The sequence below is a fragment of the Bradyrhizobium sp. UFLA05-125 genome (assembly GCF_059803515.1).
This window is the reverse complement of sequence record NZ_JBANBJ010000046.1, coordinates 1-55679: the sequence shown is the minus strand read 5'-3', so window position 1 is coordinate 55679 and position 55679 is coordinate 1. Positions and strand designations below refer to the sequence as shown.

Annotated in this window: 58 protein-coding genes (1 of these 58 running past the window's edge); 24 read left to right on the top strand and 34 right to left on the bottom strand. The window is 62.7% G+C overall.

Annotated features, from left to right (window positions below):
• The 3 genes in view from SO156_RS30865 to SO156_RS30855 are tightly spaced (each overlapping or abutting the next) and all read right to left on the bottom strand, a layout consistent with a single transcriptional unit that may run on beyond the window.
• Positions 1–1544, bottom strand: the 5' portion of a protein-coding gene (locus SO156_RS30865; RefSeq protein ID WP_498537383.1) for a MazG C-terminal domain-containing protein. Its footprint begins 127 nt before the window's first position; only the first 1544 of its 1671 coding nucleotides appear in the window; it begins with the start codon at positions 1542–1544; its stop codon lies beyond the left edge, outside the window.
• Entirely contained in the window at positions 1541–2191 is a 651-nt protein-coding gene (locus SO156_RS30860; RefSeq protein WP_498537382.1) for an Nmad2 family putative nucleotide modification protein, read from the bottom strand. Before SO156_RS30860 ends, SO156_RS30865 begins: the two co-directional genes overlap by 4 nt.
• Positions 2188–2640, bottom strand: coding sequence for a hypothetical protein (locus SO156_RS30855; RefSeq protein ID WP_498537381.1), 453 nt, complete (start codon positions 2638–2640; stop codon positions 2188–2190). The genes SO156_RS30860 and SO156_RS30855 overlap by 4 nt, the downstream gene beginning before the upstream one ends.
• A gap of 64 nt (positions 2641–2704) precedes the next feature.
• On the opposite strand from SO156_RS30855, the gene SO156_RS30850 reads away from it, so the two are divergent.
• Together SO156_RS30850 and SO156_RS30845 are read left to right on the top strand one after the other, a co-directional pair.
• A complete protein-coding gene (locus SO156_RS30850; protein WP_498537380.1) occupies positions 2705–3073 on the top strand; it encodes a type II toxin-antitoxin system HigB family toxin in 369 nt (122 codons plus the stop codon).
• Positions 3070–4227 (top strand): ImmA/IrrE family metallo-endopeptidase, encoded by a 1158-nt coding sequence (locus tag SO156_RS30845; protein WP_498537379.1) that lies wholly within the window; start codon positions 3070–3072, stop codon positions 4225–4227. The genes SO156_RS30850 and SO156_RS30845 overlap by 4 nt, the downstream gene beginning before the upstream one ends.
• A 162-nt stretch (positions 4228–4389) precedes the next feature.
• On the opposite strand, the gene SO156_RS30840 is transcribed toward SO156_RS30845, so the two are convergent.
• Positions 4390–6021 carry a hypothetical protein gene (locus tag SO156_RS30840; protein WP_498537378.1) on the bottom strand — a complete coding sequence of 544 codons (1632 nt, stop codon included), beginning with the start codon at positions 6019–6021 and terminating at the stop codon, positions 4390–4392.
• 413 nt (positions 6022–6434) lie between these two features.
• On the opposite strand from SO156_RS30840, the gene SO156_RS30835 reads away from it, so the two are divergent.
• Entirely contained in the window at positions 6435–7847 is a 1413-nt protein-coding gene (locus tag SO156_RS30835; RefSeq protein WP_498537377.1) for a tyrosine-type recombinase/integrase, read from the top strand.
• Between the two features lie 28 nt (positions 7848–7875).
• Here the strand turns inward: SO156_RS30835 and SO156_RS30830 are convergent, their stop codons facing one another.
• The 5 genes from SO156_RS30830 to SO156_RS30810 form a co-directional block, all read right to left on the bottom strand.
• On the bottom strand, positions 7876–8625 hold the full coding sequence (locus SO156_RS30830; protein WP_498537376.1) for an FkbM family methyltransferase: 750 nt from the start codon (positions 8623–8625) through the stop codon (positions 7876–7878).
• Between the two features lie 150 nt (positions 8626–8775).
• Positions 8776–9501 (bottom strand): acyltransferase family protein, encoded by a 726-nt coding sequence (locus SO156_RS30825; RefSeq protein WP_498537401.1) that lies wholly within the window; start codon positions 9499–9501, stop codon positions 8776–8778.
• A 597-nt stretch (positions 9502–10098) separates the two neighbouring features.
• Positions 10099–10272: a hypothetical protein gene (locus SO156_RS30820; protein ID WP_458145570.1), complete on the bottom strand. Its 174-nt coding sequence runs from the start codon at positions 10270–10272 to the stop codon at positions 10099–10101.
• 314 nt (positions 10273–10586) lie between these two features.
• Entirely contained in the window at positions 10587–12425 is a 1839-nt protein-coding gene (locus tag SO156_RS30815) for an outer membrane protein assembly factor BamB family protein (protein ID WP_498537375.1), read from the bottom strand.
• A 100-nt stretch (positions 12426–12525) separates the two neighbouring features.
• Entirely contained in the window at positions 12526–13242 is a 717-nt protein-coding gene (locus SO156_RS30810; protein WP_498537374.1) for a class I SAM-dependent methyltransferase, read from the bottom strand.
• Positions 13243–13339: 97 nt separating this feature from the next.
• On the opposite strand from SO156_RS30810, the gene SO156_RS30805 reads away from it, so the two are divergent.
• Positions 13340–14071 (top strand): dienelactone hydrolase family protein, encoded by a 732-nt coding sequence (locus SO156_RS30805; protein ID WP_498537373.1) that lies wholly within the window; start codon positions 13340–13342, stop codon positions 14069–14071.
• Between the two features lie 14 nt (positions 14072–14085).
• Here SO156_RS30805 and SO156_RS30800 read toward each other — a convergent pair whose 3' ends face one another.
• Positions 14086–14316 (bottom strand): hypothetical protein, encoded by a 231-nt coding sequence (locus tag SO156_RS30800; RefSeq protein ID WP_498537372.1) that lies wholly within the window; start codon positions 14314–14316, stop codon positions 14086–14088.
• Between the two features lie 48 nt (positions 14317–14364).
• Between SO156_RS30800 and SO156_RS30795 the strand changes: the two genes are divergently transcribed.
• A complete protein-coding gene (locus SO156_RS30795) occupies positions 14365–14598 on the top strand; it encodes a hypothetical protein (RefSeq protein WP_498537371.1) in 234 nt (77 codons plus the stop codon).
• 199 nt (positions 14599–14797) lie between these two features.
• Here SO156_RS30795 and SO156_RS30790 read toward each other — a convergent pair whose 3' ends face one another.
• The 3 genes from SO156_RS30790 to SO156_RS30780 all read right to left on the bottom strand — a co-directional run bounded on the left by SO156_RS30790 (position 14798) and on the right by SO156_RS30780 (position 17397).
• The gene (locus SO156_RS30790) at positions 14798–16495 is read right to left on the bottom strand and encodes a methyl-accepting chemotaxis protein (RefSeq protein ID WP_498537370.1); all 1698 of its coding nucleotides are present in this window, start codon (positions 16493–16495) and stop codon (positions 14798–14800) included.
• 150 nt (positions 16496–16645) lie between these two features.
• Complete coding sequence (locus SO156_RS30785; protein ID WP_498537369.1) at positions 16646–17131, bottom strand: GNAT family N-acetyltransferase; 486 nt, start codon at positions 17129–17131, stop codon at positions 16646–16648.
• A gap of 101 nt (positions 17132–17232) precedes the next feature.
• The gene (locus SO156_RS30780) at positions 17233–17397 is read right to left on the bottom strand and encodes a hypothetical protein (RefSeq protein WP_458145562.1); all 165 of its coding nucleotides are present in this window, start codon (positions 17395–17397) and stop codon (positions 17233–17235) included.
• Positions 17398–17500: 103 nt separating this feature from the next.
• Between SO156_RS30780 and SO156_RS30775 the strand changes: the two genes are divergently transcribed.
• Positions 17501–17890, top strand: a complete 390-nt coding sequence (locus tag SO156_RS30775; RefSeq protein ID WP_498537368.1) for a hypothetical protein — start codon at positions 17501–17503, stop codon at positions 17888–17890.
• Between the two features lie 290 nt (positions 17891–18180).
• A complete protein-coding gene (locus SO156_RS30770) occupies positions 18181–18435 on the top strand; it encodes a hypothetical protein (protein WP_458145560.1) in 255 nt (84 codons plus the stop codon).
• 9 nt (positions 18436–18444) lie between these two features.
• Here the strand turns inward: SO156_RS30770 and SO156_RS30765 are convergent, their stop codons facing one another.
• The 4 genes from SO156_RS30765 to SO156_RS30750 all read right to left on the bottom strand — a co-directional run bounded on the left by SO156_RS30765 (position 18445) and on the right by SO156_RS30750 (position 20852).
• Positions 18445–18684, bottom strand: coding sequence for a hypothetical protein (locus SO156_RS30765; protein WP_458145559.1), 240 nt, complete (start codon positions 18682–18684; stop codon positions 18445–18447).
• A 178-nt stretch (positions 18685–18862) separates the two neighbouring features.
• Entirely contained in the window at positions 18863–19570 is a 708-nt protein-coding gene (locus SO156_RS30760; RefSeq protein ID WP_458145558.1) for an outer membrane protein, read from the bottom strand.
• A gap of 287 nt (positions 19571–19857) precedes the next feature.
• Positions 19858–20280 (bottom strand): hypothetical protein, encoded by a 423-nt coding sequence (locus SO156_RS30755; protein WP_458145557.1) that lies wholly within the window; start codon positions 20278–20280, stop codon positions 19858–19860.
• 203 nt (positions 20281–20483) lie between these two features.
• Positions 20484–20852 carry a His-rich protein BRANT gene (locus SO156_RS30750; protein WP_498537367.1) on the bottom strand — a complete coding sequence of 123 codons (369 nt, stop codon included), beginning with the start codon at positions 20850–20852 and terminating at the stop codon, positions 20484–20486.
• 259 nt (positions 20853–21111) lie between these two features.
• Between SO156_RS30750 and SO156_RS30745 the strand changes: the two genes are divergently transcribed.
• A complete protein-coding gene (locus SO156_RS30745; protein WP_458145555.1) occupies positions 21112–21657 on the top strand; it encodes a tetratricopeptide repeat protein in 546 nt (181 codons plus the stop codon).
• 111 nt (positions 21658–21768) lie between these two features.
• Positions 21769–23154, top strand: a complete 1386-nt coding sequence (locus SO156_RS30740) for a serine hydrolase domain-containing protein (RefSeq protein WP_498537366.1) — start codon at positions 21769–21771, stop codon at positions 23152–23154.
• On the opposite strand, the gene SO156_RS30735 is transcribed toward SO156_RS30740, so the two are convergent.
• Positions 23144–24715, bottom strand: a complete 1572-nt coding sequence (locus tag SO156_RS30735) for a S10 family peptidase (RefSeq protein ID WP_498537365.1) — start codon at positions 24713–24715, stop codon at positions 23144–23146. The two genes, SO156_RS30740 and SO156_RS30735, sit on opposite strands and share 11 nt — an antisense overlap.
• 183 nt (positions 24716–24898) lie before the next feature.
• On the opposite strand from SO156_RS30735, the gene SO156_RS30730 reads away from it, so the two are divergent.
• From SO156_RS30730 to SO156_RS30720, 3 genes are all read left to right on the top strand, one after another.
• Entirely contained in the window at positions 24899–25678 is a 780-nt protein-coding gene (locus SO156_RS30730) for an NAD kinase (RefSeq protein WP_458145552.1), read from the top strand.
• A gap of 101 nt (positions 25679–25779) precedes the next feature.
• Entirely contained in the window at positions 25780–26325 is a 546-nt protein-coding gene (locus tag SO156_RS30725) for a response regulator (protein ID WP_027525630.1), read from the top strand.
• 30 nt (positions 26326–26355) lie between these two features.
• The gene (locus SO156_RS30720) at positions 26356–26934 is read left to right on the top strand and encodes an Hpt domain-containing protein (protein WP_458145551.1); all 579 of its coding nucleotides are present in this window, start codon (positions 26356–26358) and stop codon (positions 26932–26934) included.
• A 124-nt stretch (positions 26935–27058) separates the two neighbouring features.
• Here the strand turns inward: SO156_RS30720 and SO156_RS30715 are convergent, their stop codons facing one another.
• The 4 genes from SO156_RS30715 to folE form a co-directional block, all read right to left on the bottom strand.
• Positions 27059–28234 (bottom strand): DUF2336 domain-containing protein, encoded by a 1176-nt coding sequence (locus SO156_RS30715; protein WP_498537364.1) that lies wholly within the window; start codon positions 28232–28234, stop codon positions 27059–27061.
• A gap of 144 nt (positions 28235–28378) precedes the next feature.
• Positions 28379–29395, bottom strand: coding sequence for a lytic transglycosylase domain-containing protein (locus tag SO156_RS30710; RefSeq protein WP_498537363.1), 1017 nt, complete (start codon positions 29393–29395; stop codon positions 28379–28381).
• A gap of 152 nt (positions 29396–29547) precedes the next feature.
• A complete protein-coding gene (gene hisI, locus SO156_RS30705) occupies positions 29548–29970 on the bottom strand; it encodes a phosphoribosyl-AMP cyclohydrolase (RefSeq protein WP_498537362.1) in 423 nt (140 codons plus the stop codon).
• Between the two features lie 30 nt (positions 29971–30000).
• The gene (gene folE / locus SO156_RS30700; protein ID WP_458145547.1) at positions 30001–30690 is read right to left on the bottom strand and encodes a GTP cyclohydrolase I FolE; all 690 of its coding nucleotides are present in this window, start codon (positions 30688–30690) and stop codon (positions 30001–30003) included.
• A 258-nt stretch (positions 30691–30948) separates the two neighbouring features.
• Between folE and SO156_RS30695 the strand changes: the two genes are divergently transcribed.
• Entirely contained in the window at positions 30949–31404 is a 456-nt protein-coding gene (locus SO156_RS30695; protein WP_498537361.1) for an iron-sulfur cluster assembly scaffold protein, read from the top strand.
• Positions 31405–31474: 70 nt separating this feature from the next.
• On the opposite strand, the gene SO156_RS30690 is transcribed toward SO156_RS30695, so the two are convergent.
• Entirely contained in the window at positions 31475–32380 is a 906-nt protein-coding gene (locus SO156_RS30690; RefSeq protein WP_498537360.1) for a COG3904 family protein, read from the bottom strand.
• A 227-nt stretch (positions 32381–32607) separates the two neighbouring features.
• Here SO156_RS30690 and yidD point away from each other — a divergent pair, with 227 nt between their 5' ends.
• Together yidD and SO156_RS30680 are read left to right on the top strand one after the other, a co-directional pair.
• On the top strand, positions 32608–32946 hold the full coding sequence (yidD, locus tag SO156_RS30685) for a membrane protein insertion efficiency factor YidD (protein WP_498537359.1): 339 nt from the start codon (positions 32608–32610) through the stop codon (positions 32944–32946).
• Between the two features lie 103 nt (positions 32947–33049).
• Positions 33050–33220, top strand: coding sequence for a hypothetical protein (locus SO156_RS30680; RefSeq protein ID WP_458145543.1), 171 nt, complete (start codon positions 33050–33052; stop codon positions 33218–33220).
• Between the two features lie 17 nt (positions 33221–33237).
• Here the strand turns inward: SO156_RS30680 and SO156_RS30675 are convergent, their stop codons facing one another.
• Both SO156_RS30675 and SO156_RS30670 read right to left on the bottom strand, forming a co-directional pair.
• Positions 33238–33876 carry an alpha/beta hydrolase family protein gene (locus SO156_RS30675; RefSeq protein WP_498537358.1) on the bottom strand — a complete coding sequence of 213 codons (639 nt, stop codon included), beginning with the start codon at positions 33874–33876 and terminating at the stop codon, positions 33238–33240.
• Positions 33869–34180 carry a hypothetical protein gene (locus SO156_RS30670; protein ID WP_498537357.1) on the bottom strand — a complete coding sequence of 104 codons (312 nt, stop codon included), beginning with the start codon at positions 34178–34180 and terminating at the stop codon, positions 33869–33871. The genes SO156_RS30675 and SO156_RS30670 overlap by 8 nt, the downstream gene beginning before the upstream one ends.
• 147 nt (positions 34181–34327) lie before the next feature.
• On the opposite strand from SO156_RS30670, the gene SO156_RS30665 reads away from it, so the two are divergent.
• Entirely contained in the window at positions 34328–35464 is a 1137-nt protein-coding gene (locus tag SO156_RS30665) for a serine hydrolase domain-containing protein (protein WP_498537356.1), read from the top strand.
• A 114-nt stretch (positions 35465–35578) separates the two neighbouring features.
• Here SO156_RS30665 and SO156_RS30660 read toward each other — a convergent pair whose 3' ends face one another.
• Positions 35579–36781: a hypothetical protein gene (locus SO156_RS30660; protein ID WP_498537355.1), complete on the bottom strand. Its 1203-nt coding sequence runs from the start codon at positions 36779–36781 to the stop codon at positions 35579–35581.
• A 14-nt stretch (positions 36782–36795) separates the two neighbouring features.
• Positions 36796–38163 carry an APC family permease gene (locus SO156_RS30655; RefSeq protein WP_498537354.1) on the bottom strand — a complete coding sequence of 456 codons (1368 nt, stop codon included), beginning with the start codon at positions 38161–38163 and terminating at the stop codon, positions 36796–36798.
• Between the two features lie 348 nt (positions 38164–38511).
• Here SO156_RS30655 and SO156_RS30650 point away from each other — a divergent pair, with 348 nt between their 5' ends.
• Both SO156_RS30650 and SO156_RS30645 read left to right on the top strand, forming a co-directional pair.
• On the top strand, positions 38512–39810 hold the full coding sequence (locus SO156_RS30650) for an alpha/beta hydrolase (protein ID WP_498537353.1): 1299 nt from the start codon (positions 38512–38514) through the stop codon (positions 39808–39810).
• Between the two features lie 91 nt (positions 39811–39901).
• Positions 39902–40288, top strand: coding sequence for a hypothetical protein (locus tag SO156_RS30645; RefSeq protein ID WP_498537352.1), 387 nt, complete (start codon positions 39902–39904; stop codon positions 40286–40288).
• Positions 40289–40334: 46 nt separating this feature from the next.
• Here SO156_RS30645 and SO156_RS30640 read toward each other — a convergent pair whose 3' ends face one another.
• Together SO156_RS30640 and SO156_RS30635 are read right to left on the bottom strand one after the other, a co-directional pair.
• Positions 40335–40730, bottom strand: a complete 396-nt coding sequence (locus SO156_RS30640) for a hypothetical protein (RefSeq protein WP_498537351.1) — start codon at positions 40728–40730, stop codon at positions 40335–40337.
• Between the two features lie 104 nt (positions 40731–40834).
• A complete protein-coding gene (locus SO156_RS30635) occupies positions 40835–42013 on the bottom strand; it encodes an MFS transporter (protein WP_458145535.1) in 1179 nt (392 codons plus the stop codon).
• Between the two features lie 452 nt (positions 42014–42465).
• Here SO156_RS30635 and thrS point away from each other — a divergent pair, with 452 nt between their 5' ends.
• From thrS to SO156_RS30620, 3 genes are all read left to right on the top strand, one after another.
• Positions 42466–44508, top strand: a complete 2043-nt coding sequence (gene thrS, locus SO156_RS30630) for a threonine--tRNA ligase (protein WP_498537350.1) — start codon at positions 42466–42468, stop codon at positions 44506–44508.
• Positions 44509–44605: 97 nt separating this feature from the next.
• Positions 44606–45169 (top strand): nitroreductase family protein, encoded by a 564-nt coding sequence (locus tag SO156_RS30625; RefSeq protein WP_458145533.1) that lies wholly within the window; start codon positions 44606–44608, stop codon positions 45167–45169.
• 126 nt (positions 45170–45295) lie between these two features.
• Positions 45296–46570 carry a serine hydrolase domain-containing protein gene (locus SO156_RS30620; RefSeq protein WP_498537400.1) on the top strand — a complete coding sequence of 425 codons (1275 nt, stop codon included), beginning with the start codon at positions 45296–45298 and terminating at the stop codon, positions 46568–46570.
• Here SO156_RS30620 and SO156_RS30615 read toward each other — a convergent pair.
• The 3 genes from SO156_RS30615 to SO156_RS30605 all read right to left on the bottom strand — a co-directional run bounded on the left by SO156_RS30615 (position 46556) and on the right by SO156_RS30605 (position 50968).
• On the bottom strand, positions 46556–49018 hold the full coding sequence (locus tag SO156_RS30615) for a putative bifunctional diguanylate cyclase/phosphodiesterase (protein WP_498537349.1): 2463 nt from the start codon (positions 49016–49018) through the stop codon (positions 46556–46558). The two genes, SO156_RS30620 and SO156_RS30615, sit on opposite strands and share 15 nt — an antisense overlap.
• Before the next feature lie 182 nt (positions 49019–49200).
• Positions 49201–49395 carry a hypothetical protein gene (locus SO156_RS30610; RefSeq protein WP_027525651.1) on the bottom strand — a complete coding sequence of 65 codons (195 nt, stop codon included), beginning with the start codon at positions 49393–49395 and terminating at the stop codon, positions 49201–49203.
• Between the two features lie 511 nt (positions 49396–49906).
• Complete coding sequence (locus tag SO156_RS30605; RefSeq protein ID WP_498537348.1) at positions 49907–50968, bottom strand: RgsD C-terminal domain-containing protein; 1062 nt, start codon at positions 50966–50968, stop codon at positions 49907–49909.
• 235 nt (positions 50969–51203) lie between these two features.
• On the opposite strand from SO156_RS30605, the gene SO156_RS30600 reads away from it, so the two are divergent.
• Entirely contained in the window at positions 51204–52298 is a 1095-nt protein-coding gene (locus SO156_RS30600) for a patatin-like phospholipase family protein (RefSeq protein ID WP_458145530.1), read from the top strand.
• A gap of 3 nt (positions 52299–52301) precedes the next feature.
• Here SO156_RS30600 and SO156_RS30595 read toward each other — a convergent pair whose 3' ends face one another.
• Together SO156_RS30595 and SO156_RS30590 are read right to left on the bottom strand one after the other, a co-directional pair.
• Positions 52302–52730 (bottom strand): CBS domain-containing protein, encoded by a 429-nt coding sequence (locus SO156_RS30595; protein WP_458145529.1) that lies wholly within the window; start codon positions 52728–52730, stop codon positions 52302–52304.
• A gap of 190 nt (positions 52731–52920) precedes the next feature.
• Positions 52921–53727: a rhomboid family intramembrane serine protease gene (locus tag SO156_RS30590; protein ID WP_498537347.1), complete on the bottom strand. Its 807-nt coding sequence runs from the start codon at positions 53725–53727 to the stop codon at positions 52921–52923.
• 453 nt (positions 53728–54180) lie between these two features.
• On the opposite strand from SO156_RS30590, the gene SO156_RS30585 reads away from it, so the two are divergent.
• Both SO156_RS30585 and SO156_RS30580 read left to right on the top strand, forming a co-directional pair.
• Positions 54181–54735 (top strand): PAS domain-containing protein, encoded by a 555-nt coding sequence (locus SO156_RS30585; RefSeq protein WP_458145527.1) that lies wholly within the window; start codon positions 54181–54183, stop codon positions 54733–54735.
• A 29-nt stretch (positions 54736–54764) separates the two neighbouring features.
• Positions 54765–55286, top strand: coding sequence for a GNAT family N-acetyltransferase (locus tag SO156_RS30580; RefSeq protein WP_498537346.1), 522 nt, complete (start codon positions 54765–54767; stop codon positions 55284–55286).
• The last annotated feature ends 393 nt before the right edge of the window (positions 55287–55679 follow it).

Sequence of the window (55679 nt, the reverse complement as noted above, 5' to 3'; positions counted from 1 at the left end):
GCTGCTTTGATATAGGCGATGTTACCTATCCCGAGCCGCACCTCGATTTCGGGCCAAAATTCGGCGGAGTTCGGGTCGAATCCGAGCGCATCAAGGATAGCACGCTTGGCGGCTCCGGTTTCAGCGCACCGATTACCCTGCAGCGCCCACGTCCGTTCCGCGGGACCGAGAGCCGGGTCGATTTCTTCGTTGTTCGTTTCCGCCGAGCCCATGCCAAGACCGACGCTGATGCCTTGAACCCCCGGACAGACGGTCGGAGAAAAAGAAAGGCTACGGCGATCAAGATCAATGTGCACTGTGCCCTGCTTTTCGTTCGAGAGCTGGAAGAACATATCGCAGCCTTCGAAGATCGCATCCTCCCATTCCCAAAACGTATTGTTGGCGACCTCAAGTCCATCGACATAGGCGCGGAGCGTCTTCAACAGCTTGAAATTGATGAGTGTACGCTCAGGAAATAGACGTGTCGGCGTGCCTACGACGCAACGGCCGGCTGCTTTGGCCTGGCGATCGCCTTCTGTGTGAATGGCCTTAATCACAAGCTCCTCGACAACTTTGGCGCGGCCGCCGTCTTCCACTTCATCAACGCGGTCATCGCGGCTTTTGCGCTTTCGCTTCATCAGGCCACGCACGACCGGCGACCAACCGAGATGCCCGATGAACGCGAGATGGATAGCGTCGTGAAAGCGGTATCCGTCATCCTCGTAATAATTATCCGTCAGATCGTCTCCGAGCGGCCTACCCTCAAAATACATTCGGGATTTGTGCGGTCCGATGCGCACAAAGGCGACATCGAACTGGCGAGGAAACTGCTCCTTCGCATCGCGGTCCGCATCATGCAGCGGAGTTGGCTCGCCTCGTACCGAGCGAAACTGCACCTTTTGGCAATTCGATGAGATAACCTCATCGAGCGAAAGGTGATAGAGGCTTGCGATCGCCGATAGGTGCCACGCGATGCCACCGAGGATAACGGTGGCGCGCCTGTTCGCGACGTGCGTATGCAGCGCAACTTCGGTGGCAGGCAGGAGAGCGCGCAGGAGTTCAGCGCCGTGCTGCCAGAGGAGCGCGAGGCACACTTCAAGCAAGACACGACCGTCCGTGCGCGCGGTCTTGTGAGCAAGCCGCTGATAGTCATCGAATGTGTAGCCATCCGTGGGAAAAGAGGCAGCGCCTTCAAGGAAGGCCTTGCGCTTATCAGGATCAAGCGATTCCTCGATCATATGAGCGCGGTCATCGCTGCCGCTAATCTCTGTGCGCATCGTCATGATGTTGTCGGCAAGAATGTCGACATAGCCACCGTTCATCACGTGCGCGGCCGAGTAACAATACCAGAGCGAGTCGCCCAGCTCCTCCTTGATCTCGTCGTTGGGATGGTCCCAATGCGGCCCCTCGCCTCCCTCGGACAAGATCTTCTTTTTTACTGCTGCGACCAGCGAACCGATCTCGCTCACCAACCCGTAGAGCGCAATTGATCGCTGTTCATCGGCGGGCTTGCTGGCGAACTGTTTGGTCTTCTCGACGAAGGCAGCGTAATCGACCGGCCTCATGCGCTTACTGCTTTCGCAGTAGTGGCTTTTTTCGCGCGAGGCTTTTTCACACCGATAAATTGCCAATGGGCAGGCTCGCCAACGTAGCCACGCTGCGGCAATGTTTGCAGCCAAGCCATCACTTGGGCGATCTGCTCATCGGTGAAGATGCAGCGATGGCCCGGCCCCTTCTTGATCACGAATTTGAGATGATCGGGGATCTTGATGCCGAGGCGGCCCCAATAGGCAAATTCGCGACTGATCAGCACCCGATCGGTGGTTCCGGTATCGCGATGGAGATCGCCAAACGAAAGGCTTCCGTCTTCAAGACTGTGAAATGAGTCCTCCTGCAGGAACTCCTTGCCCCCATCCCGGTGATAGATGTTGTCGCCGTAGCGCAGATAGGTCGTGCCAGCCATCACCGGCTTCTTGCGGCGGAAGCGGCTGTCTTTCCAATAATCGTCAAAGCCAATCACCTCGTCGACCCGCATCCAGTAGGTGAGATGGCCGGTCAGCTTCGGGTCGGCAGCGCCCGTGCCGAGGATGTAATCACCCACCTTGGCGATCTTGCGGATCTGCGGCTTGCAGCACGCAAGGGTGCAGACGCCGTGAAAGGGATTCGGCGCAAAGCCGAGATCATGCTCGATGACGTAGGAGAAGAGTGTCATGACGCCTTCATTTTTTCGTCGACGCACAGGTTGCGCTCCGTGTCGGGCTTGGGCAGCGGCTGACCATCTGGGGCTTCGAAGCGGTGCTGGTCGTCTTCTGTCGCAACGACACGAAGTTGTTCGGTATCGAAGCGAATGATCGAGTAGGCGTATTTGTTCATGGCGTCCGGCGGTTGGGAATCGGCCGCCGCATCTTCGGGCCAAACGCAAATCGCGCGTCGGCCACCCTGCTGCGTGGTTGCAAGGTCTGCCTCAAGAGCCGGATCGGCGCAGGTTTCCGACGAGGCGAGGATCAGCACGATTTCATCTTCGCAGTCGGGATCGGGCTCACCGACCGCATCAACCAGCTCCACCTCATCGTCGGTCATACCCGCATCCCGGGCGAGACGCTTGATCTGCTCGATCTCCTTATCCTTCAGGTTCCGGCCAAGTATCGTAATGCGACGCATCATAGTCTCCATTAAACTTTCAGGTTGTACTCCACCAAAACATAAACGCTCCCGAATTGGGAGCGTGAACTACTTTTCCCTTGCCGTCAACAAAAAAGCTCCCAAAATGGGAGCTTGGAGATTTGTTATGAGATTCGTGGGACAAACCGAGGTGGCAACTTTTCTCGCCAGCTCGCCTGCTTACGATAATACCATCAAAGCATGGGTTGCTGAGATGAAATCGGGGCAATGGTGGTCGGCGACGGCGCTCGCCGCGGATTTTCAAAACGTCGATGTTTCCGCGTTGCCGTGGGTGGTCTTTTACCTGCTCCCTTCGACGCTTCGCATCCGCACCCTGATCGATTTTCGCATCGGCGTCGTCATGCTGTTGGCCATTGATCCATCTGCGGCTTGGCACGGCACTCAAACGTCCCCTTGGAACAAAGCACCGTGACCATAAAGCCGATCCGCAACGCTCTCGATTTGTCAGCGACCAAGGCTCGCCTCGCCACTTTAATGTCCAAGAACTCCGGGGAGTTCGACGACGAGATCGAGGTTCTGACGACACTGATCGAGCAGTATGAAGAAAAGTTCGCGCGGGTTGACGCGCCCGATCCAATCGCCGCGATCAAATTTCGAATGGAGGAGAAAGGGCTCACGCCTCGTCAGTTGGAACCGTTTATCGGATCAAGAGCCAGGGTATCCGAAGTCCTCACTGGCAAACGAAGCTTGTCGATCGATATGATCCGTTCGCTTCACGAGGGCCTAGGAATTCCGTACGCCTCACTGGTCGCACGGCCGAGAAAAACTGAAAGCGTTGAGGGGATCTCCGGCAATGCGATCCGGCATTTAAATACGCTTGGCTTCTCGCTCGACAGAGACGCAATATCACACTTCATCCCAGCATCCCTTCAGAAAGCGGCACCTTCGGCCCTGCTTCGAAAGACCCGCACGCAACGAGCAGCCTCAAAGACAGATCAAGGCGCGCTCTTGCTTTGGCAGGCCGCTGTCTTGCGGCGCGCGGAAGCTTTGAAGCTCCCCAACAAGTTCGACCGAGCTCAATTCGACCAAGCGCGCTTACGAAAACTTGCAAAGCTCAGTTCCAAGATAGATGGAATAAAGCGCTTACTCGACAACCTTTCGCATCTGGGCATCGCCGTAATCGTGATGCCGCCGCTGCCTGGGACATTCCTAGATGGCGCGGCGATGGTTACATCTTCGAATACGCCCGTCGTTGGTCTTACGCTCCGTTATGATCGGGCAGATAATTTTTGGTTCACCCTCCTGCATGAGCTCTCTCATATCTGCCTCCATTACGAAGTCCTAGTCGACGGACATACGGCCTTCGTGGACGACATGGAGATCGTCAGTGATGACGTTCGAGAACAGGAAGCCGATACACTTGCCCAAGAGTCTCTGATCCCTTCTTCTATCCTCGAGCAGGTCGTCTGGAGCCCAAATTCAAGCTTCGATGACATCACGACGATATCGGCCCGGGCGCTTGTTCCTGTCACCGTCGTCGCCGGACGATGGCAAAGGGATCATCAGAACTACAAAAAGTTTTCTAGGTTGATCGACCGCAGTTCTATCCGCGCTCTTTTTTCGTAGCCTTTTGACCGACCAAAAACTGACAGGATTGTAAGGCAGCTTAAGCGCCAGGTCTTCGTCGTTGATTTTGGCTGCATCACCGCTGGGTGTGACCGGCCAAACATCCAATTGAGAGACCTCGGTGCTGGGACTTGTCTGCCCTGGCATTATGACCTTCGAGGCCTAACCCGAGGCAACCGCCCCTGCCGAGCGTGCCTTGGATCTCCCTCTCGTCTTCTCCGGCAACCCATTCGCCAAGGCAGCTTTTCGCATTTCAACTGCCTTCGCCAAACGCGGGTCCTTCTTTGCAGCTTCGTAGGCCGGCAACACCGCTTCCATCCAAATGAGCATGCCTTCGGCCTTAAACACCACGCGGTCGGCGGCGCTGTAGACGGTCTGGGTAATGGCAGCAACCTCGCGCGACATCTTGTCGGCGCCGCTCACGCGATGGTCCAGGAGGGCGGATGCATATGCACCTTCGCCGAAATTCTCAAAGAAGCTCGTAACGGACCGACGCTCGTCATGAGGGCCAATCCTGTTGGGTAGCCCGACGATAGTAAGCAGATCCGGCCATCCCGGTTTGCGTCCCGCCAGGGCGTCGAGCGCGTGATTGAGGGAGGAAGGGGTAATCGCCTTGTCGAGGTGGGCCGGCACGCCATGATCGTTACGTTGTTTGGCAGCGAGAGCACGCACAACATACTTGTTGCGATCCTGCGGAAACGCCCAGGTCGAGACCGCGCCCAGCTGTTGCTTAGAGTATCGCGCCACTCTTTCGAGGATTTCGATCGCAATAGGAGGAACGCTCAGTTTGATTTCGCGCTTGTTTTTCACCTCTTCGGGTTTCCATGTATAGACGCGCCAACCAACACGTTCCGGCGCGGGATCAGGTACCCAGCGATCGGAGCCCAAGGCGAGCATGTTCACCAGCGCGGAACTCCGCTGGGGGATCATCCATGAAACCTGCAGAGCACCCAGGACCGCGTCGTTGTTATTGCCTCCCAAAGGCCTGACGGCCTCCAAAAGCGCAATCAGCATCCCGATCTGCGCCGGGGTCAGATAGCGCCCCGAGCGATCCTCCATTTCGTACTCGTGGGACAACGCCTCCCACCAGGTCGCGGTCGGCTCGAGACCGGTGAAGCGCCGCTTTTGCTTCAGTCCCCAGCGCAGGACCCGCTTTGCGAGATCGACATATTTTGCCCCAGCTGATGGACCTGAACCGCTGGCATCAATGAGGTCGCGAACCTCCTCAAGATCTTCGAGGCGAAGCTCCTTTACGAAGCGCTTCTTGAGCTCGGCATTTTCCGGCCGGTCTCGCAATCGCGTCTCAAGCTCGGTAACGGACGAAGGCGCAAGGCGCAGCTTGGTTGCTTCGTTGCGGCCACCGTCTTTCGAGCTTTTTGTTCGCTGCGCGTACTGAGTGATCAGCGTCTCGAACGTCCACAGTTCGCCCTTCAAGGCTTCAGCGCGGTCAACGGCGACAGCGACTGACTTTTCGTCGCCGCCCATCAACCTGGTTTCGATGACCGCGTCCGGATCGCGCCCGTTTTTGATCGCGAATATTGCTTCGGTTGCGATCTTCTTCACCTGAGCGAACGTGAAGTCTCCCACCGCGCCAAGCCGCCGCTTTACGACCGTGGATTTTTGACCTCGGACGCGCGTGCGGGCCTGGACGTAGTAAGCGACTTCTCCGCCCCTGACGCGGATGCTGAGGCCTCGGGGATTATCGATGGCGAACTGACACTCGACGTCCGCGTCGCGTTTCGCGCCGGCCTCGCTCAGCAAATCCTTGGTTAGCGCGTATCGCTTGTTTGCCATTTCCGTGGTCTTCGGGGATACATGGGGATACACCAATATGGAGACCCAAGGCCCGCCCCACAAGCGGTCGATTTTCGATGCCGCCATAACCTATTATACTGTCAACAAATTTTGCGTTTCACCTCCCTTCTGGCGATATCCTGTTTACAGGCAAGCGGTTTTGTAAACCGAAGGTCGGGGGTTCAATCCCCTCAGCCGGCACCATAGCATTATCTGGCCTGCCCCGGCTCACAGTTCACACCCCTTTAGCTCGCATCATTCCCATTACCAAACAGCGCGTTAGCGCAACTGTGCGCAAACGGTGGCCCAACGGCGACCCAAAACACCCTTGGCAGTGAGCTGGAACCACCGGTAGGAATGACGGTGGTCGCTGATTTGGGCGGCGCCAACCACCGCCATGGGGGACACCGGTCATGGGCAAGCGTGCGAAACCGCTAACGGATAAGGAGCTGCGCAAGCTCGTGCGCGACTTCGCGGATGACCGCGGGCTGCAAAAGAAGGGCTTCGGTGATGGGTTGATGTTCTTGATTGAGCGTACGAGCGAAGACCACGCGGCCACGAGATGGGTTTTCGAATATCGCTTCGGTGGCAGGCGGAAGTCGTTAGGGCTCGGCACGTACCCCGCCATCGGCATCGCTAAGGCCCGCGAACTGGCAGCCGGTCAGAAGGCGATACTGCGCGAGGGCAGAGACCCTTCCGCTGATCGCCGGTCAAAGCGCGATGCCGCCAAGTTCGCGCACCTGCACATCTTCGATGCGCTGGCTGACGAATGGCTCGAAAATCAGCGCAGCCTCAACGGCGGGCTCGACGCGCCGAAAGACCAGCGCAAACGATCCCCAGAAACGCTCGAAAAGCTGGCGTGGCTGCTGTCCCTCGTGCGCCCCCCGCTTGGCAAGCTAGGAGTTAGCGCTATCACGACGCAACAGGCAGTCGACGCAGTGGAACGCATCGGCGCCCGCGGTCAGCGTGACACGGCGCATCGGTGCCTCGCAACGCTATCGCGCGTCTTCTCGTTCGGCGCACAGCGCGGTCTCTGCGCCGTCAACCCACTCGGAGGTACCAAGCGAGGGGCCATCACAGTCAAGGGCGCGAAAGCAGTGCAGCACCACGCCAGCGTCACGGATAAGCGCGACGGCGACCGCGAAGGCGACGCAGCGCGACGGTTCGGCAAGTTACTGCGCGATGTGCGCGCCTACCATGGCGCCACACAAACGCGCCTTGCGCTCGAATTGCTTGCGCTGACCGGCCTGCGTCCGGGCGAACTGCGGCGGCTGCGGTGGGGATGGATTGATGCCGATACCGTTACGCTGCCTGCGGCAGTCATCAAAATGCGCAAGAGCCATACCGTCTATCTCAGCCGTCAGGCGGTCGTGCTGTTGCAGGAGCTTCGCCAACTGACCGGGTGGACGGCGGAAGCCGCTGAGCGCTTGGCTGCCGGCGCCGACTTCCTCTTCCCCTGCCAGCAACCCCGCCGCACGGTCGGGAAGGACGGGCAGCCGGTCAAGCGCTCACGGTATCGCACGCTATCGGAAAGCGCCATGAACTCGGCATTGCGGCGGCTGGGCTACAGCAACAGTGACCACGTTGGGCACGGCTTCAGGAGCGCATTCTCGACGTTGGCAAACGAAGCCCACGCTGCACGGGCCGACGTCATCGAGACCGCGCTGAACCACATGGACGAAGATGCGGTGCGCGACACGTACAACGATGCCGGTTACTATGGCGCGCGGCGCAAACTGTCGCAGTGGTTCGCCGACGAATGTGACCGACTGCGAGAGAACCGTCCGGTCAGCGGCGATAACGTCGTGCCCCTCAAGACAGCCTGACCGATCCTTCGATAACGGGCATGAAGCCCTAGCTGATCAGATCGCGTCGGACGGCGTAGCTATTCAGTTCGAGCGGGTTCAATAGTCGGTTAGGATGGACGGGAAGCAGATTGACGAAATCGAACCCGCTTTCGGTGATGGCCTGGATGCTCTGGGCCATGGTTGGGCTTTCCTGATAAAGGCGTCGAATGGCGATCTCGCTGGAAAGCCCCACAAAATTCGTAAGCCGCTGACCCGCTCCCCGGATCACCTCCAAGTCGAAACCCTGAGTGTCCATCTTCAGGAATGGTCGTGAAAAACTGAACCGCGAGACCAGATCATCGTAAAGACTGTCAAGACGCTGAACTTTGACTTCGACCACGGTCTCCACCTGATTTTGGCCGCCAAAGGCTCGATCCTCATCCTGCTTGGGCATCCGGAAGGACGAGAAGACGTCCACCTTCATCACATGAAGGGGCAACACGCCTTCTGCCTCGCCGAGTGCCACGTTGAAGGCATGCCAATTGCCGTCTGACGTGGCGACGTCCTGCAGTTGTCCAAAGGCAATCGGCCCAGGTTCGAAAGAGAGTATAGGCCCATGAAACCCACACGCCCTCAGAAGTTTGCCGAACTGCCCCTTGTTAGCGCCGACATCGAACACGCAATCGACGTTCAAAGCGTTCAGCAGGTTCCCTATGAAGCGCTTTTCGATCCATTCATCGATCCGCCCGGAAGGAATAATATCGGCCCCTAAGACCCGGCCCAAACCGTCCGCAACTCTACGTTTCACGCTCGGCATGCTTCTTCCTCCCGACTGTTTTGCAAACCCCGCCGAGATACAGCGCGGAACAGATTTGACGGAACCTGTCTCATTCCCAACGTCGAACACTTCAGGCAGGCCGTCGCTGGGGCGCCGTACACGGTCGCAGTTTGCGTCCTTGATGTGTGTTCACTGGATATCCGGCGCGACCGCGAGCTGCGCTCTCATCGGTTCACGCCCCCTCAGCGCTCTCGTCAACCATGCTCGCACGGGCTCGTCATACAACTTCAGCACGGCGAGCGCCAGCAAGGGAACGACTATGGCGGCCGCCACGACTGACGTTCGCGGTCGGAGGAAGCCAAGCGCCTCGTACCAAGTGTAAAATGGGTAGTGGAGAAGATATATCGGGTAGGAAAGTGCTCCACTCATGGCTGCAATTTTCGCGAGATTGCCAGTTGGAGCATTTTGGTACCCGAGCGCGATGACGGTCGGAAAGATGACAACGACGCATGCTGGGTCGTAATAGGCGCTGTTCGCATTTGCGCTTGAGTTGGGGGCGAAGAGCAACAGGATAGTTGCGACCAACACAAGAGGCGAAGTTCTTATCGTAGGAATTTTCCCAAGGGTGCTCAGTCTGAAGATTGCGACCCCAACAAAGAACGAGAATGATGTACGTGGGATACCTCCCCAAAAGAGGTCGTAGTAGACGCCGAGCGAGCCGACTGTCATCGCAGACTGCGCACAATAGACGAGCCAGAGCAGGCTTACGCCAATCACTGCCGCCAGCATGCGCAGCGTTAGAAATCGAGCGATGAGACCGTACAGGACATTGATCATTATTTCGAAGAACAACGACCAAGTCGGCCCGTTGATTGGAAAGGGTTGCTTGCGTGGTCGTGCGCAGAAGCACGGCAGTGTCGTCGTAAGTTAGGAGGCCGTAACCCGGGATGGGCATCAGTGCCGGGGTGTGTTCGTTGATGTCGGCGGGGTTGATGCTGGAAGCCGCGGCATTTGCGGCGTTGCGTTCGTCGCGCGCTCTCTTGCGGGCGGCATTAGCGGCGGTGGTCATACGCGAAGTCCTGTCCTAATCGGACCACCGGGGCGCCAAGGCGGTGGCCGTTCCGAACGCGAACACGTCCAGCCCATGCGGGCCAGAACTTCGGACTTCAAACTTGGGACTTCATTACTTCGGGATGCAGCGCGCGTTGCGCGGTCGAGTGCATGCCACGGAACCTCGGCGGCTGCCAGCAGCATTCTAAGAGCGAGACAATCTGTCGCAGTTATACACCTGAATAGAACATTGCATGGTACCATGAAAAATTGCAGCCATATCGATACCGCAGCCTGACCGGTTGGGCCCGATGCGGCAGGGTAGCGGCTTCGCGGCGACGGTGGTTTTGCTGGTTGGATCGATTAACCGCGCACAGCTATTTCAATAAAATCAAATCGATACCGGCATAGTTCAATCCTCAGCCGGCACCATCTTCCTGGCCGAATACTAACCTTCTCGCCTCATCCATCCGCCTTGACTGCGTCGGCGGCGCGATCGCGCAGCAGGGCGGCTTCGAGATCGATCACGATGTGGTGCAGCAGACGCGCGGCGAGCGGGTCCGTCACCTCCTGCGCCAAAATCCTGTAGCGGGCGATCTCGCTCTCACGCTCGTCGAAACCTGCATCTGTGACCATCGCTGCACCCTCCAGCAGAACTGACGCAAAGGGCCCGCAGATCGTTTCGCTAAAATTTTCCGATCATTTTTCATGGTTCACAGCTCGTAAATAATGTCGACTGGCGTTCGTCCCGCAGGAGGACAGTCCGGAGACGAGCACAAAAAAAACGGCCTCAGCATCTGGGGGCCCTGGTGGAGGCTTAATGCTGAGGCCGCACGTCCGCGCCGGTGTTGAAGCGGCACTCCGGCAAGCTGCTCCGCTTCGCGGGTTCCCGCACTTGCTTATGTGAATCCAGCTGCGCCCCGCTCACGCGCCGCGGGGCCTCCCCAACTTCACTTCCCCACCTCGAACGCCAGCAGCACGTTGCCGGCGGCGCCGCTCCATTGGCCGTAGCCGGAGTTGGTGTAGAGCATGCCGTCGACGATCACCGGGCCCGGGCCGTCGATCGCACCGCCTGACGCCGCAACGCCGTTGACGGCCTTGTAGTCGCGCGAGGTGTCGAACTCCCAAAGCAGTTTTGCATTCGCGGTCGCATAGGCGCGCAAGTAGCCGCTGACGCCGCCGGAGAACACGACGCCGGGAATGATGCTGATCGCGGCCGACAGCGCCGGGCTGCATTGCGGGCGCTCGCCGCAGGGCACCGGCGCCACCTCCATCGAGACCTTGCCACTCGCAAGATCGAGCGCGAACAGCCCGCCACCTTGCGTGGAGTCGAGCCGCCGCGTGCCGTCGCGCAGGAAGCGCACATCGGAGATCGCGACATAGATGCGGTCCTGGTCTGCGGCCGAGCCCCATTCGGTGCCGCCGAGCGGACCGCCCTTCCCGATCCGCGTCTGCCAGAGGATCTTGCCCTCGCTATCTGGATCGAGCGCGTGCACGACGCCGGACTTTTGGCCGATGACGAGGACGCGCTTGCCGTCGCGCAGCTTCACCAGGATCGGCGACTGGCCGAAATCATGGTCCGGCCCGTGTTCGTCAGGACAGTTGGTCTGGTCGGCGGTGAAGCAGGCCACGACGAAGGCATCCTTCGGCGACGCCTGCTGCTTCCAGAGCAGCCGTCCACTCGCAAGCTCAAACGCAAGCACCGCATCGCTGGTCGCTGCCGGCGGGTTCGAATAGGAATTGCTGGTTGCGACATAGATCGCTTTCCGCTCGATGTCGATCGTCGGCGCTGACCAGATGGCGGCGCCGGACGGACCATAGAGCTGCGTGCCGCGCACATTCCTCGTCGTCGGATGCGGCACCTCGGGGATCGTGTAGGCCTTCCAGATCAGCTTTCCCGTCGCAGCCTCCAGCGCGACGAGGCTGCCGCGGAACGTGCAGCATTCGTAATTCGGCTGCGATCCCGCCACCTCCTCGAGCGAAGAGATCGGCACGTAAAGCACGCCGGAATAAAGCACCGGCGAGCCGGTGATCCGTGCAGCCGGGTGCTCTTCAACATTCACTTTCCAGATCAGCGCGCCGGTCAGCGCATCGACGGCATAGACATTGGCGCGGCCATCGCCGAAGAATATCGCGAACTGATCCGTGCCCGGGACCTGCCCGAAGCTGATCGCCGCGCGGACCGCGAGGTCGGGTGCAAAGGTCCACACCGTGCAGCCGCTCTTCGCATCGAGTGCACGCACCTTGCGATCGGCGCCGCCGACGAACAACAGCCCGCCGGCGATCGTCGGCTGCGCAAAGGCGAGCGACGCGCCGGGAAATGCATACGCCCATTTCAGCGTCAGATGCGGCACCCGCTCGGCTGTCAGCCCGGCCATCCCGTCCGGCTGGAAGCGGCTGTTGTTGAGATCGGCGCCCCAGCCATTCCAGCGCGGCCCGTCGATGCTTCGCGGAAAGGCGGTGATGGCTTGCGTGCAACGGCCGGACGCGTCGGCCGCTGCAACCCCGCCGCTCGCGGCCACCTTGCCGGTGACGAAGGATGCGATGGCCCTGCGCTCGTCATCGCTGCGCCCCTGCGCCATCGCGGCCATGCTGCCGGTAGAAAGCGCGGCCAGCACGTGCTCGAATGACATCGCCTGCATCGCGCTGCGAGGCGGCACCCGGCTCTGCGCGTCGCTGCTGTCGTGGCACTGCGCGCAATGTGTTGCGTAGAGCGCGGCGCCATCCTGCGCGATGGCAGGAGCGCCGCAGGAGATCAGCAACAAGGCCACGATCGCGTTCAGCTTCATCGTTCCCCCCGGCAAGAGCAGCGAAGCGAAAATCCCGTCACGAAGACAATTGTAGTGCGAAGACGTCGAAGAGCGCAACCGACGTCGTCGGCGTGATCAGTCACACAGCCTTCGCAATGTCTCCTGTCTCACCGGAGAGATCGGCGAGCCGCCACAGCCCGAGGCTCTTGTCCCGCCAGCCGCCTCCGCCCTCCTCGCAACGCTCGTTGATCAGCTCCAGCGGCGCCGGCCAGCCGAACGGCGCCCGCTCGAGATTCAATGCGCGCCAGTCGCCATCTTCGCAATCGAGGTTGTCCTGCCATTCCGCAAACGTGGTGGCGAGGAGGAAACGCGCGCCGCTGGCGCGGAAACGCCCCAGGGCGCGGGAGATGTTCTGAAAGCTCAGATGCACCAGGCAATCCCGGCACAGGATGACATCGGCCCGAGGCAGGTCATCGCGCGTAATGTCGGCGCTGATGAAACGGCCCGGGAGCTCGCCCTGTGCGACCCGCCGGCGGTTGCCTTCTATCAGCGACGGCACGATATCGACGCCGATATAGTCGACATCGAGTCCGCATCCGCCGATCCAGCCTGCATCTCCGCAGGGCGCATCGAGCAGCGAACGCACGCCGAGCCGTCGGAGCAGAGGCGGCAGCGCTACCTTGATCGCGGCGGTGGCCGGGTCTTGGGAGCCGAGCCCCGACACCGAGGTCGAAGCGCCCCACAGATTGGTACGGACGATGCGCTCGAACCGTTCGGCGAGATCGAGACCGGCAAAGTTCTCGCGGTCGGCGACGAAGCGCTGGTGGGCGAGCACGGGCGGACGATCTGGGATCATCGGACAGGGCCTCGAGACAAATGCACGGTCAAATTTCGGTCGCAGGCGCACTATACAGGCGACGCTCCCCGATCGGAATCCTGAAGAGAGCTGAGCGATGATCACACGACGAACCACGCTCGCAGGTCTGGCCCTGCTCACGCTATCACCTGCCGCGCGCGCCGAGCCCGGTCATGACGCCGTGACGCGTCACGCCGCGGACGCATCCGGAAAACGCCCCGCCGTGATCCTGCTGCACGGCTCGCGCGGAATCGAGATCAAGCCGCTCGCCTATCAGCGATATGCGGACGCGCTGTCGACCAAAGGCATCGATGCCTATCTTCTCCGCTACATGACCGAGACCGACATTGCGGCGCTGCATTCGAAGACGAGCACCAAGGAAAGCCGCGAGGCCTATGACACGACGCGGTTCGATGGCTGGTCCGACACGGTCTCCGCGACCGTGACGAGCATCCTGGGCCGACCAGACAGTTCGGGGCGTGTCGGCCTCTTGGGCTTTTCGCTCGGCGGCTTCATCGCCGCCAACACCGCCGCACGCGATGCCCGCATCGCCGCGCTCGCGGTGCTCTATGGCGGCATGCCCGATGCGATGGCCGGCAAGGTCAAGCACCTGCCGCCGATGATCGAGCTACATGGCGAGGCGGACCAGAACGTTTCGATCGCGAACGGAAAGAGGCTGATCGCACTTGCGAAGTCCGTCGGTGCGGAGGCGGAGTTCGTGCCCTATCCCGGCAAGCCGCACGCCTTTGACTTCTCCGACACCGATCCGATGACGACGGATGCGATCGACCGCGTCAGCCGGTTCTTCCAGGCACGGCTCGCCAGCTAGACGATACAGCGCCCTCAAGCCGGCTTCTGCCACTCCATGATGTGGAAATACGGTACGCGGCGACGCAACGCGTTCCTTTCAGGATCCCCGCCGACAGGAGCGGGCTCGACGAACAGGCGTAGTGTCAGCCCGTGATCGAGCAGCAGCGTCATGTAGGTGCTCAGCGGACGGTACCAGTTCTGAATGCGGATGCCGCGCCAGGGGACCCAGACCGCGCGCTCGTCTGCGGCGCGCCTCCATTGCAAATGCTTGAACCTCCACCCGTAATCAAGCGACTTAATGGACCAAGCGCGATGGACAAATCAGTGGCCTACCGGGCGATCACCGATGAAGAGTTCGAGCAAGTCCTCACTTTGTGGGATTCCTACCGCATTTTGGAGCGCTTCCTGTCCGATTATTTGGCCCGAGGCGACGCGCCAGTGTCAGAATTCCTGCATGCGTATGCGGGAGAAACGATAGGCGGGCAGACGACGGACCCTGCGGCGCTATCTGACTATCTCGCCTCCGCGCGCAGCGTATTATGCTGATGCGCGATCACGCCAAGAGCGGAACGACGCCAATCCCATGCGCCCATATTCCAACCAGGAGAGAGCCAAGATCACCGCCGGTGCGATCGCGGCCGTCGTCGCGACTGGCATGCTGTTCGCGGTCGCGTTGGCTTTGCTGATCGGGACATAAGGTCTGCGGCGCCGGCGGCACAAGGCCGCCGGGTCACACCCCCCACACCTAACCGGCGCGCACCGTCGACAGGAATTTGCCGACTTCGAGCTTCAGCCGGTTGCTGTCGGTCGCCAGCATCTTCGCGGTCGAGAGCACCTGCGAGGAGGCCGAGCCGGTTTCGGCGGCGCCGCGCTGCACGTCGCCGATGTTCGAGGACACTTGCTGGGTACCGTGGGCGGCCTGCTGAACGTTGCGCGCGATCTCCTGCGTCGCGGCGCCCTGCTCTTCCACCGCCGCGGCAATCGTCGAGGACACTTCCGACAGCCGCTCGATGGTCGCCGAGATCTCGCGGATCGCCGTGACCGAGTCCTGGGTGGCGGTCTGGATGCCGGAAATCTGCTGGCTGATCTCGCCGGTCGCCTTCGCAGTCTGCTCGGCCAGCGACTTGACCTCGGAGGCGACGACCGCAAAGCCGCGGCCGGCCTCGCCCGCGCGCGCTGCCTCGATGGTGGCGTTCAGCGCAAGCAGATTGGTCTGGCCCGCAATCGTGTTGATCAGCTCGACGACGTCGCCGATCCGCGTCGCCGCGGTCGAGAGCTGGCTGACCCGCTCGGTCGTCGAGCGTGCCTGGCCCACCGCATCGATCGCCATCCGCGCGGATTCCTGCACCTGGCGGCTGATCTCGTTGACCGAGGACGACAGCTCCTCGGTCGCGGTGGCGACCGACTGGACGTTGCCGGTGGCTTCACCCGAGGCCGCCACGACGACCGACGTCAGCTGCTGCGCACGCTGCGCCGTGTTCGCCAGCGTCGAGGAGGACGCTTCGAGCTCGGTGGAGGCGGAGCCGACGGTGTCGATGATCTCGCCGACCGCGCGCTCGAAACCATCCGCAAGATTGACCATGTCCTGCCGACGTTGCGCGGTAGCCTGCCGCTCGACTTCCTCCTGCGCCTTCTTGAGCCGCTCGACCTCGACCGCGTTGGTCTTGAAGATCTCGACCGTCTTCGCCATCTCACCGATCTCGTCGCGACGGTCCTTCTCGGGCACATCGGCGGTGAGATCGTTCCTCGCCAACCCCTCCATCGCGAGCTTGAGGCGGGCGATCGGCTGCGACATCGCCTTGAGGCCGATGAAGAGTGCAATCATGACACCGAGCAGCAGGCCGCCCGCGCTGACACCGATCACGGTGCGGATCGAGGCGCTGGCCTCCGCGCCGAGTCCCTGCCTGCGCTTGGCAACCTGTTCGGCCGTCTGTGCGGCGAAGTTGGCGATATCGGAGAGCGCTGCATCCATCACCGGATCGCACTCCTTGTGGGCGCGGTCCGCCGCCTTCGCATTCTCCTCCGTGGTGCTCGCCTTGGCGCCGGCTTCGAGCACCGGATCGCAAGCGGCAAACACGCCCTTCAGCTTGTCGCCGATGGCGCGGATTTCGCCGGCACGGCCCGCATCCTCCTTGATCGCGGCTGCGAGGAAGCCGGCGATCTGATCGCGGTTCTCGCTCGCGGTCCTCAGGCGTCTGGCGTTGCCTTCCTCGGTGGTCTCGGTCAGCGTGGCATAGAGCGCGGCATGATAGGTTTCCGCCCGTCGCTGCGCACGGGTCAGGCCCAGCGCCGCCGCTTCGGCTTCCGTCAACTCCGAAAAACGATCGACCGTCGAAGAGAGCTGCACGGCGCTGAACGCGGCCACCCCGAGGAGTGCACAGCCAAGCACCGCAACGATCAGGCCGACTTTCAAGACAATCTTCAGATCATTCAAAAGGCGCATCACAATTCATCCGATTGGAGCCATTCGATAGCGTTCCCGGCACGGGACCCAATGGAACCCACGGACGTTAAAATTTGATACAATATGCCGCGCGTAAAATTACGGAAAAATAGCTTTTTGGGCCGGCTTTGTAAGCTTCGCGTAAGATTTCTATGGCTGCGGCGACATCGACCGGATCGAGCGCGACATGAAGGCAGTTTTCCCAAATCCCTTCCAGTCGGTGTGCTCGACGAGATCCCAGCCGAGCCGCTGATAGAAGCCCTCGGCGCCGATCGTGTAGAGAAAGATCCGCGCAAAGCCGCGCAGGCGGGCCTCTGCCTCGATCGCGCGCACCAGAACGGCGCCTGCCCCATGCCGCCGATGCTCGGGCGCCACGAACAATCCTGCAAGCCACGGGGAGACCTGGTGATTGGGCTCGATCTCGGAGGGCACCAGCAGGCAGGTGCCGACCGGCACCATCCCACGCTTGGCGATCAGGGCTACCTGCCGCGTCTGATCCGCCGCGAAGCGATTGAGCGTGCGTCGCTCCTGCTCAACGCTCGCCTCGAGCACCGAAAACGTCTCCGCGCGCCAGCGCGCACAGATGTCGATCTCGGGCGTGTCGGGGTTGACGACGTACGTCTCTATCTCGGCCATTTCCATCTCGGTCTTGGCGCCGATAAGAGCCGAGGCCACACGAATGCGCAAGCTGTGCAGGGAATGGCTACAGCCTGAACGCGAGCGCCGATCGATCTAGCTCAGGTCGGGGACGCTTCCGTCCCCTCCTCGTGGCGCTCCTGTGCGCGCGCAAGCTCATCGGCGAATTTGAGCACGAGGCGCCGCTTGTCGGGTGGCAGCAACAGGAAGGCGCGCACCAGGCTCAGGCCCTCGGCCTCTTCCGACCATTCATCCTTCGGTTTCATTGCCGCAGTTTCGGGCGATCGGGAAAAATATGCAATCCCCTGCAAGCATGCCTTGATTCGGAGCAGCCGGTTTGCTGGAATAGGGTGCGCGCAGAGGTAGACCATGAAGTGGATCAGGGAACGCGATGCGCTGATCGCGCAGACATTGGCCTTTGTTCAATCCGTGACCGGGCGGAAGGAGGAGTCGTTCCTGGCGGGGCCTGCTCCTGTGCCGCCTCCGACTGCCGTGGAGGTCACCTCCGTGGTGGTGATCGAAGACGTTCGTGAGGTCGACGAGCCGCCGCAAGCGGCGCCCCAGCCCTTCCAGCTCGCGCCGCCCAGGAGATCGGGCGATTTCCGCAGCGAAGTGCAGGCCAGGGTCGCCAATTTCCGCAAGCATCAGGAGCGTTTCGAGCGCGAGCGCGAGGAGTTTTGCCAGTCGACCCTCGCCAAGGTCAGGGATGCCATCCACAATCCCCCGCCCCGGCCGCCGGCCGGGAGCTCGAGCCATTAGAGCCAGGACCAGACCAGCAGCAGATTGGCCGCGCAGGCGCAAAACAGCGCCAGCGTGAGCGGCAGGAGCATGTGCTCGCAGGAGGTTTTCAGGCCGGTCGTCATGGCCAGAAACATCCGCTGATTCCAGCCGAGGAGTCCCAGGGATTCTTTTTTTTGGGATTCAGGACTCGTTTACGACTCACACCCCGACGCCTCGTTCACGGATCCGTGATCAGGCGCCGCAGGGTGAAGCCATGCTGAAACCCTTAATCCGCTCAAGCGTTAAGGCAGTTCCGAAAGGCAGAACCGATGCCCTACGCGCTGTTTTGCAACGACGCCCAACTCAGCAAGGCCTACCCAAGCGAGGCAGACGTCTGGAAAATTGCGCAGCAGAGCGGCCTGGTCGTTGATGTCGCCACCGACGAGGACAGGCCGGGGCCGCGCCGCATCCTGGACAATGACTACGAGATCAAGCCGTGCCTCACTGGTCCCGGCGAGGATCCTGCCAAGAACAAGGCGGACGCCGAGCGGCAATCTCGGTTGGAGCTGCAGTTCAATTCGTGAAGACGCGCATCAGGGCGTTGCGATCGCCAGAGATGCCTGCTCGCCCGACAGCACCACGCAGGCCTTGCGCCGATGCAGGCCGCGGATCGCGCCGGTGACCTTCAGCACCCGGCCGAGGCCGCAGGAGAAATCCTGCACGAAAGCCACCTCATAGGGCGCCAGGACCAGCGGTTCGGATTTGAGGATCGTCTGTGCCGAGCACGGCAGCGTGACGAATAACGAGATCACCACCGACGCCAAGATACGCATGTTCGTCATCCCACCCAGCCCGGCAATCACATAATAACGCGCGCCGGCGCGCGTGTTCCGTAAGTGGCAAAAATTATTTTTGCTTTACCGCTAGCCCATGACGCTGGTGAGACCGGCTCCGCAAAAAACAAAGACCGGCGAAGCCGGCCTTTGCAGTCTGTCGTTTGCTGCCTGCGGATCAGTAGCGCGTAGCCGTGGGACCGCCCCAGCCGAAGCGGTAGTTCACGCCGACCTTGACGGTATGCTCGTCGTCGCGGCCGCGGACGCCGACGACGTCGGCGGGGCCGGCGGTGACGGTGGTGCTGCCGAAATTATAATATTGGTACTCGGCCTTGGCCGACCAGTTCGGCGCGAACATGTATTCGAGGCCGGCACCGACGGTGTAACCGTCCTTGTTGTTGCCGGTGGTGGTGACTGCGGTCGGCACGCCGCCGACGCTGGCGCCGAAATTATTGTTGCGCCAGGCGTAGCCGCCCTTGGCGTAGACGAGCGCCGGGCCCCAAGTATAGCCGACGCGGCCGGTGACCGAGCCGAGCTGGTCGGTGTTGGAGGTCACGAGCGTGTTGGCCGGAAACAGGACGCCATTGTTGTTGGACGGCAGCCAGGAGTACTGGGCCTCGAGACCGACCACCCAATTGGGCGCGAACTGGTAGTCGAAGCCGCCCTGCACACCGCCCAGGAAACGGGCGTCGCTCGACTGGAACGTGTTGTCGCCGGCAAACGCACCGCCGACATGGCCGCCGATGTAGAAGCCGGTCCAATTGTAGATCACCTGCGGCGGCGTATAGGCCGGAGCCTTGGTGTAGGGCCGCGCCGGTATGTCGGCTGCGGCGGCTGGCGCTGCCAGCGCGAGCACGGCAGCTGCGCCAAGCAAGAACGTCTTCATGGATGATCCCCGTTATCTCGAATTCACCCTCAGCAAACAACGTGGCCTGAATTTGGTTGCTTCGCGGCGATGCCGGAGCCTTGATCCCTGGGTGCCGTGACGAGGCCGCAACAACGGCTTTTTGTTCCTCGGCGTTCCCTCGTCACGACAGATTTTTTCGCTCGCGCGCACACTGCCGTAACGATTTGTCGCAAGGAAAAGCAACCCCGTTCAAGGCTCCCCGAAATGTGATCAACGGCTTCCGGCCGCCCCTGTCCTAGCAGGCGTCTGTGAAGACGTGCTTTGTGCTACCGCGTCATCTTTTCCAGTTCTGGAAAGGGTGCGTAAACCGCACCCGCGCACATTTCGCCGGCCCGTTCGATGACCCGGTCGGCGCGTCCGTTGACATAGACGATCGCCCGCTCGCGCATGCTCCTGTAACTGGCGTCGCTCTCGCGCGGGGTGAAGTGCAGGCAGCTCACATAAAACGGCCGGCCGCCGACCGTTCGCAGCACCGGATCCGCCATGGCAGCATCGCGTACACCGACCGGATCGTTCAGATAGCTATGCATGATGGCGAGCGCCTCGCTGCGGAAATTGTCCGGAAACGGCTGTTGCACTGGATTTCCCGCATCGTCCACCAGGGACGGCCGGCCGCCGTCGCTGCCGAAACAGGCCGCAAGCACCAGCGGCAGTACCAGGACGCTCGCGCGTTTTGCCAATCCCCCCACGACTCCCCTCTCTCGACCGGACGCAAAGCTGTTCTAGCCGCAAGGTCGCGCCGAGGGAATTCGCTTCTCGCCACCAAACGGCTTAACCGGCCCGCCACCATCGCTCACGCTTTCGCGAGGCAATGGCAGTAGGGCCGGACCTGAACCCTGCGCGCGGTGGCAGGGCAATGTGGGTCGCCACCGCGCGGGATCAGTTACGCCTATCAGTAGCCGGACTTCGCCTTGCCAGTGGTCACTGGCTCTGTCGGCTTGGCACCGACGCTCGGCTGGGTCGTACCCGACGGGACCTTGGCCGATGAAGACTTGGCCGCCGCCATCTGGTGGTGATGGCGATGCGAGCGGACGTGCTTGGTGTGCTCGGGTCCGACCATGGCGTTAGCATTCATCGCCTTCGACTTGACGTCCGACTTCGCAGTGGATTTGACCGCGGTCTTCGACTGCGTCTGTTCGGACTTGATCACCGGCGCCTGTGTTGCGGTCTTGCTGGTGTCAGTCTTGCCCGCTTCAGCGGCGAAGGCCGGGGCTGCGATGACGGAAGCTGCGAGCAAGGCTGCGGAAATCGTCTTCAACATGGTGGTCTCCTCTTGAAGGATCTTGAGACGGCGCCCTCGCCGACCCTTCGATCATGGAGCAGACGTTAGGCGCGGTGCGCTGAACCCATTCTGAAGCGCAATGTTCGCTTCCGTTCATCTGGATGACAACTTTGTCATGTTCCGGAGAACCGGGCGCCGGCGAGAGCGATGCCGGTCGGCCGGGAATGTTTTTGCAACCCGGGTGTTCCCGTCTTGAGGCAATCGTGTAGGATCGCCGCATTCCATACGGGAGAGATAGATGAGCAAAGTTGCAAAGCTTCTGGTTCCGGCACTCGTCTGCGTGACGCTGGTCGCCGTGCCGGCAATCCAGAGCGCCTATGCCAATGGCAGCGATAGCCCCTCCGGCTCCGGGTCATCGAATACGACGTCGACCAAAAAGGGAAAGAAGAAGAGCTCCTCCGTCAGCGATCCCAAATTCCTCGCCGCCTACCGCACGGCCTACACCACGATCTACGATCGCCACGACTATGCGAACGCGATCGACCAGCTCAAGACGCTCAAGCGCGACGACGTCGCCGACGTCGCCAACCTGATCGGCTACTCCTATCGCAAGCTCGGCGACTACAAGCAGTCGCAGATCTATTACGAGCTGGCGCTCAAGGACGATCCGAACCACGTCCGCACCTGGCAGTATTACGGACTCTGGCAGCTCGAACAGGGCAACCGCGAACAGGCGCAGTATCATCTGAACAAGATCGCCTCGCTCGCCGGCACCAGCAGCGAAGAATATCGCTCGCTCGCAGCAGCGCTCGACAAGCCGACGGGCGCGACGCTCGTGTACTGACCACCGCGCCAATCCAGAGAGCGATGAACCGGCGCAACCCTCAGGGGTTGCGCCGGTTCTGTCTTGTCGGCTAGCTTTCGCGAAGGACCTCTCCTTCGCGTGTGGTGGGCAATGGATGCGTGGTTACGAGCCGCAATCGACTACATCGGCTCATGGATCGAGTTTCAACTGATCGGATCGCAACAGCCGGGGCTCATCATCGCGATCACGCACCGTGGCGAAGTCGTCGCCGAGCACGCGTTTGGCATTGCCAATCTCGACACCGGCGAAAAGCTGACGCCGCGTCACCGCTTTCGCATCGCCTCTCATTCCAAGAGCTTCACAGCTGCCGGCATCCTGAAACTGCGCGAGCAGCGCAAGCTGCGGCTCGACGACACCGTTGGCCAATATGTCGACGGCCTGCATCCGCGCGTTGCCGAGACGACGATCGCCCAGTTGCTCTCCCATAGCGCAGGCCTGACGCGGGACGGCGCCGACTCTGGCCAGTTCATCGACAGCCGTCCCTATCTGGACGAGAAGGAACTGTTGGCGGAGCTGCAAATGCCTACCGCGATCGAACCCGGCACGCGCTTCAAATACTCCAATCACGGCTTTGGCCTGATCGGTCTCATGATCGAAGCCATCACGAAAGAGCCCTACCCCGCCTGGATCAAGCGCGAGGTCATCGCAGCCGCCGGCCTGCGCGAAACCGAGCCGAGCGCGCCGCTTGCCAAGGGCGCACCGTTCGCCCGCGGCCACACGCGCAAGCTGCCGCTCGGCGAGCGCTGCGTGATCCCGGGCGACAACCTCACCCACGCGATGACGTCCGCTGCCGGCTTCGTTGCAACCGCAGCCGACACCGCCCGCTTCTTCGCGCAGCTTGCGCCCAACTCAAGGAAGAGCGTGCTGACGGTCGCGAGCCGACGGGAAATGACGCGGCACCATTGGCGCATTCCGCAGAGTTTCGAGTGCTATTACGGTCTCGGCGTCAACGCCAGCAGAGACGACGGCTGGGACTGGTTCGGCCATAGCGGCGGCTTCCAAGGCTACGTCTCAAGGACGTGCTCTATTCCGGCCTGCGAGCTCGCGATCACGATGCTGAGCAACTGCATCGACGGCGCCGCGCCGATCTGGATGGACGGCGCGATGCAGATCCTGCGCGCGTTCCAGAACCGTGGGACGCCCAACCGGCGCGTGCGCGACTGGACCGGCCGCTGGTGGACCATCTGGGGCGCGGTTGATCTCGTGCCGATGGGCAACCGCGTCGTGGTAGCCAATCCGCACTTCAACAATCCGTTCATGGATGCGGCCGAGATCGAAGTCACCGGCCGCGATTCCGGCACCTTCGCCGCAGCCGCCGGCTACGCCAGCCATGGCGAGCCGGTCCGCCGTATCCGCGACAAGCGCGGCAAGGTCCGCGACATCTGGCTTGCCGGCATCAACGTCAAGCCGGAGAGCGTCATCGCCCGCGAGATCGCGCGCAAATATACGCCGCGGAAACGCCGGCCTACTGTTTGATCATCGCCTCGACCTCGGCGCGGAACGCCTGCCGCGACGCATCGCGCGAATAGAACATGTGGCCGCCCGGATAGATCACGAGTTTCACCCGTGGCGCCGACGCAAAGGCAGGCAACTGGTCGAGTGCGATTTGCGAGCCGAAATAGGGCGTGGCGAGATCGAACAGGCCGTGTCCGACCAACACCGTCATCTTCGCGTCCGTTGCGAGGATCTGGCGCAGCTCAGACACCGACTGCGCGGGATTGATGCCGTGGCCGAAATCCCAGGCCCGTTCGACTGCGCCGTTGAGCACCTCATAGGAGCCGTCCGGCCGCCAGTTCAGCTTGCGCGTGAGGAGATCGACAGCGGCACTGGTCAGCGGCGCCTGAAGCGTGTCGCCCGAGGGATCGCCGAAGCGGGAGCTGCTGGAATCCGGATAAGGGTCGAAGCCACGCACGGAGGCATCGTAGCGGCCGGTCACCTTGCCGTTCTTGCGGTCGAGCTCGCGGCGGAATTCGCCGACGTCGAAACGGCCCGAGAGCCTGCGGCTCACCGCCTGGTCGATGCCGGTCAGCGCGGCGACCCTATCGGCCAGACGCGTGGCCGCCTCCCTGTCCGCCTCGCCTTTGACGAGGTCGGCCAGGAACTCCCCGCGCGCATAGGCTTCCACATCGGCGAGATCGGCCCGCTTCACCGGCCCCTTGGCTTCGCGCACGGTCGCGACATAGCTCGGCAGCGTTGCGACGTATTGCAGAAGGCTCGTGCCGGTGAACTCGCGGAAGTCGAACAAAGGCGATATCATGATCAGGCCCTTGACGCCGACGCCCTGCTGCATCTGCAACTGGCGCACGACCTTCGGCCCGCGAATGCCGCCATAGCTCTCGCCCGCGACATATTTCGGCGACAGCAGCCGGTCGTGCTTCTCGAGCCAGCGGCGGATCACCAGCGCGAGCGCGCTGACGTCGCCGTCGACGGAATAGAACCGCCTGCGGACATCCTCGCCGGTCGCGATGAAGCGGCTATAGCCGGTCCCGACCGGATCGATGAAGACGAGGTCGGTGAAATCGAGCCAGGTCTCCGCATTGGGCTTCACCTCCGGAGAGGTCGATGGCGTGACCTCGTCGGCATTGATCGGCAGCCGCCAGGGACCGGCATTGCCGAGCTGCAGCCAGGCCGACGATGCGCCGGGCCCGCCGTTGAAGAAGAACGTGACCGGCCGCGTTGCGCGGTCGGTACCGTCGAGCTGATAAGAGGTGTAGGCGATCTCGGCCTGCGGCTCGCCCTTGTCGTCGAACACGCGGATCGAGCCTGCGGTCGCGGCGAAGGCGAGCGTCCTGCCAGGCAGCTCGAGCGTCTGCCTGGTGGTGGAGTCCGGCGGCAGGCGATGTTGCTCGGCCGTTGCCGGGGGATTTTGCTGCGCATTTTGCGCGTTGCCGCCGCGCCCACCGCCCTTTTGGCCAGCGGGCGTCGCGGCATCGGGACGCTGCGGCGGGTCGTCTGCCTGGGCCGGGCCGAGCGTGGCAAAGGCGAGGAGCGCCAGCAAAAGCCCCCCACGGCGAAGCGCCGGCGATATGATGATCACGCTGCTTACTCCCTGTTATCCGCTACAGGCTGTAGCACAAGATTGCGACAATGGCGCGGCATCACGGCCTATTGACCGTTTGCTATGGCGCAGGGTCACGCTCGACAAGAACCGCCGAGGTCGTATAGACGACCTCGGCACACCTTTTCGAGCCGGCCTGACCCTTTCGAGCCCCGCGATTTCATGACAAAGCCCAAGCGATATGATCGGATCGCCTTCGTCGCCAGCGCGGGCACCGAGGCCCAGGAAGCCTATGCGCAGCTGACGGGGCTGTACGGCAATTGCAAACCCGATGAAGCCGATGTCGTCGTGGCGCTCGGCGGCGACGGCCTCATGCTGCAGACGCTGCACCAGAACATGCGCACGGGAAAGCCAATCTACGGCATGCACCGCGGCACGGTCGGCTTCCTGATGAACGAATTCTCGACGGTCGACCTGCGCGTTCGGCTCGAGGCTGCACATGTGTCCGTGATCCATCCGCTGCTGATGCGCGCAACCGACGTGCAGGGCGAGGTGCACATTCATCACGCGATCAACGAGGTCGCCCTGTTTCGTCAGACCTATCAGGTGGCGCGGCTGAAGATCCTGGTCGACGAGCATGAGCGCATGTCCGAGCTGATGGCCGACGGCATCATGGTGGCGACGCCGGCTGGCTCGACCGCGTACAATCTCTCCGCCCAGGGGCCCATCCTGCCAATCAACGCCGCCCTGCTCGCCCTCACGCCGATCAGTCCCTTCCGCCCGCGCCGTTGGCGCGGCGCCCTCCTGCCCAACACGGCCTATGTCGTGTTCGAGGTGCTCGATTGCGAGAAGCGCCCGGTCGCCGCGGTCGCCGACCATGACGAAGTACGCGACGTCCGCCGCGTCGAGGTGCTGTCGGACAAGACCATCTCGATGCGGATGCTGTTCGACCCCGGCCACAGCCTCGAAGAACGAATTCTGCGCGAGCAGTTCGGCTACTAGGAGCTGTATCCGGACCTGCCCGCCGGGCCGCGGGAGGCAACGCTTCGTTAACCTCGTACGCGATATGGTTAACGAAGTTTGACCGCTTCGGCCTGGGCGTCATGTTCCGCATCGATTTCAACAAGCTGCGCTTCCTCGTCTGCGACGACAATCCGCACATGCGCCGCATCCTGCGGACGCTTTTGCACTCCTTCGGCGCGCGCGAGGTTTATGAAGCCGAAGACGGCGCCACGGCGCTCGAAATGTACAGCCACTACGTGCCCGACATCGTCATCACAGACTGGGCGATGCCGATCTTCGATGGGCTCGAGCTGGCGCAGATGATCCGGCAGCCGGAATCCAAGGGTAATCCCTACGCGCCGATCATCATGCTGACAGGTCACTCCGAAAAACGCCGAGTCACGGTGGCGCGCGATGCCGGCGTCACCGAATTCCTGGCCAAGCCGATCTCGGCCAAGGGTCTCTACCAGCGCATCCTGAACGTCGTCGCCAATCCCCGGCCCTTCATCAAGACCAAGACCTATTTCGGGCCCGATCGCCGTCGCAACACCAGCTCCGCCTATATGGGCCCCGAGCGCCGCGTCGGCGAAAAGCACGAAGTGCTGCAGCAACCCTCGTTGCTCGACAAAGCGCGGTCCTCCATCTAGCGAGCGCCCTCAACCATCGAGGCAGGCATCATGGCCAAGAACAGCCCCAGAGACATCGAGGTCAAGGCCTTCGCCACCCACCACGTGATCACGCAGCCCAATCCGCTGCGCAAGGTGCTGCGCCGGGTCGAAGAGAAGGACATGGATGATCCGGTCGGTCGCGCCGAGCAGGCGCTCGCCGGACTCTCCGGGGAATTCAAGGACTGGATGGCGATCGAAGCCGGACGGCTGGCTGCGGCCTACGCGGCCGTGCAGAAGGACGGCTTCACCAAGGAGGCGCGCGACGAGCTGTTTCGTGCAGCCCATGACATCAAGGGCGATGCGGCGACGTTCGGCTATCCGTCCGCCGCAGTCATCGCCGAAAGCCTGTGCCGCGTCATCGAGCATGCGCCGGACCTTGCCAAGGTGCCGAGCGAGCTCTTCTCGCACCACATCAACGCCATCCAGGCCATCGTGCACGGGAACACCAAGCTCGACAGCATCTCCGTCGGCAGCGAGCTTAGCCGCCGCCTGCGCAGGGTCGCCGACGACTATCTCGCCCACGTCAACCGTGATCGTCCCGAGCATCTCGAAGCGATTCTGGCGCCGAGCATCGTGCCAGGGGATTAACGTTGCCGCGTTGAAGGGTGCCGTAGGGTGGGCAAAGGCGCCCTTGCGCCGTGCCCACCATCTTGCCGCGTCATCAACAGAAGCAGTGGGCAGGCTCCGCTTTGCCCACCCTACCGCATCTTCGCTACGCCGCGATCAGATCATCATAGACCGGCGCGATCGCCTCCTCCGCGACCAGCTCGTCGCAGAACAGGCGCGCTTCCTCGCGCGCAGATTCCGTCGCGAAGCGGCGCAGCAGGATGAGCAGCGGCTCGGCCGCGCCGCGATCGGTCTCGCAATGGGTGAGCACGCGCTCGACCATGCGCCTGCGCAGTCGCGCAGCGCCATCCTGGGTGTCGACAAAGCCGTTCTCGTGGCAGGCCTCGAGCGCGACCTGGAACGCCGCGAAGGTCGATTCCGGAAAGCCCGCGCGGCGCAGTAGCGCATGCAGGCTGGCTCCGCCGCGATCGTGCAGCAGCGCCGCGACGCGCGCCGGCGGCATCTCCGACAATTCCGCGAGCGCCGCATTGAACAGTTCGAGATTGCCCGACAACAGCGCGCGCAGGATCAGACCTGCGGTGAGCTGGCCGGTCGCGCGCAGGTGACACACAAGGCCTTGCATGTCCTCGCCGCACGAGCGCGCCGCGATGTTGACGGTGGAGCGGTCGCGGGCCTCGGTCGCGATGCGCTCGGCGCGATCGGCACTTAGCCAGTTGCGGGCAATCACGAACTGCGCCAGCGTCGCGGAGAGCTTTGCGACCAGCGCGGCGCGCGTGGCGGCCGGCAGATCTTCGAGCACCAGCAACGCCTCGCGGATCGCGGCAAGATGGCCGTGACGCTCGACGATACGGTCCCAGGAGAAGGACGCGAGCTCGGCGTAGGGATTTTCGATCAGCTCGAGCGCTGCCGCCGCACAGCCGACTTCGGCGATCGCGGCGCAGACCGATGCTGGCAGCGCGATGCGGCGAGCGACGGCGCATTGCACCTCGCAATTGCCGGTCGCGACGATGTCGACGAGATCGGCGTCGATCAGGAGCGGTGAATGTTCGAGCACGGGAAGCGCGACCGACGGCTGGTCGGTCGACAGCGCCTGGACGATTGCCGCCGGCGCCTCCGTCGAGCGCGCGAAGGCCTCCGCCATGGCCTGGCGTACCAGCGGCGACGGATCGTCGAGCAGCATCAACAGCGCGCCTTCGGCGGCGACGCGATCGTCGTGAGAAAGGTCTGAAATCAACCAGGCACGGGCCAACGCCCGTGTTGCCTCTGCCCGCTCACCGGCGGACGCGGTCCTGATCCAATTGATAAACTGCCGAACGATCATTGTGCTTCCGGCCTACGCAACCAAACCAAACGGTGACACCCGTCACCCGCAAGACAAAATAAACCACGACGCTTAACAAAGCGTTCACCATAACCGGCTGGTTTTATTGACGTTTTGTTAAGGGCTGCAGATTTTGCAGCGCACTCAGCTCGAGAAGGTACCGCTGCGATCGCTAAAGAGGTCGAGCGGCTGCGGCGCGCGAACGTCGGGCGTCGAGTTCGTAACCGAGCTCTGCGAGGCGTTATTGCCCCACAATTTCTGCACAGTGGCCGAAACTGGCTGCGTGCTGTCGCCGGGCTGATAGATCGAGCGAAACACCGGCGTGATCGGCGAATTGTCCGACACCGTCGTCGCCGAGGTCGCGCTGGCCGGCGTCGCCACGCGCGTGTCCGGGAAGGTCTGAAGATAGGCGGCGCTGTTGATCAGCGACGTGGGCTGCACGCCGTTGGCGCTCGCGACCTGGGTCGTCGACGGCGTGTCGCCGTACATGGCGATCGCACTCCGCGTCGATTTCGAATTCGCGGCGCTGACGTAGCGCGCATCCAGCACCGAATAGACTTCCGAGACGCTGCGCGCCCGACCGTCCTTGGCATAGAAGATCGAACGGTTGGTCGCGGCGGCATTAGGGAACAGCCGCGCGCCGACGGCTTGCGGATTGTCCGCGGCGTTGGCGATCAGCTTTGCCGCGCCGCCGACGCCCATGAAATGCGCCATATAGAGCTCGCTATCGCTCGGACGGCGACCGAGCAGGCCCGTCAGCTTGAAGCTGTTCGACTGCGTCAGCACTGCGGCCATGCTCGATGCAGCATCGGGGTCGTCGCGCAGCTTCATGATGGAGCTCCGCATCGTCGGGTCGGTGACCGTGTAGCTGCCGGAAGAGGTCTTGGTGATGGCATCGGCATAGCTGCCGTAGCCGAGCTGGGTGCCCGCCTCCTTCACCGTGCCGAGCCAGGTCTGGTCGATGAACTGATAGAGCCCGTGCGCAGACGAGGTCGTCGCACCCGCGGCCGGATTGAAATCCGATTCCATCTTGGCTGTGGTCAGCATGTATTCGAAGCTGACGCCGGTGAGATTGGAGGCCTGCTTGATCGCGCCGGTCACGCGCGCCCGCGACGGATCGATCCCCGCCGTCGTCGTGGCACTAGAATTGTCGACCGACATATTGGGCAGCCCCGCTCCGCGCGGCGTTGATGACGCCGGCAATTCGGCACCATGTCGTCTCACGGTGGGACAGGTATGGTTAATGCCGGGTTAATTTCGCATCCTCGGTCCTCCCGGGTTCGGCTCTTCGGGCCGTCCCGGAATGACGGAGGCTACTTCTTATAGACCGCGTCGGGATCGAACAGCCGCTCAGCCTCGACGAAGACGAGCTTCGCGCTTCCACCGTCGGGCTCCACCTTGCGATAGAAGCACGACCTGCGGCCGGTGTGGCAGGCTGCGCCGACCTGCTCGACTCGGATCCAGACCGCGTCCTGATCGCAATCGGTGCGCATCTCGACGACACGCTGGGTTTGACCTGACGTCTCACCCTTTCGCCATAACGCATTGCGGGAGCGACTGAAGTACCAGGCTTCACCCGTCGCGATGGTCTTGCGAAGCGCCTCGTCATTCATGTGGGCGACCATCAATACGTCGCCGGTCGCGACATCCGTGGCCACGCAGGTGACGAGGCCGGCCGCGTCGAACTTGGGCTGGAAGCTCAGCCCTTCCTCGACGTCATGGGAATGAGTGGACACGAAAACCCTCGGCTCAATCGTCGGCGAGGGTCAGCGCGGTGAGCCTCGCACCAGAGACAGGAAGCGGGCCTGCTCCGCCGGATTGTCGCGGAACATGCCGGTGAAACGGCTGGTGAACGTCATCGCCCCATGCTTGGCGACACCGCGCACCGACATGCAGGTATGCTCGGCCTCGACCAGCACCGCAACGCCGCGAGGCTTCAGTATCTCGTCGATCGCGGCCGCGATCTGCGCCGTCAGATGCTCCTGGGTCTGTAGCCTGCGGGCGAAAATGTCGGTCAGCCGCGCGAGCTTGGAGAGGCCAACGACGCGCTCGACGGGCGTATAGGCGATGTGTGCCTTGCCGTAGAACGGCATCATGTGGTGCTCGCACTGCGAGGTGAACTCGATGTCACGCACCAGCACGAAGTCATCATACCCGGCGGTCTCGCCAAAGGTGCGGTCCAGCACCTCGGCCGGGCACTGGTGGTAGCCCTGATAGAGTTCGTCGAAGGCCTCGACCACGCGACGCGGCGTGTCGAGCAGGCCCTCGCGATCGGTATTCTCCCCGATATAGGCGAGCAGCGTCTTCACCGCCTGCTCGGCCTCGGCGCGTGCCGGGCGCGGTTGGTCCGCACGGACGGCGGCCGCAAGAAATTCAGCAGGATCAAGCTCAGCGGGGCGATCGACCTGCTTGTCGGAAGGCTTGTTGGGGCGGATGGGTTTGATCAAAGCGTCCATGTCAACTCCGTTCGACGGCCTTGCGGCCGGAGTGTCACCGGCAGACGGGGCGGTCGAGCCGCCGGACGCCTGAGAGAGAACAACCAATTTGGGCGATCAACCGCCCCCGCCTCGACGTCGGATGCGATGTGTTCGACCACCGCCGACAAGGCTACCGGGCTGTTTTTCCGCCAGTTCCAACCTTATATAAGACCGAGGACGGCGGCCGCCAAGGCCGATCCCGCCGGAAGCCGCCCGGAAGGTCTCGGACCCCATCACATGCTGAACGACATCTATAACAAGCGGATCATCGAACTGGCCGGGAATATCCCCCGTCTGGGCCGACTCTCCGATCCCGACGCCAGCGCCACCGCCCATTCCAAGCTGTGTGGCTCGACCGTGAAGGTCGATCTCAAGATGAGTGGCGACACCGTCACCGACTTCGCCCACGACGTGAAGGCTTGCGCGCTCGGACAGGCTTCTTCGTCCATCATGGCAAGTCACGTGATCGGCTCGACTGCGAGCGAACTCCGTGAGTTACGCGAAACCGTTCGCAAGATGCTGAAGGAGAACGGCGCCCCGCCGGACGGAAAATGGGACGAAATCAAGTTCCTTGAGCCGGTCCGCGACTACAAGGCGCGTCATGCGTCGACACTGCTGACCTTCGACGCCGTGGTCGACGCCATCGGCCAGATCGAAGCGAAGACGAAACAGCCGGCTACGGCGCAGGACTAGGTCCCTGCGCGCGTCATTCCGCGGGCGGCCCGAGCGCGGGACCCGGAATAGCCAGACCGATTGTCGGACTTTACTTCTGCACCGCCGGGCCAGGCGCCGACGCACCGCCGCCGGTCGCCACCAGCGCTTCCGCCGTCTTGGTCGACTTGACCGACTGCTCCGGTTCCGTTGCAAAGCGGTCCTGCACCTTCGGCGCAGCGTCGGCCATCGCAGGGGCCGAGACATCGACGTGCGGCAGCACGTCGGAAGCGGCGTCCGTCGTCACCACATTGGTGAGCTTGAGCTCGGCCGGGTCCAATTCGTGCAGGTCTTCCCAGGGCGGCACACTCAGCGCGAGCGACAGCAAGTCACCGGCGCCGCCCATATCGAAGGTGTACTTGGCGATCCGACCGATGTCGCGCTCGACGATCATCAGGTCCTGCGCGCTGTAGCTTGCAGCCCGCGCGTCGTCGGCGCGATCGCCCATCCAGATCTGATGCACCCGGACATGGGCTGCTTCCGGCACGTAGCGCGTCTTGCCTGCCAGCAGTAGGAACACGCACATGGACTCACAATACGCCTCAGGTGCGACGGCCGGACGCGCCCCGCCCTGCCCGCTGCGATTCTGCACGCTGATGCCGACGGTTGTCAGAAGGCCGAGGTTACGGAAGCGTCGCCCGAGCGTGATCGCGTCGTTAACGGAACCACCGCTGGAGTCGAGCACCACGGTCGCCCCGCCAAGCTGGCGCCCGCGGGCAAAATCCTCAAAATCTTTCGGCGTATCGGCCGTGATGATGCCGACGGCGCTGACCCAGCCGCGGCAGTTCGGGTCGCATGCGACCCAATTGAATTTCATCGGCAACTTGCGCTCTTCAAGCGTACCGCCCGCATGTGCGGAAGAGCTGAAGGTCGCGATCGCGCCCGTTAGCGCAACGCAACATGCAGCGGTTCCCACAAGCAACCAGCCGCGAAGATCAAGCGACTTCAGAAGTCTCAACGTGGTTCCTTCCCCAAGCCTCAAAAGCGATCAGGCAAGCCCCAGGCAACGTTCGACTCTGTATGACACAGGCGTCACAAAAATGTATCCGGGGGAATACAGATCGTCCATAGCTACTTGCTGCACTGCCCCCTAAAAACATGCAAAATATGGCGGCGGGGCAACGACTTGCTGTTCCCTGCGCTGGAACCGCGCAACACCTCGCACAGCTTCGCAGCAAGGCGCACATGAAGCAATCAGCGTCAGAACCAGATCGCACCATCGTCGCATCGCTACTGCGGTTGCCGCGCATTGTCGGACGCGGGCTCATCTGGCTGTACCGGCACACGCTTTCCCCGCTGGTCGGCTACAATTGCCGCCACTTGCCGACCTGCTCGGTCTATGGCGATGAGGCGATCGAGCGTTTCGGACTCTGGGCTGGTGGCTGGATGACGCTTGCACGGCTGTTGCGCTGCCACCCATTCGGGACGTCAGGCATCGACAACGTGCCGCTGACGGCCCCGCAAGGCGCGCGCTGGTATCTGCCCTGGCGCTATGGACGCTGGCGCGGCGTCAACGCACCCTGATTTCATTGCACCGCTTCCAAGCGTGCCGTGCAGCTCTGACTTGCAGGGAACGGCGGATACCAAGATCGCGTTGTTGTGATGCTCCCATCGGGAGGAAACAACAATGCGCTGGAAAATCAGCCCCCATGGTCACGACAGCAGGACCATCGACCTGCTCGCCATCGTCGCGCTGCTCACCCTCGTCCTCGGCTCCGGCTGGTACCTGGCAACAAGCATCACAACTCCGCCAAGCACGACGGCCTTCATCGTTCCAAGCCAGAGCGTGCACTGGTAGTCCGGGCTCAGAACTGATCAGTTTGATATACGATCTGACTGCTGAGGCATGTCGTTGAGTTTTTTGAGAATGGAATCGGTCGTCGCGCCACTCGCGCACATCCCAGTCGCGGTTTCTCCGAAGTCAACGAGGCTATGATATTTGGGCTTGGGAGCTTTCTGCAACGGCACCAACCAGACATCGAGGCCCCGTTTCTTCAACGCATTGAAATAGAGCTCCTGCGTCGAGAACGGAATATTGGTATCACGCGGGTCAGCAATCAGGAATATTCGCCGCCCAGGCTGATCCGGTATTTTGTCTATCGAGTCGTAGGGATCGAAAAATACTTCGGTCTTGAGCCGGTGAACAAACCCTCTCTTCTCAAGCCTGGCGCGATAGGCGGCCGCAGAAGAGGAAAGCACCGCACATTGGATATCGTTGCGCCGAGCGAGAAATTCGGCGGCCAGCGTTCCGCCGCCACTGTGTCCACCAAGCACCCATCGATCAATGTGGTAACGAGCCTTCAAGGCATCGATCTGAGCCTCGACGAGTTTCGCTTCCAGAGGCGTGTGCCTGATATCATAATGTTTGCCGGCACTGCCGTAGGTGCCGGGTCGCGCGAGAAAAATATAAGGCACGGCGTATCGATTGGACAATGTGGTGGACTGTTCAATCATCGAGGCCCAGCCCTTGCTGATGAGCGACTCCTTTCGGGCCTCCCATGACGTCGCCGGACATCCAGGCGGCGACAAGAAGGTTCGGCCCATGGGGAGTGAGGCCGGCGGCATAGTATCTCAAGCAGTAGCCCCGACCATCAACGCGAACCCAGACAGCAGTTTGGCGCCGCTCCATCTCTTCGCAGGCCGAAAGCGTGATTTGGATCCCGTTAATGACCCCGACCTGATCGAACATCTCGGCGTCAGGTACAGATTGAGCCAAAACTGCGCCCGAAGCTATTGCCGAGATGGCGATGGCAAGCATGAAAGCTAGTGTTGCACCCGCAGCTGTTCTCAACATCCACTCCATTCACCGAGAAGGACTTGAGTGACAGATGGCGCGTGAAGATTCAACCGTGCCGTGAATCTTCAGGCTCTTGCTATATTTGAGTGAAACGTCGTAGGTAGAGACATGGTCGGCGACGGTCCGGGGAATGCAATGCGCGCAGCGGCGATCCGCTTAGTTGTCATCTCGACTATCTTGTCCCTATTTTTCTTCACGGTCGAATTCGCAATTGGAGCCGAACCAACCCCCGACTGTGGCAGGCCATCGGATACCCACGACGGATGGCGCATCAGTTCGCCGGAGCAACAGGGGTTTGACGCTGCCCTGCTTTGCGCGATGGAAAAAGGGGTGATTGATCGCAAGCTCTCCAACGTCGACTCGATTGTCGTCGTGCGCCATGGCGTGCTCGTTTACGAACGTTACTTTGACTACCCGAACCATCCCTCCTTCGACGCGACCATCAAGCATGTCGGCAATTCGATGACCAAGAGCGTGGTATCGCTTTTGGTTGGAATTGCAATGGATCGCGGCCTGATCAAGGACTTGGACGCTCCAATCTTTTCATATTTCCCCGAGTATGCGAATCTTCGTACGCCGGGAAAGGATCGCATCACGCTACGTAACCTTCTGACAATGTCGGCCGGACTAAGCTCGTCCGTCGCGCATCCGATATTGCGCCACGATCACGATCCCTACCGGCACGCGCTCGAACAGAACCTCGCGCGAGACCCCGGCATTTCCTTCGAATACAACGGTGCAGAAACAGAACTCATCGGCGCGGTCCTGCACAAGGTTTCCGGGAAAACCGTCGATGTTCTGGCACGTGAGAATATCTTCGTGCCTCTCGGCATCAACGACGTCGACTGGCATGGGCGCCTCGGGAACGGCGTTCCGACGTCCAGCACAGGGCTCAGCCTGCGCCCGCGCGACTGGGCGAAAATCGGCCAACTCGTTCTGAACCGCGGAGCTTGGGAGGGGAAGCAGATCGTTCCTGCGTCTTGGATTGCTCAATCGACGGCGGAGCAGATCAAGGCCCAAAAGCGTTTGTCATATGGTTTTCAGTGGTGGCTAGGTCGATCGCTGATCGAGGGCCGCGTTGTTGAGTGGACGGCGGCGATGGGGTTCAATGCGCAAAAGATTGTCATTATCCCTGAGCTCGACATGATTGTTGTATTCAATGCTTCCCTTGAGTCCGTCCGGATGATCGCGCCCGAAATTGAGCTACTCGACAAATACGTTTTGCCAGCGACTTTGAGGCATTGAGGAGACCGTGTCGCAGAGCACAGCCATGTCGCCTTCGAGTCACAACCCGCCGGTTAGGTTCGCGCCGAGGGGCTGCCGCTTCGCCATCGCAAAACCGACGTTTATGGTTGCGCCCTAGCGAAACCAGAAGAAGCGTCCGGGCGGCGGCGGGATCGGCTCGGGCGGACGCGGCCGCTTGGGACGGACCGGCTTTGGCGGTGGTTCGGCCGACGAGGTGGTTTCGACCGGCACTATCTCGCTTCCCGGCACCTTCACCGACAGCAGCAGGTTCGACTCATTCATGCGCCAGCGATAGCCGATGCCGAAATCGATCGGCTGGGCCCGCGAGAAGAGCTCGGCATAGCGTTCCTGATACCGGCCGGGAAATTCCGCAATCGGCCCGAGATAGCGCCCGAACGGGAAGAACCGCCATTGCCGCGCATTGTAGTTCGCAAGCGGAATGCCGGAATCATCCTGGATGATGGTGGCGCTGTTGGCGAGCAGCCAGTCGCGCACGACCGTGAAGTTACCGGCATGCAAGAGATACGACGCGCTCTTGAGCAGGCTGTTGCCGGGTCCGAGCGTCTCGCAGAACTTCAGGAAGCCGGCCGCGCGCGCGCCGGAATTGGAAAGATCGGTCGAGAAGTAGTACAGCGTCCGCGCCTCGCCATCACTGCCGACAAAGGTGATGCGCACGCCGTGGGTAGCGTTCGGACCTGCGTTATCCCCTGCCGCATGCAGGCCGCCCTTGTCATCGATCGAGACCATCTCGACGTTGCGGATGGTCTTTCCCGAGCGCGCCAGGATGACATAGAGGATCGGCAAGGTGCCGTTGACCTCGTTGGCGTGCAGGTCGACCTTCATGTGCTTGGTGATGAAGAAGCTGAAGCTGAGGATCGAGCCAAGCGAACGCTCGACATTGTAGAGCGCGGGCGCGATCGCGCCGCGCGGTACGCGCGTCAGGTCGGGAACGTTGCCGATCGGCTCGAGCGCACCAAGCACGTAGGTGCTTGCCTTGGAATAGAACGCGTCGGCGTAGAGGAAATCCGGCCCCGAGAACATGTAGAACATGGTCGGCCGGGGCGCGGCCAGATTGACCTCCGACCAGGCGCGGATCCTGGAAAGCTGCCGCTGCTCGAGTTGGGCGAAGGCGCCGTCGAAGAACTTGGCGTGGCGCTGCCAGGACGGATCCCTGGTCAGCGCCGCAAGCGGAGACTCCGCGGATGGCTGCATGCCCGCGAGGAAGCGCGCCGTGTCGTCGGCCGTGACAGTGCCGGCCGCACGTGCGGGGGCCACGACCGCGAACAACAAGGCGAAGGCGACGGCCGAAATTTTCATGGGTCGAAACATGTCTATTCGCGATGGTGTGAGGTTGCTGCGGCCTCCGGCCGCCTGCGGAAAATGGCGTAGATCAACAGGCCCGAGAACATGATCAGCATGCTCGACAGCGACTGAACTGGCCGCTCGGTCAACAGATAGTACATCATGAAGGCGGTCACGAGCAGGAAAACCACCGGCGTGACCGGGTACCCCCAGGCGCGATAGGGCCGCAGCAGGGCAGGATCCGTAAAGCGCAGCTTGATCACCCCTAGCACGGTGAAGAATGAGCAGAACAACAGCGCGAACTGGATGAAGTCGAGCACCGCCTCGAAGCTGCGCGTGAAGAGCAGAAGGTTGGCGACCGCGAGCTGAAACAGAATGGCATAGGCCGGCGCGCCGCTCGCCGATCTTCGGGAGAACACGCGGAGTGCCGGAATGTCCTCGCCCATCGTCATCATGACACGCGGACCGATCCACATCATCGCGCTGATGGAGGAGATCAGGCCGACGCAGATCATGGAGCCAACGATGCGGCCGCCGAGGTCGCCGAAGATAGCGGTGCCGGCAATGCTCGCGACCTCGAGTTGGCCGGCGAGCTTGTCGATCGGGGTTGCGTAGAGAAACACCGCGTTCAGCGCCACATAGAGCACCATCACGATCAGCGTGCCCGCCAGCAACGCGCGCGGCAGGCTTTGCTGCGGCATGTGCAACTCGCCGATGATGTAGGTCGCCGCGTTCCAGCCGGAGAAGGAGTACATCACGAAGACGAGCCCGATCGCGAAAGGCGCGCTGGTGATGTGGCCGAAGTCGCCCGACGCAAGCATGAATGATACCGGCTGTCGCACCCCGATCGCAAAGCCCGCAACCAGGAAAGCCACGATCAGAATGACTTTCAGAATCGTCGAGACGAGCTGGAAGGTCGAGGAGTGCTTGACGCCTGTAAGCTGGACGATCGACACCAGCCACACCACGCCGATGGCAAGCGGGATCGGCGGCAACGTCGGAATGACCGATTTCGCATATTGGCCGAACGCCATCGCCGCGAGCGCAACCGGTGCGGCGAAGCCGACGGTCGCAGAAACCCAGCCGGCGAGAAAACCGAACGCGGGATGATAGGCGCGGCCGAGAAAATTGTACTCGCCGCTCGAGCGCGGGAACATCGCCCCGAGTTCGCTATACGAGAACACGCCACACAGCGCGACGATGCCACCGACCGTCCATAATAGCAGGATCGAGAAACCGGACGGGATGTCCTTGACCTGGAAGCCGAGGCTCGTGAACACCCCGACGCCGACCATATCGGCGACGACGATCGCGGTTGCCACGAGGACGGAAACGCCGGACGCGCTTCCGAGACGCCGGCCCGTCCACGCCGCGCTTCCCGCATCTGATGCCGTCATCGCCGTCCTTAGCTGAGGGCTCGCGCCTCTCCCAAGCATCGCGCAGATTGGTCCAGTCAATTCAAGCAGGGTTAACAAGGGCTAAATGAGGCAAGCGAAAGCGGTATTTTGGCACCACACTCGCACCCTCTCGGGCAATAAACCTGCTGCCGCGCCCCGGAAGGCCTACTCCCCCTCCCACAATCGCGACACGATTCCGTGGTCATTTTGAGCGTTCCGGATGTGGGGAGTTTTCTCCGGAAGCTTAACGTCACCTAAACGCCAATCGGCTCAATTAGCTAAGAGATTGCCGATTGCCTTGGGGTTAGTGGGTGGATGGTCGGGGTCGATCCGAGAGTCGAAACAGCAATGGGTGCTGACCGGGCGAGATCGCCCGGTCTGCATCGTCGTGCCTTTCGACTTGCCTGCCGGGTCGGCCTCGCCTCCGTCCTGGTGCCGCTCTCGCTGACACTGGTTCAATGCGGCCAAGCGCCCAACCCGGCGATGCTGGCGGCGAACTCCCAAACCAATACCCAGATCGTTGCCAAGACCAGCACGCAAGTCGCAAGCGGCGACACGTTCGAGGACCGCTTCCCGGCCCCGCAGTTCAAGGAGCGCTTCCCCTCGGCAAGCGAAAGCTTCCTGCAGCGGCAGATGTCGGACTTCTCGCCGAAGCGCGCGGTACAATCGGCCGAGCCCGCCCCCTACAAGGTCGCCTCGCTCGACCCGCAGGTGCCCTATCAACGTCCGCAGCGCGACGACCTGACCACGCTCGTCAGCATGAAATCGTCCGCGTTCCCCTATTTCGGCAACAATCCTGCCTCCGACGCGCCCTTCCTCAACATCTCCAAGGGCGATCGCCGCGGACACCGCAGCTATTCGGGACGCGTGTTCTGGCAGGACGAGACCTACAATGACAGCCGCGTGCTCGTGCACGTGCCCGAGCATTTCGACGTGCGCAAGCCCGGCGTGATCGTGGTGTTCTTCCACGGCAACGGCGCGACGCTGGAGCGCGACGTCCGCGACCGGCAATTGGTGCCGCAGCAGATCTCCGAATCCGGCGCCAACGCCGTGCTGCTTGCCCCGCAGATGGCGGTCGACGCCGCCGATTCCAGCGCCGGCAAGTTCTGGCAGCCCGGCGGGCTCAAGCGTTTCATGGAGGAATCGACCCAGCATCTCGCCCGCCTCTATGGCGATCCGAACAGCGCACGCGCCTTCGCCAACATGCCGATCGTGATCGTCGGCTATAGCGGCGGTTTCCTGCCGACAGCCTGGAGCCTCGAGGTCGGCGGCATCAGCGACCGCGTTCGCGGCGTCGTGCTGCTCGACGCGGTCTATGGCGAGCTCGACAAGTTCGCCTCCTGGATCGAGAGCCACCGCTCCGGCTTCTTCGTCAGCTCCTACACCCACTACACCGCGCGGCGCGACCACGAGCTGATGAGCATGCTCCGACAAAAGGGCATCAGCGTCTCGGAGGACATGGACGGCCCCTTGCGTCCCGGCAGCGTGGTGTTCGTCGAGACCGCCGACGGCATCAGGCATCGCGACTACGTGACGCGGGCCTGGACGCAAAATCCGCTCAAGGACGTGCTGGTCAAGATGTCGGCGACACCGTCGCTTGCTCTCACGCGCGTCGCTGCAAGCACTTCGTCGGCTTCAACTCGCTAGCGTTTTCCGCGCGTAGCGCCATGCGGATGCGCTGCCGTCGACAATTCGCTTGCTGATCAAAATGTGATGTTGATGGCCCGAGCCTCCCGGAATGCCCGGGATTGTTTCCCCTGACGATGCCCATAACGTGGACTGGGGATTCTGTGAGGGACTGAAGTTGCGCGAGGGACTCTACAAGGCGAACTTTCACACCGTGCACGGCACCGGGTGCGGGGTCCTCTATGTGACCGACGGCAAGCTCCGCGGCGGCAATTCCGCTTTCGCCTTCGTGGGCACCTACACCGGCAAGGGCGAGAGCATCAAGGTCAAGATCTCGACCGAGCGCTACAACGACGATCCGACTTTCCGCCCGCTGTTCGGAACCGACAGGATCACGCTCAATGGCCGAGAAGACGGCGAGATGGCCGAGTTCGAGGGCAGCGCGCTGCAGCTTCCCGGTGTCGCCTTCCGGGCGGTGCTGACCCGGATCAGCGACTAGCTGCGGATCAGCACGCACTCCTAATCGGGCGGCAATTAGTCCGCAATTAATTCTTGGGCAGCTTCGGAATGCTTTCGGCAAAGCCGTTGAAACAAGCCAGGCGCTCGTCCTCTTCCTTGAGGAAGCGGCAGTCGGCAACGCCCTTGGCCTTTGTGGGCTTCGGCTTCGGCTGCGGCGGGATCACTCCGTCGTAGCAGTTGAGCCGGTCTTTGGTGCCGTCGTCGAGGTCGAGACAGGCCTGCAGCCTGACCGCGGTGGACTGCGGCTTGCCCTTGGGCGCGGCCGCCTCGGATTTGCCCTTGGCCGCCGCCTCCTTGGTACCCTTGCTGGCCCCCTTGGGCTTGACCTGCACCAGCGGCTTGTCGCCAACCATCGGCGTGTCGGTTTGCGCAAAAGCGGCGGCCGAATACAGCACCGCGACAAGCGCCAGAATCATCCTCATGTCAGTCAGCTCTCGTTGGTCCCCAACCTTCGCCTTCTAGCGCCCTCCTGCGCGGTTTGCCAAGCGTCCGCTGGGGAGAAAAGCCGGATGTGACGGGCTTTGCACTATGCCGCGACCGTCGCCACGGCCCGCCGAGGCCGGGTCAGCCCGACAACGGCGAGCGCGAGGACGACGAAGCCGGCGGCCAAGAATCCGATGGTGTGCAGGAGATCGCGCGCGAACAACGCTCCGCCCGCTGCCGAGCCCACGGCCTGCCCGATATAGAGCACGGACGTATTGAGCGAGACGGTGGCCGGCGCCAACGACGGCGCCGCCGCGACCAGGCGCACCTGCTGCATCGAGTTGGTCGAGGCAAATCCCAGCCCCCAGACTGCGACCGAGAGGACCATCAATGCAAAATTGCCGGCGCCCAGTGCCCATCCGGCGACGCCCGCGAGCAACAGGCTCGTGAACAGAACCGAGGTCCTGTAGGGCCCCCAAGTATCGACGATGCGCGTGGCAATGAGGAGGCCGAGGAAGCCGCAGACACCGTAGACGCCGAAGGCCAGACCGATCGCATCGGGGCTGGCATCCGTCAGCTTCGTCAGCAGCGGCCCCATGAAGGTAAAGATCACGAACTGCCCGGACATCTGCAGCATGGTGATCGCAAGCAGCAGCACGATGGTGCGATTGCGCCCGACTTCGCCCCAGGTCTTCAGATCGACCGGCGTACCCTTCAAACCGGCCGGCAGGCGCCATAGCAACAGAACGAAGCTGAGGCAGCCGAGCCCGCCAATCGCGCCGTAGGCTCCCCGCCAACCGTAGCGGCTGGCGATGAAGGTGATCAGCGGCAAGCCGACGGCTGCGGCAATCGACCATCCGAGAAATACATAGGCGATCGTGCTACCGCGCTTTTCGACCGGCACGATGATCGCCGCAGTGCCTGCGGCCTGCGGCGTATAGAGCGCGCCGATCGCGAGCATCACCAGGCGAATGGCGAGCAGGCTCGTATAGTCGGGAGCGAGGGCCGAGCCGATATTGCCGGCGGCAAGCAGCGCGAGCGTTGCGGTGAGAAGCATGCGCCGCTCGATCCGGCTGGTCAGCCACGCCGTGAGCGGCGAGCCGATGCAAAGCGTGATGGCGCCAAAGGTGATCAGAAGGCCCGCGGTGCGGATGCTGATATCGAGGCCTGAGGACAATTCCGGGAGCATCCCAGCGGGCGCCAGCACCGAGCAGCCGGTGACGACGTTTCCAAGCATCAGGGCGGTCGGCGCGAAGCGGCGGTCGGCAGGATCAGATTTCATGCAGCTGCATGTAGGCAACATCGGGACGACATGGAAGGGCGGACCATGTCTATCGGACGTGCCAGTGGCGTCTGGCGCAGCAGCGGTCTCGGTGGCGCTGGCGAAATGCGACCCGGCTCCGGCGTGGCCCAGGCAGCACCGGAGGTCGGTCCGCCGACCATTGTCAGAAATGTGACGAGCACAATACCGGCGCCTTCCCTGAGGCAAGTCGATCCAACGAACGTCACGAAGCAACCAGCCCCAAAACCACAGTCCATCCCCAATACGCCCTATGAAACAACAACCTGTGGGCGCATGCAACGTCAAGATCGCGTCTGGCGTCGGCCTTCAAAACGGGACGCTCACGGGCGATTTCCTCGTTTTGCCCGATTGCGCAGTCCGAATCGCCTGATATACCGCTCGTTCCCGCTTACCTGCGCTCGTTCGCAGGAGTGAGCTTCAGGAGAAACATTATGTCCGACGACCACAAGTCCGAATCAGGCTTCCAGTACAGCCTCAGCAATTTGAAGCCCGTGACCCCAGCCGCCAAGGTTACCCTCACCTTCCCCGACGGCGCCAAGCGCCAATTCGACAAGAGCACTACCGGCCTCGACATCGCCAAGGGCATCTCGCCGTCGCTCGCCAAGCGCACGGTTGCGATGGTGCTCGACGGCGCGCTCGCCGATCTCAATGATCCGATCGAGTCCGATGCCAAGATCGAGTTCGTCAACCGCGACGATCCCCGCGCGCTGGAGTTGATCCGGCATGACGCCGCACACGTGCTGGCGGAAGCAGTGCAAACTCTGTGGCCGGGCACGCAAGTCACCATCGGCCCGGTGATCGAGAACGGCTTCTATTACGACTTCTTCCGCAACGAGCCGTTCACCCCGGAAGATTTTGCCGCGATCGAGAAGAAGATGCGCGAGATCATCGCGCGCGACAAACCGTTCACCAAGGAGGTCTGGGATCGCGAGAAGACCAAGCAGGTGTTCCGCGACAAGGGAGAGGCCTTCAAGGTCGAGCTGGTTGACGCCATTCCCGGCAATGAACCGATCAAGATCTATTTCCAGGGCGACTGGTTCGATCTGTGCCGCGGCCCGCACATGACCTCGACCGGCAAGATCGGGAACGCCTTCAAACTGATGAAGGTGGCGGGCGCCTATTGGCGCGGCGATTCCAACAACCCGATGCTGACCCGCATCTACGGCACCGCCTTCGCCAAGCAGGAGGACCTCGACGCTTATCTCAAGCAGATAGAGGAAGCCGAGAAGCGCGACCATCGCAAGCTCGGGCGCGAACTCGACCTCTTCCACTTCCAGGAAGAAGGTCCGGGCGTGGTGTTCTGGCACCCCAAGGGCTGGACGATCTTTCAGCAGCTCATTGCCTATATGAGGCGACGCCTGACCGGCGACTACAGCGAGGTCAACGCTCCGCAAATCCTCGACAAGGTCCTGTGGGAGACGTCCGGCCATTGGGGCTGGTACCGCGAGAACATGTTCGCGGCGCAATCCGCCGGCGACGAGGCCGAGGACAAGCGCTGGTTTGCGCTCAAGCCGATGAACTGCCCCGGTCACGTGCAGATCTTCAAGCACGGCCTGAAGAGCTATCGTGACCTGCCCATGCGGCTCGCCGAGTTCGGCGTGGTGCATCGCTACGAGCCGTCGGGCGCCATGCACGGTCTGATGCGCGTGCGCGGCTTCACCCAGGACGATGCGCATATCTTCTGCACCGAGGAGCAGCTCGCCGACGAGTGCCTCAAGATCAATGACCTGATCCTGTCGACCTATGCCGATTTCGGCTTCACCGGCGACCTCACCGTGAAGCTGTCGACCCGTCCCGACAAGCGCGTCGGCACCGATGCGATGTGGGATCATGCCGAGCGCGTGATGGCGACGGTGCTGCGCGAGATCCAGTCGCAGAACAATCACATCAAGACCGAGATCAATCCGGGCGAAGGCGCCTTCTATGGGCCGAAGTTCGAATACGTGCTGCGCGATGCGATCGGCCGCGACTGGCAGTGCGGTACCACGCAGGTCGACTTCAACCTGCCGGAACGGTTCGGCGCGTTCTATATCGACCATGACGGCGGCAAGAAGCCGCCGGTGATGGTGCACCGTGCGATCTGCGGTTCGATGGAGCGCTACATCGGCATCCTGATCGAGCACTATGCCGGTAACTTCCCGCTCTGGCTCTCGCCGGTGCAGGTGGTGGTCACGACCATCACCTCGGAGGCCGACGAATACGCCAAGCAGGTGGTGGAGCAGGCACGCCGCGCCGGCCTGCGGGTCGAGATCGACCTGCGCAACGAGAAGATCAACTACAAGGTCCGCGAGCACTCGCTGGCCAAGATCCCCGCGCTGCTCGTGGTCGGCAAGAAGGAGGCCGAGACGCATTCGGTTTCCGTCCGCCGGCTCGGCAGCGACGGGCAGAAGGTGATGCCGACGGCGGAGGCACTGGCCGCACTTCTCGATGAGGCAACCCCGCCGGACGTCCAGCGGGCGCGCAGCGCGGCCTGATCGTTGAAAACGGTCTAAACTCGCTTTCGGTTGCGGGCATGCATGCCTATCTCGGGTAGACATGCATGCCCGACGACCAGCCGAAGAGGAAACTTCCGTGCCCGACGCCATCGACCTCCTGAAGACCCGCCGCTCCGTCAAGCCGCGCGAGATGGCGGGGCCCGGCCCCTCGCCGTCCGAGCTCGACACGATCCTCACCATCGGCGCGCGGGTGCCGGATCACGGCAAGCTCGCCCCCTGGCGCTTCATCGTCTTCGAGGGCGAGGCGCGCGAGCGTGCCGGCGAAGTGATCGCGCGCGTGTTCGCGCGCAAGAATCCGGGCGCACCGGCGGCCGAGATCGAGGTCGAAAGGAAGCGGCTCACTGACGCCCCGCTCGTCATCGGGATCGTCAGCTTTACCAAGCCGCATCCTAAGGTGCCGGCCTGGGAGCAGGAATTGTCGGCCGGCGCCAGCGCCATGAACATCGTCACGGCCGCGACTGCGCTTGGCTATGGCGCGTGCTGGCTGACCGGCTGGTTTGCCTTCGACCGCGACGTGCTGGAAGGGCTCGGGCTCAAGCCGGACGAGAAGCTCGCCGGCCTCGTGCACATCGGCAGGCCAACCAAGCCGAGCGAAGACCGCCCTCGCCCAGTACTCTCGGAGATCGTAACCCGGTTCTAGACGACGTCTCACAGTTGACGAACCACTCATCTTCCGGCTTTGATCCCATTGCGTCGGCCGGGCAGGATACCGAAGTGACGCTTGCTCACGCCCATGCTGCCGCCTGACGCAGCGCGGGCTCATGCGATGACCACCACGCGACGAACATTCCTTGCCGGGGCGGCGCTGCTCGCCGGCACCGCCATGCGCAGCCGCGCGAACGATATCCCCGCGCCCTCGCCCGACCAGCTCGAGCGCATCACAGCGTTCTTCAACAACGAGGTCACGGCCCGCCGGCTGCCGGGTGCGGTCATCCTGGTTCAGCAGCACGGCAAGCCGCTCTATCTGAAGACCTTTGGCGTATGCGACGTCCGGACCGGCCTGCCCATGACACCGGACACGATCTTCGCCATCCACTCCATGACCAAGCCGATCACGAGCTTGGGGGCGATGATGCTGATCGACGCGGGTAAGCTCGCGCTCGCCGACCCGGTCTCGAAATACATTCCATCCTTCGCCGATACCAAGGTTGGATTGGAGGTCACCAATCGCGACGGCACGCTCGCCCTCGATTTGGTGCCGCCGATCCATCCGGTGACTATCCAGGACCTGATGCGTCACACCTCCGGCATTAGCTACGATTATATCGGCGGCAAATGGGTCGAGCAGGCCTATCACGATGCGAGGATCTTCGCCGGCCAGTTCGACAACCGCGAATTCGCCGAGCGCATCGCGAGACTGCCGCTGGCGCGTCAACCCGGTACGCTCTGGCGCTACGGCCATTCCACCGACGTGCTCGGCCGCGTCATCGAGGTGATCTCGGGGCAGACGCTCTACGAATATCTCAAGCAGAACGTGCTCGATCCGCTCGGCATGACCAGCACCAAGTTCGTGCTGACGAAGCCCGGCGAGTTGAAGCGGATGGCGCGGCCGTTGCCGAACGACAGCATTCTGCTCGACGCCGAGCGCGAGCGTCTCGCCCATCCCGAATGGGAATCTGGCGGCGGCGGCCTGCTCTCGACCATCACCGACTACGGGCGGTTTGCGCAGATGCTGCTCAACGGCGGCGAGCTGGATGGCAAGCGTTATCTTAGCCCCGCCGCCTTCAAGGACATGACGACGGACCACATCGGGCCGGGGTCGGGTGTCGATCGCGACTTTTTCTATTTCCCGGGCGACGGCTTCGGCTACGGCTACGGCCTTGCGGTGCGCACCGATCCGGGCGATGCGAGACCGCCACCGCCGGGCTCGATCGGCGAACTGAAGTGGGATTCGGGCAGCGGCACCTATTTCGGCGTCGATCCCAAGCTCGACATGATCTACGTCATGATGCAGCAGACCCAGAACGAGCGCGGCCGCATCACGCCAGCCTTCAAGGCGCTCGTCTACGATGCCTACCCTGCCGAGCTACGCCGCCCGTGAGGCGCGCTGTCCGAACGTCGTCAGCAACTGTTCGATCTCGCCCGCGGGGCGCGCCGCGCTGAACAGGAATCCCTGAACCTCGTTGCAGCCTTCCGCGCGCAGCCAGTCGAGCTGGTCCTCGGTCTCGACGCCTTCCGCCGTCGTCGTGATGTTGAGGCTGCGGCCGAGCCCCGAGATCGCGCGCACGATCGCGACGCAGTCCGGGCGTTCCGCGAGATCCTTCACGAAGGAACGATCAATCTTGATCTTGTCAAAGGGAAAGCTGCGCAAATAGCTGAGGCTGGAATAGCCCGTGCCGAAATCGTCCATGGAGATGCCGACGCCGAGCCCGCGTAACTGATGCAGGGTGGCGAGGTTGGCATCGGTCTCAGCCAGGAAGATCGACTCGGTGATCTCGAGCTCGAGCCGCTTCGGCGCCAGGCCCGACTGTGCCAGCGCCGAGATCACGATCTGGACCAGGTTGCGGCTGCGGAATTGCGCCGGCGATAGATTGACCGCGACTTTGATGTCGCGGGGCCATTTCACCGCCTCGCTGCACGCTTCGCGGAGCACCCACTCCCCGAGCTGGGTGATCAGGCCTATATCCTCGGCCACCGGGATGAACTCGGCTGGCGAGATCATGCCCTTGTCCGGATGACGCCAACGCAACAGGGATTCGAAGCCCGAGATGCTGTCGGAGGCGATCGAGACCAGCGGCTGATAGTGCAGTTCGAATTCGCCATTGGCAAACGCGCGCCTGAGGTCGAGCTCCATGTCGCGGCGCCGCTGCGCTTGCAGATCCATCTCCTTTTCGAAGAAGCGATGCACGCCGCCGCCGTCGGACTTGGCGCGATAGAGTGCCATGTCGCCATTGCGCATCAATTCTTCCGACGTCATGCCGTCGCCGGGTGACAGTGCGATGCCGATGCTGGCGCCGATCACCAGCTCCAGGCCGTCGATGTCATAGGGTGCGCTCAGCATCTCGATCAGGAGGCTCGCACAGGCGCTGGCCTCGTTCGGCGAAACGTCGGCGGCAAGGATCACGGCGAACTCGTCGCCGCCGAGGCGAGCGGCAAGGTTGGCGCCGCGGATCGCGATCGCCAGGCGCTCCGCAACCTGTTTCAGCAGGCGGTCACCCACGGGATGGCCGAAGGAATCGTTGACAGTTTTGAACAGGTCGAGATCGATGCAGAGCACGCCGACCCTCTTGCCCCCGGCCTGGTCGAGCGCCTGTTTGAGCCGGTCCTGGAAATATTCCCGGTTCGCCAGATTGGTGAGCCCGTCGTGATGGGCCATGTAGGCGATGCGCGCCTCCGCCTTGCGCCGTTCGGTGATGTCGACCACCGCGACCAGATAGCCATCGCGGCCTTCGAACGTGACGCGGCGGCCGAAGGTCAGGACCTCGATCTCGCTGCCGTTGGCGCGCAGGTGCCGCCAGTTGCGCGACGAGTTATAGGTGTCGCCGACTCGCTCCAGCGCCTCGGAATGACTGTCCCATTCGTCCTGCGGCCAGATCTCCGGCAGGCTCATGCGCAGGAAGGCGTCCCGGTCGTAACCATAGTGCTGGACCGCTGCGTCGTTGACGCTCAGGAAGCGTTTCGTCTCGGCATCGAACACCCACATCGGCATCGGGTTGTTGTCGAACAGCAGACGGAACGACGCGTCGCGGCGCTTCAGCGCGGTGACATCGGAGATCGTGAGCGACACGACGTCGGCAAAGGCGGTGGCGCTGAGCCGGAGATAGCCGCCATCGCTCTCGATCTCGCACTGCTCGCTGCGGCCGCCCGAGATTGCCGCGAGCAAGAGCTTCCCGACCTCCGGTGAGGCGAGCAGCGTGCCGCCCTCACCGAGGCGGCGCCACAACAGGCTTCCACTAGCCACCTTCAGGAGCACCTCCGCGCTCTTGTTGTGATGGACGATCTGGAAGTCGAACGCCTTCGCATCGGCATCACGCAATGCGGCGAGCGACACCACCGCGTCGTCAGTCGCGGCGAAGATCGCATCGAGAAGATTATATTGCGCGCCGCACTCGTTGACGTAGATACCAATCAGCGTGGTGCCCCAGCGGGAGGCAGTTGGCAGCGCCAACACGTCGTACGTCCTGACCATGCCGTCGCGCACGCAATGCGCGCGCGAATGATGCGGGCAGCCGTTGTGAAGCGCATTCGCCGCGACCTCCGCCAGCGCGGTGGCGCAATCGGGCGCCAGCGCTTCGACCGGAACGTCCCAGCGCTCGTCGCCGAGCCATTTCTGCACATAGCGTCCACTGCGCGACAGCTCTAGCGCACCATCATTCCGCAGCAGCGCGATGTGGTCGGCGAGCCGCCCGAGGCTGCCGAGCATCACGTCCTCGTAGCGCGGGAGCCGTTCACCCGGCCGCAACGCAGCGTGCCATTTGCGCTGAAGCACCGGGATGTCGTCGAACATTTCGGTGGCCGGTTTGCCCGGCGCCTTCTTCGCGGCACTCATCGTAGTCCCCAACGCGCTATCCCAGCGCATCCAAGGCAGGGGCACTTAATGGCGTGTAAAGAGCCCTTGTGCGCAGCGCCCGATCGGGAATTATGACAGTTTTAAGTCACATGATGGTTTAGCGCGCGTTAGGGACTGTGACAGCTTCTTCTCAACGCAAACGTGGAAATGACCGACAGCCGTCAGTCCTCGCTCGAGGCCGCCGACCGGTTGTTCAGATAGGCCTGGGACAAGAGGAAGAACAGCGCGCGTTCCCCCTGATACTTGGCCGCCGGACGGGTGCGCTCGAAGCCATCGGCAAACAGCTTGCCGGACTGGTCGCAAACCTGCCACCGCCAGCCAAACCGCTTGCGCCGCGTTAGGACCACTTCGAACATGCCGACGGGTGCGCCCCCTGCTGTTGCCGGCCACGCGCGACGAAGACAGATGGCCCGCGCATCCGGCCCCCTTGGACGGATGCCAGAGATATAACGCAGCAGGAGCGAAAAAGAACAAAATTGATTATCGGAATTACGTCGCAGGTGCGGTGTTTCCCCAAGCCTTGCGCCTGAAGACGGTTTGGTAGCGCTTTCGCACTCAAAGGGAACACAAGGCGGGATGATCAGCGAGCAGGGACTCACCAGTCATCCCGTGAGAGCCTCAGCGGTCGACTCGCGCCTGCAAAATGTCGGATAGCGATCACGCTTGATGGTCACGCTGGCAAGAATGTCGGCGACGCCACGGCGATCGGCATCCGTCTGCGCGACGGCGCAGATCGCGCCGCTTCCATTCGTGCGCTGGATGAGAAGCGCGGAACAATGTTACGAAAATCGCCGGATCGAGGGCCCGTGTATTCAGCGGGCGCAGGCGGGGCGAGACAGTATCGCGTTCTGGTTCAGGCTGGACGCGTCAGCGCGCGACGACTTCGACTTCGCCGTCGACACCGTTGACGACGTTGAAGCCGCGCTCATAGACCTTGCCCTCGTTCTTGGCGATGGCGCGGTATTCGCCTTCGGAGAGCACGACGCGCGGGAACGCGCCGATCGATTCCTTGATCACGTCGCCGCCGGGGGTGAGAACCGACCAGGCGGTGTTGGCGAGCGCCTCGCCGCCCTTGTCGCTGACGAGCTTCAGCGTGATCACGGCGGCGCGGTGGGTAATGGTCACGTCGGTGAGCTTGCCGGCCTGCACGCGGATGTCGGAGCGCACCACCGAGTTGGCGTCGCCATAGTTGGAGATGATGTAGTAGGTGCCCTCCGGCAGCAGCACGACGTCGCCGGCGGCGACGTTCGGCACCAGCGAGGAGCGCTCGCCGCCTTCGAACTGGCTGCCTTTGTAGATCGCGAACGAGATCTGGTTCTGCGGAATGCGGCTGGTGCCGACGCGGCCCTCGATGCGCAGGCCGCCCGCAGGCAGCACGAAGGCCTCACGGTCGGTCTCCGCCTTCAGGCTGACCGTACGCACCGCGCTGACGAGGCCGAAGGCGACGTGCACGACGTAATTGCCGGGCGGCAACACGATGTTGGGCGTGGCGTTGCGCTCCTCGCGGATCAGCTTGAACGTGCCATTCTCGTCGGGGCGGTCGGCAAACACCCGCCACACCAGCCCGCTGGTGATCGGTGGCAGATCCTTGCCGTATTTCGCGGTCAGCGACAGCACGGCTTGGCCGGGCGCCGCCGCCCCCATGGGCGCGGCCGGCGGAACCGTCGAGACCGAGGGCGGGATGGTGGGAGAAGCAGGCTGCATCAGCGTCGGCGGCAGGCTCGGCGGCGCCGCGCCCGGGCCCGACGGGGGCGCGAGGCTGACGGCCGCACCGGGATCGGGCACGGCGGCCGGCGGTACCGGCGGCGGGCGATCAGAGAACAATTGCGCGTGAGCGGCGCCCTCGCCGAGGAAGCAGGCAAGCAAAACGGCCGGCAGCAGCCATCCGCCGCGCCGCCATCGTCTGATGCCGTCACCCCCGAAAATCATGCCTCCTGCTTTTCACCGAAAACGCGGCAAATTCAAGCCACTGGAACCCCGGGAAACACCTGTTTCTGGAACGGGCGGAACCTTAAATGGTTAGTCTTGCGGCAACCGGCCATCGCCATACTCCTGCCCAGTGCCATCACCAAAGCGGCATAAACCATGCTTCGCTGTGCTTCTGGCAGGGCGCCAGCGCGGTGCCTAGTCTGGTCAGCGTCAGTCGGGTCGTAGGAGATCTTCGGTGCTGGATATGTTGAAGGGTCGCGGCGCGAACAGCTCCAACGGCGCGAACGGCGAAAAGGTGGGGCTCGGCAGCATTCGCCGACCGGTCATCGGCCTTGCGCTCGGCGGGGGTGCGGCGCGCGGCTTCGCCCACATCGGTATCCTGAGGACGTTGCTCGCCAACGGCATCGTGCCTAACGTCGTGGTCGGCACTTCAATAGGTGCGGTCATCGGCGGCGCCTACGCGGCCGGCCATCTCGACACGCTCGAGGACTGGGCGCGCAGCTTCCAGGGCGTACGCAACATCCTCTCCTATCTCGACATCCGCCTCAATGGCTCCGGCCTGATTGGCGGCGAGAAGCTCGCAACCCGCCTGGAGGCAGCGATCGGCCAGACCCTGATCGAGGATCTGCCGATCAAGTTCGCCACAGTCGCCACCGAAGTCCGCACCGGCCACGAGATCTGGCTGACGCGCGGCCGCATGGTCGAGGCGATGCGCGCTTCCTACGCGCTGCCGGGCATCTTCTCGCCCGTGCTGGTCGGCGATCGCTGGCTGGTTGATGGCGCGCTGGTCAACCCGGTGCCGGTCTCGGCGGCGCGGGCGCTGGGTGCGGAAATCGTCATCGCAGCAAATCTTTCCAGCGACATTTTCACCCATTCCACGACCATCTATTCGCATGGCGCGATGCCCGCTGCGGTCGAGCCGCTGGCAACCGAGGACACCACGGCAAAGGACGCCGCCAAGCGGCGCTTCCCGAGGTTTTTCTCGCCCGAGCGCACGGTGAAACGCGAGTTCTTCGGCGGCGGCGGACGGCCCGGCATCTCCTCGGTGATGGTCGATGCTTTCAACATCATGCAGGACCGCATCACCCGCGCGCGCCTCGCGGGCGATCCACCGGACATGCTGATCACGCCGCGGGTCGGCCAGATCGGATGGTTCGACTTTCACCGCGCAGACGATCTGATCGCGTTCGGCACGCGCGCCGCCGAGCGCGCGATCGACTCCATCCAGGAGGCGATCGACGTGCTGGTACCAGCAACGGAAGCCACCGCATCCAAGTCTGATCAAAACAAGACTGACCAGAACAAGACCAGCGAGAACGTCAGCGAATAAGGCTTAGGCCGTCTTGATGTAGTCGCGCAGGGCTTCCTGCTCGGTCTCGTATTCGCGCACGCGCCATTTGACGATGTCGCCGATCGAAATCAGGCCGACCACTTTGCCATTGTCGATGACCGGCAGATGTCGAAACTTGCCCGTGGTCATCATCTCCATGATCTCGGCGACCGTGTCGGTCTCCTTGCAGGTCACCACCTTGCGGGTCATGACGTTCGAGACCGGCTCCTCGAGCACGCCGGCGCCTCGCTCGCCCAGCACGCGCACGATGTCACGTTCCGAAAGGATGCCTTCCAGCCGGCTCTGATTCATCACGAGGACCGCGCCGATCTTCTTCTCGCCAAGTAGTTTGATTGCGGCCGACATCTTTGCGTCGGGCTCGACGCTCATGATCTGGTGGCCCTTGGTGTTGAGGATAGAACGTACCGTCATTGCCGCCTCCCTGAATCCCACCCAGCCCTCTAAGCGTGGGCCGGACTTGTTCGCGAGTCTTCAACTAACAGTCTCAATGCCGGTTTCGTTCTCAGGCGCTGCACGAAGCATGGCCGCTACCGGCTTGTCGCATCACGACATTCTTCGCATGCGATGATGGATGAAATCGCCCCATCCCGCAAGCGCCGCTTCAAATGTGATCTGAAATGTCCTGTGATGACGCATCTGCAGCATCGGGGCGCACGCGCGGCACGGGGTCGAACAGCGAGAACAAGAGAAGCCCCGCGAAGAAGCCGCCGATATGCGCCTGCCAGGCCACGGTTGCGCCCTCGGTGCCGACCCCGATGGCCCCAATGCCGAAGATGATGTTGACGCCGAACCACACCGCGAGAAAGCCCATCACCCGCCCGTCCCGCAGCGCTCGCGACAGCGGCAGTGCCGGCACCTTTGCCGCCGTGTCAGCATCGCTGCGGCTGAAGGACAGGAAGCTGCCGCGCACGAAAGCAAAGCGGATCGCCGCGGCCATGGCGCCGGATACCGACGCCGATGCCCCGATCATCGGTACCACCGCATGTTCATGGGTGAGCAAGTGGGCAAGCGCGCCGGCCGCCGCCGTCATCGCCAGGAACAGGTAGAAGCGCACCGGCCCAAAGCGCCGCGCCAGCGCGCTGCCGAACGGCAACAGCCACAGCACATTGAAGCCGAGATGCGTGAGATTGGCGTGGAGCAGCGAATAGGTGACGAAGGTCCACACCTTCGCACCGGTGCCGCCGGGGATTGCGAGATTGAGCAGTGAGGAATCGTAGCGCTTCGGGATGAAGCCGAATACGTCGATCGTCCAGTTCTCGAGTTCCGGCGGCAGCAGCACCCGCAGATGGATCACTGCCAGCAGCGCGATGTAGGCCGTCAGCGCGCCCGGCAGTGTCAATACCGGCTCGCGCCGCGCGTCCTGAAGTGCGGCCGGCTCATCCGGCGGGGAATTTGGCGGGGCGTCCAAGGGATTTTGGCTTTCAAAGCGCTAATAGGCGACAAGCGTGGAGATAGTCGCCTTTGCCCACCCCGTGCAAGTGCACAAAAGGAAAAGGGAGGGCCCTGGGAAAGCCCTCCCTGTCCGTGTCGGTCTTCCGGGACTTGGAGGAAAAAGGACTATCCCCACCCCTCCCCGCGGCCCGTGACCAAACTGTTTGACGCCTTGTGTACAGGCCCCGCCGAGAACCTGGAAAAACGGCGAAGCTTGCGACCGCGGCGACCATAGCAGGCGCGCGAACAGGTTAAAGCCCATCGTTAATTTAACGTTAACGAAGCAAAGGCCCGCCCCTGGAGGCCAAAAACGCGCCTGCGGCATGGACGCTGCAAATCCGCTCCTGCACAACAAGGAGAAGGACCCGACGTGCACTGAAGCGGGACAAGTCTGTCCCATGACGTGCGGCCGAGGGGCAAGCATAGAGCCATGAAACATCCGTCGAGCCGCGAATTCTTCGCCTACTGGGACGACAAGCGCGGCACCGCGCGGGCGCCTGATCGTGCCGATATCGATCCGGCCGCCGTCCGCGGCCTGCTCGGCGACATCTTTGTCCTGTCCTGCGAGCCGACGCTCGGCTTCCCCTTCCGCGTCGCCGGCACGCGCGTCTGCGCGCTCGCCGGACGCGACCTCAAGGACCAGAGCTTTGCCGCGCTGTTTACGCGCGAATGCCGCACCGAAATCGAGGAGATCACTTCCATCGTCGCCGAGGAGACGCTTGGCGCCATCGCCGGCCTCACCGCGACGCGGCAGGATGGCACGCGCGCGCATCTCGAGCTCTTGCTGCTGCCTTTCAACGCACGTCCACACACCCCAGTGAGCGTCACCGGCGTGCTCGCCCCGTTCGATGACGAATACGGCGCGCTCGGCGAATTCGCGCTCACCTCATGGCGCTATCTGCACCAGCCGGAGAAACTGCTGCCGCGCGCCATCCGCAAGCTGCAGATCGCGCGCGGATTGATGGTATATGAGGGGCTGAGATAGGCGCCCGCCCCGGGCGCGCGGGAAGCAACGTGCAATCACACTGGCGCCGCGCCGGCCCCTCCGATCTGCCGGCGATCATCGCGATCGCGGCGGCCCTCCATCCCAATCTGCCGGAACGCGCGGACGTGCTTGCGGAGAAGATGAGCTTGTTCCCCGAGGGCTGCCGGGTGCTCATCGCGGGCGACGACGTCTTTGGCTACGGTATCGCTCATCCCTGGACGCTCCACCAGATTCCACCGCTTGATGACTTCCTGCAAAGACTGCCGCCCGCGCCAGACTGCCTCTACGTGCATGACGTCGCGGTGATGCCCGCATCGCGCGGCAGTCGCATCGCGACATCGTACATCGAGACGCTCGCACGCCTGGCGCGCACGAACGGAATCGAATATCTCGCGCTCGTCTCCGTCTACGACACCTCTCCATTCTGGGGGCGCCACGATTTTCGCGTGATCGCGCCCGATGCGGCATTGCGCGTCAAGCTGGCATCCTATGGCGACAGCGCAAGATACATGGTCCGCGATCTCGATCAGCGTGGTTTGCGCAATGCCTAGTGCGGCCCAGCTTGCAGGTCTGGCGTCGCCACGGACGGTTCACGTTACCGTGTAGCCCCTCGAACCGGTCTTCATCCGACCCCGTCCAACGGCTGAGCGGGCCGTTCCGGGCCTCGCCGAACCGAGGACTGGAGGATTCCTATGTTTTCGAAATCCCGATTGACAGCAATTGCATTGATCAGTTTCGCTGCGACGACCGCGATGGCCACGACCAACGCCAACGCATTCCACGAGCGCGTCTCGACCTGCGACGTCTTCTTTCTTGCGGGGTGTGGCGCAATTCTTCCGACCGCCCCCTGGAAAGCCGGCGAAGCGACCGTCTGCCGACACCTCCACGCGACACGTCCCCGACTTACATGAAGCAGACCGATCCCCGCTACAGCTCCGCGATGA

Excerpts from the sequence above, each read along its gene's own strand:
- SO156_RS30860 (WP_498537382.1), bottom strand. The coding sequence starts at position 2,191 with ATGACACTCTTCTCCTACGTCATCGAGCATGATCTCGGCTTTGCGCCG.
- SO156_RS30855 (WP_498537381.1), bottom strand. The coding sequence starts at position 2,640 with ATGCGTCGCATTACGATACTTGGCCGGAACCTGAAGGATAAGGAGATC.
- SO156_RS30840 (WP_498537378.1), bottom strand. The coding sequence starts at position 6,021 with ATGGCAAACAAGCGATACGCGCTAACCAAGGATTTGCTGAGCGAGGCC.
- SO156_RS30835 (WP_498537377.1), top strand. The coding sequence starts at position 6,435 with ATGGGCAAGCGTGCGAAACCGCTAACGGATAAGGAGCTGCGCAAGCTC.
- SO156_RS30830 (WP_498537376.1), bottom strand. The coding sequence starts at position 8,625 with ATGCCGAGCGTGAAACGTAGAGTTGCGGACGGTTTGGGCCGGGTCTTA.
- SO156_RS30820 (WP_458145570.1), bottom strand. The coding sequence starts at position 10,272 with ATGGTCACAGATGCAGGTTTCGACGAGCGTGAGAGCGAGATCGCCCGC.
- SO156_RS30815 (WP_498537375.1), bottom strand. The coding sequence starts at position 12,425 with ATGAAGCTGAACGCGATCGTGGCCTTGTTGCTGATCTCCTGCGGCGCT.
- SO156_RS30810 (WP_498537374.1), bottom strand. The coding sequence starts at position 13,242 with ATGATCCCAGATCGTCCGCCCGTGCTCGCCCACCAGCGCTTCGTCGCC.
- SO156_RS30805 (WP_498537373.1), top strand. The coding sequence starts at position 13,340 with ATGATCACACGACGAACCACGCTCGCAGGTCTGGCCCTGCTCACGCTA.
- SO156_RS30795 (WP_498537371.1), top strand. The coding sequence starts at position 14,365 with ATGGACAAATCAGTGGCCTACCGGGCGATCACCGATGAAGAGTTCGAG.
- SO156_RS30790 (WP_498537370.1), bottom strand. The coding sequence starts at position 16,495 with ATGCGCCTTTTGAATGATCTGAAGATTGTCTTGAAAGTCGGCCTGATC.
- SO156_RS30785 (WP_498537369.1), bottom strand. The coding sequence starts at position 17,131 with ATGGCCGAGATAGAGACGTACGTCGTCAACCCCGACACGCCCGAGATC.
- SO156_RS30780 (WP_458145562.1), bottom strand. The coding sequence starts at position 17,397 with ATGAAACCGAAGGATGAATGGTCGGAAGAGGCCGAGGGCCTGAGCCTG.
- SO156_RS30775 (WP_498537368.1), top strand. The coding sequence starts at position 17,501 with ATGAAGTGGATCAGGGAACGCGATGCGCTGATCGCGCAGACATTGGCC.
- SO156_RS30770 (WP_458145560.1), top strand. The coding sequence starts at position 18,181 with ATGCCCTACGCGCTGTTTTGCAACGACGCCCAACTCAGCAAGGCCTAC.
- SO156_RS30765 (WP_458145559.1), bottom strand. The coding sequence starts at position 18,684 with ATGCGTATCTTGGCGTCGGTGGTGATCTCGTTATTCGTCACGCTGCCG.
- SO156_RS30760 (WP_458145558.1), bottom strand. The coding sequence starts at position 19,570 with ATGAAGACGTTCTTGCTTGGCGCAGCTGCCGTGCTCGCGCTGGCAGCG.
- SO156_RS30750 (WP_498537367.1), bottom strand. The coding sequence starts at position 20,852 with ATGTTGAAGACGATTTCCGCAGCCTTGCTCGCAGCTTCCGTCATCGCA.
- SO156_RS30745 (WP_458145555.1), top strand. The coding sequence starts at position 21,112 with ATGAGCAAAGTTGCAAAGCTTCTGGTTCCGGCACTCGTCTGCGTGACG.
- SO156_RS30740 (WP_498537366.1), top strand. The coding sequence starts at position 21,769 with ATGGATGCGTGGTTACGAGCCGCAATCGACTACATCGGCTCATGGATC.
- SO156_RS30730 (WP_458145552.1), top strand. The coding sequence starts at position 24,899 with ATGACAAAGCCCAAGCGATATGATCGGATCGCCTTCGTCGCCAGCGCG.
- SO156_RS30725 (WP_027525630.1), top strand. The coding sequence starts at position 25,780 with ATGTTCCGCATCGATTTCAACAAGCTGCGCTTCCTCGTCTGCGACGAC.
- SO156_RS30720 (WP_458145551.1), top strand. The coding sequence starts at position 26,356 with ATGGCCAAGAACAGCCCCAGAGACATCGAGGTCAAGGCCTTCGCCACC.
- SO156_RS30715 (WP_498537364.1), bottom strand. The coding sequence starts at position 28,234 with ATGATCGTTCGGCAGTTTATCAATTGGATCAGGACCGCGTCCGCCGGT.
- SO156_RS30710 (WP_498537363.1), bottom strand. The coding sequence starts at position 29,395 with ATGTCGGTCGACAATTCTAGTGCCACGACGACGGCGGGGATCGATCCG.
- folE (WP_458145547.1), bottom strand. The coding sequence starts at position 30,690 with ATGGACGCTTTGATCAAACCCATCCGCCCCAACAAGCCTTCCGACAAG.
- SO156_RS30695 (WP_498537361.1), top strand. The coding sequence starts at position 30,949 with ATGCTGAACGACATCTATAACAAGCGGATCATCGAACTGGCCGGGAAT.
- yidD (WP_498537359.1), top strand. The coding sequence starts at position 32,608 with ATGAAGCAATCAGCGTCAGAACCAGATCGCACCATCGTCGCATCGCTA.
- SO156_RS30680 (WP_458145543.1), top strand. The coding sequence starts at position 33,050 with ATGCGCTGGAAAATCAGCCCCCATGGTCACGACAGCAGGACCATCGAC.
- SO156_RS30675 (WP_498537358.1), bottom strand. The coding sequence starts at position 33,876 with ATGATTGAACAGTCCACCACATTGTCCAATCGATACGCCGTGCCTTAT.
- SO156_RS30670 (WP_498537357.1), bottom strand. The coding sequence starts at position 34,180 with ATGCTTGCCATCGCCATCTCGGCAATAGCTTCGGGCGCAGTTTTGGCT.
- SO156_RS30665 (WP_498537356.1), top strand. The coding sequence starts at position 34,328 with ATGGTCGGCGACGGTCCGGGGAATGCAATGCGCGCAGCGGCGATCCGC.
- SO156_RS30660 (WP_498537355.1), bottom strand. The coding sequence starts at position 36,781 with ATGAAAATTTCGGCCGTCGCCTTCGCCTTGTTGTTCGCGGTCGTGGCC.
- SO156_RS30655 (WP_498537354.1), bottom strand. The coding sequence starts at position 38,163 with ATGACGGCATCAGATGCGGGAAGCGCGGCGTGGACGGGCCGGCGTCTC.
- SO156_RS30650 (WP_498537353.1), top strand. The coding sequence starts at position 38,512 with ATGGGTGCTGACCGGGCGAGATCGCCCGGTCTGCATCGTCGTGCCTTT.
- SO156_RS30645 (WP_498537352.1), top strand. The coding sequence starts at position 39,902 with ATGCCCGGGATTGTTTCCCCTGACGATGCCCATAACGTGGACTGGGGA.
- SO156_RS30640 (WP_498537351.1), bottom strand. The coding sequence starts at position 40,730 with ATGAGGATGATTCTGGCGCTTGTCGCGGTGCTGTATTCGGCCGCCGCT.
- SO156_RS30635 (WP_458145535.1), bottom strand. The coding sequence starts at position 42,013 with ATGAAATCTGATCCTGCCGACCGCCGCTTCGCGCCGACCGCCCTGATG.
- thrS (WP_498537350.1), top strand. The coding sequence starts at position 42,466 with ATGTCCGACGACCACAAGTCCGAATCAGGCTTCCAGTACAGCCTCAGC.
- SO156_RS30620 (WP_498537400.1), top strand. The coding sequence starts at position 45,296 with ATGACCACCACGCGACGAACATTCCTTGCCGGGGCGGCGCTGCTCGCC.
- SO156_RS30615 (WP_498537349.1), bottom strand. The coding sequence starts at position 49,018 with ATGAGTGCCGCGAAGAAGGCGCCGGGCAAACCGGCCACCGAAATGTTC.
- SO156_RS30610 (WP_027525651.1), bottom strand. The coding sequence starts at position 49,395 with ATGTTCGAAGTGGTCCTAACGCGGCGCAAGCGGTTTGGCTGGCGGTGG.
- SO156_RS30605 (WP_498537348.1), bottom strand. The coding sequence starts at position 50,968 with ATGATTTTCGGGGGTGACGGCATCAGACGATGGCGGCGCGGCGGATGG.
- SO156_RS30595 (WP_458145529.1), bottom strand. The coding sequence starts at position 52,730 with ATGACGGTACGTTCTATCCTCAACACCAAGGGCCACCAGATCATGAGC.
- SO156_RS30585 (WP_458145527.1), top strand. The coding sequence starts at position 54,181 with ATGAAACATCCGTCGAGCCGCGAATTCTTCGCCTACTGGGACGACAAG.